This is a genomic window from Paraburkholderia susongensis, assembly GCF_900177725.1.
In the GTDB taxonomy this organism is placed as follows: domain Bacteria; phylum Pseudomonadota; class Gammaproteobacteria; order Burkholderiales; family Burkholderiaceae; genus Paraburkholderia; species Paraburkholderia susongensis.
Genome location: NZ_FXAT01000011.1, coordinates 1 through 57218 on the forward strand (window position 1 = coordinate 1; position 57218 = coordinate 57218).

Here is a 57218-nt window from a genome sequence, read left to right on the forward strand (position 1 = left end):
TAGTCCCGCTTCGGATAGCCCTGCCTGAGACCGGGGCCGCCGAGTGCCATCACGACCGGGTAGGGATAGCGCTCGCTGAGGAGCTGGTCGGTGATGTCCACGACGCTGGCGTCCTGGAAGATCCGGCTCGCGCAGTGCTTCGTGGCGAGCCACAGCCAGGGGCGCACGATGAGGCGGTAGAAGGCGCGGCGGTTGTCGGTGCCCATCTGCCTGACGCCTGTGATGAGGCCTGAGATCGTGCGGCTGCCTGCGCCTGCGCCTGCGCCTGCGCCTGCATCGGCATCGGCCGCGTCGCTGTCGTCCAGCATTGCCGGACTGGAGAGTCCGTTGCCATCGAAAGCGATTGAAATATCGATGACCCTGCCGATCAGCCTATCCGGCACCACTAGTTCCTGCGCCTGCCACAGCCCGAGCGTTGGACTTTCAACCGTCGCCACGTCAAGCGCGTAGCGGTAAAGCCGGCCCAGGGCTTCGGTTCCGCTCAGGCGCAGGGGCGCGAGCACCGGCTCGTTGCCCCAGGTGGGCAGCGCGTCACTGGACATACTTAAGATGCGGTTCTGGGATGGCTTGAACATGCGTGCGCGGATAAGAACAGGTTCAGACAGTCAGAAAGCAATCACGACGCAAGCAGAATCGCGCCGCAGCCCGTGCTGTCACCGGCATAACCGACCCGCTTGCCGTTGTGTATCCACTGGCCGGTCGCGATGACCGGATAGACGCCGCCGCACTTCGGACACTCGACGCCGTGTCCGTCGAGTGCAACGGGGATGCCGCCATGCATGAGATCTCGCGCGGCTTCGACGACCGTACCGCCGTGAGTGGTTCTGCCGCCGAGCCGGATCATTGGCTGGTCGTTTCCGTTCTTCATCGTTCATCCTTGCTGATGTGCGAACGACAAGTATCGGAAGCGCCATGGTCTGGCGTCTATCGGAATTGGACTAATTTTTATCCTGATAGAGCAATTTTTGGTTTGCGCGAGCCACTCAAGGCACAACTCCGCAAAGCGATCGTGCAATACCGCTGGGGTGATCCAGCGCCCGAGGCGAGCGGCTTTATCGAAACTTCATCGCCGCTATGGCAAGGCCTTATCGACCATAGCGCAGCACCGTACTCGTCGCGGCGATCACATGGTCCTTGATCGCCGCGAGAAACGCGTCGCGCGTCAGGCCGGCCGGCAATGCGTCGGGCGGCAGATCGAGCGCATAGACCTGCGCGAGATAGTGATGCGGCACATCGCCGACCGGCGGACACGGCCCGTAATAGCCTGGACCGCCGGTGCGATTCGTGCCGGCAACGCTGCCGTGCGGCGCGGCTTCGCCGGCCGCGAGCCCCATGGTTGTCGGCGCGATGCCGTACACGATCCAATGCACGATGCCCAATCCTTTCGCGCCGTCGGGATCGAAAATCGTGACCGCGAAACTCCGGGTGCCGGCCGGCGCATTTTGCCATTGCAGCGCCGGCGACACGTTGCCACCGCCGCAGCTATTGGCGCTCGCCGCGTGACTCGCGTCGAGCGTGCCGCCGTCGGCGAGTCCCGGTGACGACACCGCAAACGCCTGCACCGCGTACGCCTGTACGCTCGCACAAGCGAGCAACACGCAGGCGCCGACAGAGAGCAGGCGCCGTGCGATGTCCAGATTGCTTCGGGTCATGGTGGGCCTCCGTGTCTGGAAGGTAACCGCCGACGCAGCGGCGAACGCATCATTCGAATCAGTCGAGACGCTGTTCGCGTCCGGCAACTGAGGCAAATATACGCTGCCCAGGTTGTCCTTCACACCGCCTTCGGTTGGACGGTGGTCAATCCGCGCGCGGACCCTGAGCTTTCGCATAAGGCAGGAACGCGGCCAGCAGAACCGCAACCGCCACACTGAGTGCGAGACCATAGAGCGCCAGCGTGAAGTCATGCGTTCTCGCCCGCGCGACGCCGACCAGCCACGGCGCAAAGAAGCCCGCCAGTCCGCTGATGGCATTGATCAGCGCCATGCCGCCCGCGGCGCCGGCACCGGCGAGAAATGTCGGCGGTATGGTCCAGAAGACGCTCAGCGACCCGACGATACCCGCCGCCGCGATGCAGATGAACGTGAACGAGACGAGCGGCATCGACGAAGTCAAACCGCTTGCCGCGAGTCCGGCCGTACCGACGATCAGCGAGCCTGTCAGATGCCAGCGGCGCTCCATCGTGCGATCGGAGTGTCTCGCGTTGGCGATCATCGCAATTGCACCGAGGATGAACGGAATCGCACTGACAAACCCGATCTCCATGATCGACAGGTCGGTGAGTTGGCGGATCACCTGCGGCAGCCACGTCGACACGCCGAAGAAGCCGATTCCGATGCAGCAATAGAGAAGCCCGAGCAGCCACACCATCGGCGCCGTCAGCGCCTTCCTGAAAGTCGCACTGCCCTTGGCCGCGGCGCTCGCCTGCTCGCTCGCCATCGTGCGCACGAGCCAGTTGCGCTCCGCCGGGCTCAGCCAGCGCGCTTCGGAAGGCCGGTTGACCATGTAGAAGAAGGCGATCACACCGAGCAGGATCGCGGGCGCGCCTTCGAGAATCATCATCCAGCGCCAGCCCGAAAAACCGCCCTTCTCATGGAAGTGCGAAATGATCAGCGCGGAAATCGGCGAGCCGATGATGAGCGACACGATGTTCGCTGAGTAGACCTGACTAATCGCTTTGCCGAGATGGCGTGCCGGAAACCAGAGTGCGAGGTAGTACAGCACCGAAGGGAAGAACCCGGCTTCGACGATACCGAGCAGAAGACGCGCGGCGTACAACTGCTGCGGCGTCTGCACGAAGGCCATGCCGACCGACACGATCCCCCACGTGAACATGATCCGTGCAAGCCACGTGCTCGCTCCGAAGCGATGCATAAGCATATTGCTCGGCACTTCGAACAGGATGTAGCCGAGATAGAAGATGCCGGCCGCGAAGCCGAACATCTCCGGCCCCATGCCGAGTTCCTGATTCATCTGCAGGGCCGCAAAGCCGATATTCGCGCGATCGAGATAGTTGATGAACCACGCGACGAAGATGAGCGGCACGAGCCGCCATGTGACGCGGCTGATGAGCTTCTTCTCCGCGTCTTCGGAAAGCACGGTATCGAGTGTGCCTGTCCCGTGAGCGTCGTCGATACGAGCGGCTCCTGGTGGGGACAGCGTGGCAGCCGTTTCTTTCATGATGATCCTCTGACATTGAATGGGAATACAGACGTCGCGCTTTGTCGTCGTCATGAATCGCGGGAGATCGGCAAGCGTGCAGACCTGCCTGCTGAGGGAATCCCCGCGGTTATCTGGTTAGCTCAGCGCGATGCCGCGGCTGCGTTCGGCTCGGCGGCATAGGCGACGATCTCGATCCTCATGCCGGGAACGACCAGCGAACTCACGATCACCGTCGAACGATTCGGATACGGCGTCTGAAAATACTGTCGATAAACGCTGTCGACCACCGCGACGTCCGCCACGTCGATCAGATAGATCAGCACCTGCGCCACGTCACGCAGCGAGGCGCCGGCGGCCTTCAACGCGAGGGCGAGATTGCCGAACGTCAAATGCGCCTGATCCTCGACGGCGCCCGTGTCGATCGAGCCGTCGGCACGGACCGGTCCGTGCGCGGTGTAGATCACGCCCGCCGCACGGGTTGCCCAGGAAAAAGGTTGAGCGAGTGGCGGGAGCGGTGTTTCGATAACGTCGATCATGATGGGCTCGGCAGGTTCAAATGAAACGCGTTGCTGTCGCCGCAACTACAGCGATTCCGCGAAATGCGCGATGGTGTCGGCAAGCGAATGACTCGCCGAAAATCCGAGTTCACGCCGTGCCGCGCCGACATCCGATGGCGCCGGACGAACATGCGGGAACGCGGCGAAACCACCTTCGGGCAACTTGAGTTCGGCAATCGTGAGCGACGGATAACGCTCGCGCACGACGTCGATGAATTCATCGAGCGAAAACCACTGACCCGTTGCGATGTTGTAGACGCGCTGCTTCGGCGCGGATGCGCGTAGCGCCACGAGATTGGCCGCCGCGCAATCTCGCGCATCGATGAATTCCTCGCGGCCATTCCATGTGAGGATCGGGTCGTCGAGACGCGCCGCCACGCCGCCTTTGCCGGCGTCGAGCAGGCAGCTCAGCAGCTTGCCCGGTACGCTCGTCGCGGCCTCTTTCCCTGCGCCGAGGACTGCCCCGTAGCGCAGCACGACGACGTTCACGCCATAGAGTGACGCATACGCCAGCGCCAGATGTTCGCTCGCCACCTTGGTGACGGCATAAATGCTCGCGGGCCGCTCGCTGACGATCCGATACGGGAAATCTTCCGCAATCGGCATGGCTGGCAGCGAGGCGAACGCCGAATACATCACCGTCGTCGAGCTCGCGATCACGACGCGCGCCAGATTGCGTCGCCGCGCGATCTCGAGAACATTGGCCGTTCCCATCGTGTTGACGTGGACACCCGCGAGCGGATCGCGGCGGATCGCCGTCGACAGCAGCGCCGCCGTATGCACGATCGACACGACGCCGTGACTCGCCACCAGGTCATCGAGCCGCGCGAAATCGGTCACATCGCACGACACCACGTTCAACCCGCTCGCTTCGGCCTCGCTGTTCGGAGCCACGTCGACCAGCAGAACCTCCTCGCCCTGCGCCCGTAGCTGGGCCGCCGTCAGCCGGCCAATCATCCCCGCGCCCGTAATCAGCACAGTCATCTTCGTCTCCTTGTTTCACCGGAGGGCAGCGTGCGCTGCCTGTTTCTCACCGGACTGGTCGTAAAGATACGAGTGCAAATTTCTTACGTCAACACAAAATTATGTTGATTTTATAAATTTCTACGTTAATTATACGAACCCTCACAACCTGCAAAAGCGCACACGCACACGGAGCAAGCTCTTGTTCAAGATCAGAAATCGACTCAGCCCTCAGATGCCGCTACCGACGCCGCAGGCGCAGGCGTATGAAGAATGCGTGCTCGGGTGGTCGTCGCGGGACTATCCGCAACTGCGGGCCGCGAAGGACATCGCCTACGGCACGCATCCCGCGCAGCGCTACGACGTCTACGGTGCGGAGCATATGGCCGATGCGCCGATCGTCGTGTTCCTGCACGGCGGCGGCTGGACCAACGGCTACAAGGAATACGCGGCGTTCATGGCGCCCTCGGTCGTGGCCGCGGGCTGCGTGCTCGTCACGCCGGGCTATCGCCTCGCGCCCGAACATCCGTTGCCGGCAGCTTTCGATGACGGGATCGCACTGCTCCGTTCACTGGCCGCGACACGCCCTGCCTGGGCCGGTAACGCGCGGCGCGTGATCCTCGCCGGTCATTCGGCGGGCGGACATCTCGCCGCGCTGCTCGCGCTGCGGCCCGACGCGCTGCATGCAGCCGGCGTCGATCCGCGCATCGTCGCCGGCTGCATGCCGGTGAGCGGCATCTTTGATCTGCATCATCCGCAGCCTGCGCCCGGTTCGCTGGAAGCGCGCGTGTACGAGATGGTGCTCGGCCCCGACACCGACGACGCACGCATGAGTCCGCTCTGCTGGGTGCGCGGCAACACGGTTCCGATGGCGCTGACCTATGGCGAACACGACAGCGACCGGGTCGTTCTCTCGAACCGCCGCATGGCGAGCCTGCTCGCCTTGCAGCCCGCCGCGGTGTCCTGCGAGGTCGAGCGCGCCGCCGATCACTTCGCGACCCACACCATGCTCGAACGCGCCACGCACCCCTGGTACGCGCGGCTCGCCGCACTCGCACACGACAGCGCCAGCCCTTGCGCGCCCCGCATCCATTCCTGACGACATACCCACCGGAGACCATTGAGATGAAACGAGCCGAAGTCAAAGCATCCGCGCTTGCGGGCACCGTTCTGGCGCTATCCGCCGCCACCTGCCAGGCGCAATCGAACGTCACGCTGTACGGCATCATCGACGCGAGCATCGACTACGTGTCGAACGAAGGCGGCCACCATGCCATCCAGGCGCAGAACGGCATGATCAACGGCAGCCGGTGGGGCCTGAAAGGCCAGGAAGATCTGGGCGGCGGCACGAGCGCGATATTCCAGCTCGAGAACGGCTTCAACATCTTCAACGGGAAGCTCGGCCAGGGCGGGCGAATGTTCGGCCGCCAGGCATGGATAGGACTGCAGGACAACAGGTTCGGCACCGTGACGTTCGGGCGACAGTACGACCCGACGATCTGGTATCTGGCCATCTATACGGGCGGCTTCAACGGCGGCACCGCCTTCGCCCATCCGTTCGACAACGACAACATGGGCAACTCGTTCCGCCTCGACAATTCGGTCGAGTACACGAGCCCGACGTGGAACGGCCTTTCGATGCGCAGCATGTATGCCTTCTCGAACCAGCCCGGCTTCAAGGACAATCGCGCATACAGCGCCGGCGCGGGCTATTCGCGAGGCGGCCTGAATCTCGGCACCGCGTTCATCATCATCGATAACGTCGGCACCACCGCGGGGGGCGCCGTCGACGGCAGTTCGACCGGCGACGCGACGTGGATCGGCAGCCGCCAGATGGTCTGGGGCGCCGCGGCGAATTACACGTATGGGAACGGTACCTACGGCGCGACGTGGACGCACACGCGGATCGACAACGGGACCTCGGTGAATCTCGGCGGCTACAAGCCGTTGGGCGACGCCGGCATGAGTCTCGACAACTTCGACGTGAACGTGACGTACAAGGTGACGCCGGCCGTTGCCCTGCTCGGCACCTATACCTACACGATGTCGCGTTTCACCAACTCACAGGTCAGTGCCCGTCCGAAGTGGAATCAGTTCAACGCGCAGATCGAATACTTCCTGTCGAAGCGCACGGATGTCTATCTCAATGCCATCTATCAGCATGTGAGCGGCGGTGAAAACACCCCGTTTGCCAATGCGATTCTCTGCGGCTATTCGCAATCGTCGTCGCCGAGTCAGGTCGTGGTCGGGCTGGGGATGCGGCATCGGTTCTGATCGGCGCGAGGCATGGCAGCGTGTTCCGGCAAAAGCGCATCGAAGAGGCTTCGCCGGAACGCGCACCCGATCGGCGCATCAAGCCTTCGCCGATTCGCCCGATTTACGCGTTCGCCGTGGCGTGGCGCGTTTGACTTCTGGCGAAGCCTCGCGCGTCGTCGTGCGGGTACGTGGCGCCCCGGTGGAACGGGCCGTTCTGGCGCCGGCCGTTCTGGCGAGCGCCGGAGCCGGCTCGGCGAGCGGTTCGTCGAGATAGTCGACCACACTGAGCGTTGCGTTCAGATGGTCGCGCAGCACCGCGCAGGCCCGGTTCGCATCGCGCGACAGGGTCGCCTCCATGAGCGCCTGGTGCTCGTCGAAGATACTGTCGGTCCTAGCCGTGAAGCCGAGCCGAGCCAGACGAAGCCGGCGATAACGTTCGGCATGATCGATGAGCTGCCCGTTGATCCGGTGCAGCCACGGCGAACTCGCGGCGGCAAGCAGCGCCCGGTGAAAGCGCCGATGCGCGGCTTCCCATGAGTCGATGCCTTCGACATCGTCGAGCGACGTCGGAACCGGCTCATGCGTGAGCTTGTAAAACGCCGCGGAAATTTCCGCGCCCCAGTCGGCGTCGCCGTGAAGGATGGACTCGGTGAGCAGGTTGGTTTCGATATGAATGCGCGCGGCAACGATATCGCGAAGATCGTCAGCCGATACCGGCGCGACGCGAAAACCGCGCTGCCCCTCGTTCGATACGAGCCCTTCACGGCTCAGCAGCATCAGGGCCTCGCGGATCGGGCTCATGCCGAGACCATAGCGGTCCTGCAATCCCTGCAGGCGGAGCTTCGAGTCCGGCTCCAGCGCGCCCGACAGGATGTCCCTGTGCAGCAGCCTGTACGCCTGATCCGAAAGCGTCCGCTCGCCCTCTTCGGCATGGGGAGCGCGCGCAGTGCGCGAGCCAACAGGATTTCGGCTGATCGATTTCATTTCGGGTAGTCAGTGCGAGGCGGGTGGGCTTCGCGCCCATTTCAGACAACGACTTTTTGCAAAATCATACGCGGATTATAAATTTTTTGGTGACAGGCTGTACAGATCCTGCTGTACAGCTCCTTTAGACCGGCGCGATACGGCCAAGCCGCCGGTCGCGATATACGTGATGTCGCCGTACCGAGCCTGATTGCGTGCGGCCACAGATATGATTTTTCATGGCGACGCCAAACAGCAATCACGGCGAGGACGTTGTTTCGAGATGGAGCGGATGGCATATTGCGGCTCGGACTGGCTGACTGCGTCCTGGTCGTCTTACTGCATCGGGTGGATGACTCGCACGCATCCTACTGTCCGCTAAATAAAGGGAGTTATAAGAATGTCCGGCAAACACGATTGGTATTGAGCAATGCGCGTATCCCTTTGGCTCTTCGCCGCCCTCGTGTTTGGCCCGACATCCAGTATCGCCCGCGCGGAGCCGCCGCTGCGGCTCGAGGATTGCCCGGTGGCCGTTGAACCGGCGCACGCAATACCGCACCTGACATTCACTGACGCCAAGGCACGGCACTACAGCAGCGTTATTCGTGACGCTACGAAGGAGCCGGTGAATTTCGCCGGCCGCTACGTCCTCGCAACCTGGGGATGCGGCGCCGGATGCGTGATGGCAGCGGCAATCGACACAAAAACAGGTCGCGTCATCTCGTTGCCGTTCACCGTTTCCGACTGGCCGGCCGACGTCACCGAGCCGCTTTCCTACCTCGCCGACAGTTGTCTGCTGATTGTGCGCGGCAGCCGTAACGAAAGCGCGCAACACGGAACCTACTACTACGCGTTCGACGGCAAGACCTTCAGATTGCGCACGAGGGCAAGCGAGTCCCGGCACTAGTCAAGCCGCGGCACGACGAACACAACGCCACGCGAGGCACTCGCCTCGCGCAACCGCTCACTTGAAGCGCCCCACCCTCTGATTCGCTTCCGGCAACTGCCGCGTTTCGCGCACCGACAGCGGATGCCACAAACGCGCGCCGCCTTCGATCCCCGCGTCGTTCGACACGGTCGCCACGTTCGCCGGCAACTCGAACTTGATACGCGCCGCGTTGCCGCCGCCGATCCACAGCTTGTCGTAATTCACGAGCGAATCGAGAATGCCGATCACCTTCTCGACGCGCCGGTTCCAGCGTTTATTCCCGATCTTCTCGCGCACGGCCTCACCGATGTACTCGTCGTACGCGACGCCCTTCCCACTCACCGGATGATGCGCGAGTTCAAGATGCGGCATCAGCTCGCCGTCGCGAAACATCGCGGTGCCCGCACCCGTGCCGAGCGTCAGCACGAATTCGAGGCCGTGGCCTTCGATCGCAGCGAAGCCCTGCATTTCGGCGTCGTTAATCATGCGCACCGGCAAGCCGCCGAGGCGCTGAGCAAGCGTGTCCGCGAGCGGAACGCCGTGCCAGCCCTCCACACCGAAATGCGGCGCGGTCAGGATGCGGTTGTCGCGCACCACGCCCGGAAAACCGATCGATATCTGCGTGGGCGGCGCCTGCTCGACGAGTGGCGCGACGAGCTTCGCGAGCGCGTCGACGAGTTGATCGGGCGTGCACGGATGCGGCGTGGCGACGCGCACGCGCTCGGTTTTCATCTGCCCATCGGCGTCGATGATCGCGGCCTTCAGGCCGGTACCACCGACGTCGATCGCGAGAATGCGTTCGGTGCTGCTCCGCCTGGCAGTGCTTGGCGTGCCGCTCCGCTTGGCCGTGCTCCGCGTGCCGCTCCGCTTGGCGGTGCCTGGCGTGCTGCTCCGCGAGCTGCTCCGTTGAGTGCTGCTCTTCGCTGCGTTCTGCTTGCGTGTTGCCACGATGCCCCCCGAATGTGTTTGATGCGATTGACTACGTTTGCCGACCGTTTTACCGCTCTCACTTCTTTTCTACCGCATCCCGTTGCAGCGGCCGCCATGCGTGGCCGTCGCGCGCGAGCAGCGCATCGGCCTGCGCGGGACCTTCGCTGCCGGCCGCATAGCCGTGCACGGCCTGCGCGCCACCGCTTTCCGGATGCAGCACGCTGTCGACCGCGCACCAGCTCGTCTCGATGCTATCGGCGCGCTGGAACAGCGTCGCGTCGCCGAGCATGCAGTCGTACAGCAGCGTTTCATAGCCGACGTTCGCGCGCTCGGCGAAGAAGTCCGCATAGTCGAACGACGATTGCACCGCGCCGACCTGCATCACCGGCCCCGGCGTCTTCACGTTGAAGTCGAAGCTCGTGCCGTGCGCGGGATCGATGCGCAAGGTCAGCACGTTCGGCGTGAGCGCATCGACCGGGGTGTCGCGAAACAAACGGAACGGCACCGGCTTTAGTTGCACCGAGATTTCAGTGCAGCGCGTGGCGAGCCGCTTGCCCGTGCGCAGATAGAACGGCACGCCCGCCCAGCGCCAGTTTTCGATCAGCACGCGCGCCGCCGCATAGGTCTCCGTCGTGCTGCGAGGCGCGACGTCCGGCTCCTCGCGATAACCGACACCGGCCGGCCCTTTTTCGTACTGGCCGAACACGACGTCATCGGGTGTCAGCGGCTGGATCGCGTCGAAGATTTCGGCCTTCTTGTCGCGCACCGCTTCGGCGTCGAACGAATTGGGCGGCTCCATCGCGACCATGCCGAGCAACTGGAACAGGTGGTTCGGCACCATGTCGCGAAACGCGCCGGTCTGCTCGTAAAACTTGCCGCGTCCTTCGACGCCGATCGTTTCCGCCGCGGTAATCTGCACACTGTCGATGTACTCGCGCCGCCAGACCGGCTCGAACAGCGCATTCGCGAAGCGCACGGCGAGAATGCTCTGCACCGTGTCCTTGCCGAGAAAATGATCGATGCGATACACCTGCGACTCCTGCGCATACTGCAGGATGTGCGCATTCAGATCGCGTGCCGACGCGAGGTCGGTGCCGAACGGTTTCTCGATCACGAGGCGGCGAAAACCGCCGTTCGCACCCTCGCCCTCCTGCAGCAAACCAGTCTTGCCGAGATGTTCGACGATCGGTTTGAAAAAGCGCGCGCCGACCGCGAGGTAAAAAATCACGTTGCCGCCCGGCGACTGCGCGAGTTTCTGCTTGAGCTGCGCGAACGTGTCGTCGGATTCGAACTCGCCCGCCATGTATTCGAGGCGTTGCGCGACCCAGTTCCACGCATCGTCGTCGAGCTTGCCGGCGTGAAAGGTACTCGCCTTGTCAGCCGCGAACTGCTGCAGCGACTGGTGCAGGTCTTCGCGCCACGCGTTCGTCTCGCGCGCGCCATGATTGACGCCGACGATCTTCATACCATCGTCGAGCAAACCATCGATCCCGAGGTTGTAGAGCGCGGGCATCAGCAGACGTTTGGTCAGATCGCCGCCCGCGCCGAAGATTACGAGCGTGCAGGGCGGCGCGGGTTTCTTGCCGGCCGGCGACGGCGGCGCATCGTGCGAGCTCGTGCTGACCTTGCAACTGCGCGCGGGCGCCGTATCGGGCTGGGAGGAAGAAGCAGCGGGGGTGTTCGGTGTAGTCGACATGGAATTCACTCGAGCAGGCCAATGGAGCGGACGTGGCGATATATGAAAGACCACGTGCGGAGCCGCACAGTTCAATTGCGCTCATGCAGCCGGCGCGCAAAGCGGCTTGTATGGCGGATGTAACCTTGCGGCCGTGCTACTTCGCCGTCGTGGTTGCGAGCGACGACGCGGGTTCTTTCGAAACAGGTTCTTCCGAAACGGGCGCTTTCGAAGTCGAAGCGGGTTCAACCACAGCAGGCTGCGTAGCCGCGGCAACCGTAGCAGCACTCGCCGCCGCGGCACCCGACACCCCCGCAGACTCGCCGGTCAGCGGCACATTGCCCGAAGCGGCCATCGCGCGCGGTTGCAGCAGCAACGCGACCAACCCGGTCCAGCCAGTCTGATGCGAAGCGCCGACGCCGCGCCCATTGTCGCCGTGAAAATATTCATGGAACAGAATCAGGTCCTGCGAGCGCGGGTCCGCCTGCAACAGCGGATACGCGCCCATCACCGGCCGCTCGCCGTCCCTGTTCTTGAGAAACAGCGTGGTCGCGCGGCGCGCGAGTTCGTCGGCGATTTCGGCGAGCGAGAACTTCTGCCCCGAGCCGGTCGGATATTCGACGCGAAAATCGTCGCCGTAGTAGCGGTGAAATTCGTACAGCGATTCGATCAGCAGATAGTTGACCGGCATCCACACCGGCCCGCGCCAATTCGAATTGCCGCCGAACACGCGCGTGTCCGATTCAGCCGGCAGATACTTGACGCAGAAGCTGTTGCCGTCGTGCTGAAACACGAACGGCTGATCGCGATGAAAGCGCGACAACCCGCGCACGCCGTGATCGGAAAGAAATTCGCTTTCGTCGAGCGCGCGGCGCAACAATGCCTTCATCCGATGCCCGCGCAGCAGCGAGAGCAACAGCGCATTGCCCTTGCCCGGCTCGTTCCAGCGCGACACGAGCTTCGCGAGATCGGGACGATGCTCGAGAAACCACGCGAGCCGCTCGCGCAGACCCGGCAAGCCGCCATGCAGACGCTCCTCGAGCACATGCACCGCGAACAGCGGAATCAGCCCGACGATCGAGCGCACGCGCATCGGAATGTTGCTGCCGTCGGGCAAGCGCAGCTTGTCGTAGAAAAACTCGTCCTGACCGTCCCACAGGCCCGTATCGCAGCCGTCGTCGCAACTCACCGCTTCCGCGATGTACAGGAAGTGCTCGAAGAACTTCACGCCGATGTCGACGAACACATGATTCGCGCACGCGAGTTCGAGCGCGATGCGCATGAGGTCGAGCGCATACGCGGCCATCCACGCGGTGCCGTCGGCCTGGTCGATGTGGCCGCCGGTCGGCAGCGGCGACGAGCGGTCGAAGATGCCGACGTTGTCGAGCCCGAGAAAGCCGCCCTGAAAAATATTGTGACCGTCGGCGTCCTTGCGGTTCACCCACCACGAGAAATTCAGCAGCAGCTTGTGAAAAACGAGTTCGAGGAAATCGCGATCCGCCTTGCCGGTGAGCGCGCGGTCGATCTCGTAGACGCGCCACGCGGCCCACGCATGCACGGGCGGATTCGCGTCGCTGAGCGCCCATTCGTAGGCGGGCAACTGGCCGTTCGGATGCTGGTAGCGGTCCTTCACGAGCAGCAGCAGTTGCTTCTTCGCGAACGCCGGATCGATCAGTGCGAACGCGGCCGCATGAAACGCGAGGTCCCATGACGCGTACCACGGGTACTCCCACTTGTCGGGCATCGACACGATGTCCGCATTGCACAGATGCCGCCAGTCCACGTTGCGGCCGCGCTTGCGCTCGGCGGGCGGGCGCGGCTGCAGCGGGTCGCCGTCGAGCCAGCGCTGCACGTCGTACTGGTAGTACTGCTTCGACCACAGCATGCCCGCGAGCGCCTGGCGCTGCACGAGGCGCGCGTCGGTATCGGTGATCTCGTGCTGCAGCGCGCCATAGAATTCGTCGGCCTCGGCGATGCGCCGCGCGAACAACGCATCGGCGTCGAACGGCGTTTCATCGATAGCCGATTGCGGGCGCCAGCGCAGATACACGACCGCGCGCGCATGCGGCCCGAGTTCGAGCGCCGCATGCGCGGCGGCCTTGGTGCCCGCGTCGTGGCGTATCGCGTTCGCGTCGCCGTGGACGAGGTAATCGTTGAAGCCGTCCTTGAACGGACCCGCGCCCTCCATGTTGAAGAGGCGCTTCACGTTGGTGTCGTTTTCGCAGAAGAGCCACGTGAGCGGCGCGTCGTTCGACCACGCCGTCACGACGATCGGTTCGTGCCGGAAATGATGCCCGGCAAGGTGCACCGCGCCGTCGTGATCCGTGCCCGCGACGAGCCTCGGCTTGTCCTTGTTCTCCTTCCACGACCACGCATTGCGCGCCCAGATCTGCGGCAGCACGTCGAGCGACGCCGCCTCGTCCGCGCGATTCTCGACCGTGACGCGCATCACGATGTCGTCGGGCGTGTGCTTCGCGTATTCGACCTGCACGTCGAAATAGCGCGCGTCGTCGAACACGCCGGTATCGAGAATTTCGTACTCCGGCATGTCGCCGCCGCGGCGCGCGTTCTCTTCGATGAGGTCTTCGTACGGATATGCCGCATGCGGGTACTTGTAGAGCATGCGCATGTACGAATGCGTGGGCGTGCCGTCCAGGTAGAAATACAGCTCCTTCACGTCCTCGCCGTGATTGCCCTGCGAGTTCGTGAGGCCGAACAGGCGCTCCTTGATGATCGGGTCCTTGCGGTTCCACAGCGCGAGCGACACGCACCAGTTGAGCCAGTCGTCGCTGAAACCGGCGATGCCGTCTTCGCCCCAGCGGTAGGCGCGGCTGCGCGCATGGTCGTGCGGAAAGGAGTCCCAGGCGGTGCCGTTCGCGCTGTAGTCCTCGCGCACCGTGCCCCACTGGCGCTCGCTCAGATACGGCCCCCAGCGCTGCCAGTGGCCGCAATCGGCCGAATGCAGGCGTGAGCCTTCGATGGTGGCAAGCAGATTGGCAGCGCGCAGCGGTGGCATGAAGAAGTCCTTGCAGCAGGCCTGGCGGTGGGACTCACATCGTAGCGCGGTTTACGCGCCGCCGTGCTCGAATCGGGCCAGCAGGTTTTCGACGCGCAGCAATTCGCCGAGCGACCACGCCTGAAACGGCGTGCCCGCGGGCGTGTGCGGCGCGTCGCCGTCAGCGATTTCGGACAGATGATCGAGGCCCGCGTGATCGAGGTGCGCATAAAGCGGGGCGACAAAGCGCGCCCTCGCCTGCGCGAGGTTGTCGGCGCTCGCGCCGTTGACCCGCAGCCATGCTTCGACAAATGGGCCGAGCAGCCACAGCCAGACCGTACCTTGATGGTAAGCGCCATCGCGTTCGCGCGGCGCACCGCCGTAGTGTCCGCGATAGGCGGGATCGGACGGCGCGAGCGAGCGCAGGCCAAGCGGCGTGAGCAGCTGCGCTTCGACCTGGCCGAGCACCGCGCTCGCCGCCGCGCCGTCGAGCAACGGAAACGGCAGGCCGCCGATAGCGAAAATCTGGTTCGGCCGGATCGCACGATCCACCGTGCCCGGCACGTGATCGACGTCGACGTTGTCGAACAGCGCCTGCGTAGCCGGGTCGGCGAAACGCTGACGAAACGCGAGCGTCGCGCGCTCGGCTTGCTGCCGCCACTGCGGGCTCCATGCCGACGCGATACGCAGCGCGTTGATCCACAGCGCCTGTACTTCGACCGGCTTGCCGATGCGCGGCGTGACCACCCAGTCGCCGACTTTCGCATCCATCCACGTGAGCTGCACGCCGGGGACGCCGCAGCGCAACAAGCCGTCGTCGGCGCAGGCGCCGATGTTGAAGCGCGTGCCGTTCGTATAGCCGGTAAGGATCGCTTCGGCCGCCTGTTGCAGATGCGCGCGGGTCGTGGCGCTCGCATGCGGCGTCGCCAGATAGTCGTGAACGGCGACGATGAACCATAACGACGCATCGACCGAGTTGTATTCGGGCGCGTCGCCGTAATCGGGGAAGCGGTTCGGCAGCATGCCTTCGGAGAGCGTGCCCGCCCATTCGAGCAGGATCGCTTCGGCGTCGTCGAGACGGTTCGATGCGATCAGCAGGCCGCGCATCGCGATGAAGGTGTCGCGGCCCCAATCGGTGAACCACGGGAAGCCCGCGAGAATCGTGCGGCCTTCGTTGCGCGTGACGATGTAGGCATCGGCGGAACGATGCAGGCGGGAACCGAGTGCGTTGCGGCGTTGTTGCTCGGTGTGTACGAGGCCGGTCGCACGGGTGACGGCCTGGGCCCGGTGGTTCGTGTTCGTGCTTGCGTTTGTCGCTGCGGCTGCGGCTGATGCCGCGCTCAGGATCATCACTGCTTCGCCGTTCGTGAGATCGAAGCTGAACACGCCGGGCGTCGCGAGGTCTTCGCTGCAATCGAGGCCGCGCTCCTCTTCGCGCACGTAGAAGAAGTTGCGATACCAGTCGGGCGCGTGCGTATAGACGCCGTTCGTCGCCGCAAGAATGACCGGCAAACCACCATACGGTTGCCAGCTCACGCACGACTGATTGCCGCTGACCTGTGCGCTGAAATTGAACGCGGGGTTCTCGTGGTGCAGCGCATGATAATCGCGGCCCGACAGCAACGGCCTCACCTTGAGCACGAGCGCCCCGGGCTCGCCCGGGCCAGCGCCTTCGAGCCGCCAGCGCAGCACGGTTTCGCGGGTCGCCTTGCTGACGAAGACCTCGGCTATCACCGCTGTTTGCGCATCGGAATGCGCGTCGAGCCGCGTATCGAGCCCCACCCGCCACGTGGGCCACGGCGCGGTATCGAAGCTGAGAAGACTCCCGCGCAAGTCCGGGTAGATCACATCGGGCCCATAGCGCTGCATACTCAACGGGTAGCGCTGCCCGTTCGCTTCGAGCCACGCTTCCACACCATTGACGAGCACCATGCGCCCGCCCGGCGCACGCGTCGCGCTCAACAGCAACGCGTGATAGCGCCGCGTGCGCAGCATGCCAGCGGTGCCCGACGCGAAACCGCCGAAGCCGTCCGCTTCCAGCCATTCGTCTTCGAGACGCGAGAGGTCGAAGGGTGATCCGATGCGTGTCATGAAGTTAGTCGCGCTCATTCAAAACCGGTCAGAACCGTCGTGCGCAAAACATAACGCAGATGGCGCTCGCGTGACCATTGTCCTTCCCATTACTTTCTATTTTCTTTCGATTAACTAACGAATTGCCGAAAGTTATGCCGCGCGCAAACGTTTCACAATTATTTCTTGAAAGGATTGGAGACTGCACCCGCTTTCATCGAACCGGATGCAGACATGAAAACGAACCAGCGCATGACGAGCGCCGCATTGATAGCACTCGCGACGATAGCGTTGAACGGTTGCGGCGCGGACGACTCATCTCCCGCAACCGTCTCATCGAGTGCGAACTCCGCCGCTAACGACGCGGCGCAGCATCCTGGGATAGCGGCGGCTGCGCTGGCAGCGCCCCCCTCTGCAGCGACTGCGATTCCCGATGTCTCGGCGCCGCTCGCAGGCAACCCGGTGGACCACGCCGCGAACAACCCGGCGAACAGCTTCGTCAACGGCGCAACAAGCAGCACCACAAGCGGTGCAGCCGCACCCGACCCGATCACGCAAAACATGCAGGCCAGTCTCGCGGCCGACAGCCAGCAGGTCGCACCGGTCATGCGCTACGCGCCCGGCGACAGCGCCACCAACTGAGACCGTACCGATTCCACCGGCGCGCCCAAGCGCTATTCTTCCTCCTACGCAGAAGGTGATATTCGATGACATCAACTAGCCGTCGCCGTTTCCTGCAGACCGTTGCTTCATCCGCGGGCGCCGCCGCCGCGATGACCGCGCTGCCCGAGTCGATTCGCAACGCACTCGCCGTGCCCGCGTTTTCGCGCACAGGCACGATCCACGATGTCGAGCATATCGTCGTGTTCATGCAGGAGAACCGCTCGTTCGACCACTACCTCGGCCACATGCGCGGCGTGCGCGGCTACAACGACCGCTTCCCGATTCCGCTGCCGAACGGCCAGACGGTCTGGTATCAGCCGTCGAAGGAAGACGCGACCAAACCGGTGCTGCCGTTTCACCTGAATACCGCGACGACCAGCGCGCAATGCGTCGGCGACCTCGATCACTCGTGGTACAAGACCCACGCCGCGATCGACGGCGGCCGCTACGACCAGTGGCCCGCCAACAAGACCGACATGACGATGGGCTATCACCTGCGCAGCGATATCCCGTTCCATTACGCGCTGGCCGATGCCTTCACGGTGTGCGATGCGTACTTCTGCTCGCTGCCGGGACCGACCCACCCGAACCGCTCGTACCTGATGACCGGCATGGTCGATCCGACCGGCACGCTCGGCGGCCCGCTGCTCGACAACAACGATTGGGTCGACGGCGACGGCCCGCCGAACTATCAGTTGCTTTCGTGGACCACGTACCCGGAGCGCCTGCAAGCCGCGGGCATTTCGTGGCAGGTCTATCAGCAGGGTCTGACGGGCGCCGATCCGCTGAACGGCAACTACGGCACCAACATCCTGCAGAACTTCACGAACTTCATCAACGCGCAGCCGGGCTCGCCGCTCTATGAGCGCGCGCAGACCGTGCGCACGGTCGACGACCTCAAGGCCGACGTGCTCGCGAACCGCCTGCCGCAAGTGTCGTGGCTGTGCCCGCCGGCCGCGTACTCGGAGCATCCGAGCTACACGCCCGCATACGGCGCCGAATACACGTCGCAGATTCTCGATGCGCTGACGTCGAACCCCGAGGTGTGGAGCAAGACCGTGCTCTTCATCATGTACGACGAGAACGACGGCTTCTTCGATCACATGGTGCCGCCGCAACCGGCGACGACATCCGCGCAGGGCAAGTCGACGGTCACGACCGACGGCGAAATCCACAACGTGGTCAATCCGCTGCGCGGCGGCAGCTACACCGCCGACGGCCTGCCGTACGGCCTCGGCCCGCGCGTGCCGATGACGATCGTCTCGCCGTGGACCAAGGGCGGCTTCGTCTGCTCACAGGTGTTCGATCACACCTCGGTGATCCGCTTCATCGAGGCGCGCTTCGGCGTGCATGAGCCGAACATCACGGCATGGCGCCGCGCGGTGTGCGGCGACCTGACCACTGCATTCGACTTCCGCACCCCGGACTCGAAGATGCCGCCGCTGCCCGACACGAGCGACTACAAGAGCATCGCCGACAACCAATGCGCGACGCAGCCGAAGCCGACCGTGCCCGCGACGCTGGGCCCGATCGATCCGCAGGAAGCGGGCATCCGTTTCGCGCGCGCGTTGCCGTACGAGCTGCATGTGAACGGCGCGGCGAACGCGAACCACAACACGTTCGACATCTCGTTCGGCAATACCGGCGAGCAGGGCGCGCATTTCTACGTGTACTCGGCGAATCGCACCGATGGTCCGTGGCGCTATACCGTCGAAGCGGGCAAGTCGCTCAGCGAAACGTTCGATCTGACCTCGACGAACGGCGTGTATGCGTTCGAAGTGTTCGGCCCGAACGGCTTCGTGCGCAAGTTCGCGGGCAACGTCCAGGCGAAGACGCAAAACACGCATGCCGCCGGCGGGCTCGGGCTCGGTGGCAACAAGCCGGAGCAGCCTGAGGTGAGCGCGCAATACGACGTCGCGAACGGCAACGTGTTCCTCAAGTTCACCAACAAGGGCGGCGGCATTGCGCGTCTGAACGTGACCGACAACGCGTATGGCGCACGCACGCGCACCGTGCTCGTGCCGCCTGGCGTGCCTATCGAGGAAGGCTGGGTGCTCGCGTCGAGCCATCACTGGTACGACCTGACGGTGACGAGCAACGACGACACGAGCTTCTCGCGCCGTCTGGCGGGTCACGTCGAGAATGGCCGGCCGAGTATCAGCGATCCGGCCGCGGTCGCGCCGATGCTCGCGGTGAGCTAAGACGCGCTGGTAGAAGTCGTTCGGCATCCTGCTCTGCTCGTGCAGTGGACAGGATGCCGGTTCATTTGACGGCCGTATTTTTTAAGCGTACTTATCGGCGCTTATTGGTCGTCGTCGGCATCGAGCTGCAGCAGCGCAGGCGGCACGCCGGTTCGCGCTCCCCAGTAGTAGATGACGAGGCTGAACAGCGAAACCACGAGCGTGTCATACGGATGCGCGAGCGCGCCCGTGCCGCCGAAACCGCCGAAGTAGGACGCCACGATCATCAGCACGTAGAAAGCGATCAGCCACAACGACGACTTCACCTGCTGGCCCAGACTCAAATGCTGCGTCGGCACGAAACGTCCACACGCAAGGTAGATCACGAACATCACGATCTGCAGACCGAGCAGCCACGACACCGTGCCCCACCCGGACCAGTAGACGATCAACGCGGCCACCACGAACGAGAGCGGTCCGATGATCGCCAGCCCGCTGACACGGAACGGCCGGTGCAAACCCGGCGCATTGCGGCGCAGCGCGGCGACCGACACCGGCGCCACCGCGTAGCTCAACACGAGCGCGGCGGACACCACGTCGATCAGCGCTTCCCACGACGGAAACGGCAGCGTCCAGAACACCGCGAGCGCGAGAGTCAGCCACAGCCCCGCACGCGGAATGCCCGACTTCTCGTCGACGCGCGCGAACACCTTGAAGAACGTGCCGGTGCGCGCCCAGCCGTAGACCACGCGCGGCGTCGCGTTCATATAGATGTTGCCGCAGCCGCTCGGCGAAATGATCGCGTCGGCCACGACCATATACGCGAGCCAGCCCACACCGAGCGTCAGCGCAATGTCGCGGTACGGCAGCGAGAACGCCTTGCTCACGTTGTGCCAGCCATCGGCGAGCATCTCGGTCGGAATGCTGCCGATGAACGCGAGTTGCAGCAGCACGTAGATGAGCGTGGAGAGCAGGATCGACAGGATCAGCGCGATCGGAATCGTGCGCTGCGGATTGCGGACTTCGCTCGCGACCGAGATGATCGGCGTGAGGCCGAGATACGCGAAGATCACGCCGCCCGCCGAGACGGCCATCTCGATGCCTGGCAGCCCGAACGGTGCGAAGCCCTGCACGGTCAGATTCTGAGGCTTGAAGAACACGTACAGCACGACGATCACCGACAGCGGCACGACGAACTTGAACACGCTGATGATGTTGTTCGCGCGCGCGAACGTCTTGACGCTCGAATAATTGAGGTAGAAGAACAGGCACAGCAACGCGGCCTGCACGAGCCAGCCCACCACGGTCGGACTGCCCGAGCCGTTTTGTGTGAGCCCCGGAAACCATGCCGCCGCATACTGGCGCGCCGCGACGACTTCAATCGCGATCAGGCTCGAAAACGCGATCAGCGTAACGAAGCCCATCAGGTAGCCGAGCAGCGGCCCATGTGAAAACACCGGATAGCGCACCACGCCACCCGCGCGCGGCAGCGCCGCACCGAGTTCGCAATAGACGATGCCGAGCAGCAGCACCGCGAAGCCGCCGACCAGCCAGGAGATGATCCCGGCGGGACCCGCGATCGTCGATACGTGACTCGCGGCAAACAGCCACCCGGAGCCGAAAATCGCTCCGAGTCCGATGAACGTGAGATCCGTCAGCGAGAGTTGTTTCTTGAAGTGGCCTGTGCCCGCATCGTCCGATGCGTGATCGGCCAATTCGAGCGAGTTCTGCAATTTGCCCTGATTCAACATAGGCTTGTCTCCTTTCTGAATACGTAACAGGCTGCAGACGGGCCGCCGGGTGTTGCTCAAGGAATGCCGGCCGTCGTCCTGCCCGGTGTTGCTCGATGTTTCCTGGTGCCGCCGCGGATCGCCTTATATTTGTTTTTATTGCCGCGATGCCAGGCATGAAGAGGAGCGCCCCGTCCGGTGAGCCGAACGGGGGCAAGCACTGAAGCGCTCTACTTAGAGATCTGATTCAGGCAGCGCCGGGCGCGTGATGGCGCGACCACGGTCGCGCGGTTCCTCGCTGAGACCGGGAAACACGCCGCTCCATTGAATAGCCTTGCTCACTGTGCAGATCTCCTTCGTAAGGGCCGGTCGTGCCGACACACGGTGAAATATGACAATGAGTATCCGGCTTTATGTTCGTGAGGGCTTGGGCTTTTTCGTAGCCGAAAGAGATTAAATCTGCACAATCGCGATGTGGCGGATTGAACGATCCGGCGGGCTGCGGGTTTTGTATCAAGGCGCTGGCGGGTTGCCAGGAGCGCCTTGCGCCGCGCCTCGGGCAAACCTCAATGCCGACTCCGGCATAGACGCGCCGCCGTGGTTCGTGACTCGCGCCACGGCGGGCCCGCGTGATTTGCGCCAATAAGATCAGGCGCCGAGCAGCACTCCGCTCCTGATCGGCCGCGTACCCGTCACGCGGCCGAGCGGCGCGCCGGTCGTGACGAAACGGATCGCGCGCCGCATATACAGCACGCCTTCGGTCTGGCTCACGATGGTCGTCGTCTCGTCGGTCAACGGATCGACGATATCGAACAGCGCCTGCCCGGCGCGAATCGTGTCGCCGATCTTCGCGCGATGCACGAGAATCCCGCTCACCGGCGCATAGAACTGCTCGCTGCCCGCGAGCGGCGTCGCCGCCGAAAGCAACGGCGGCATCGGCTTCGTCTCGCCGCGAATCGCCTTGCGCCACACGAGGTAGTCGACGAGCGCATCGGCGTCCTGCTGCGCGACTTCGTACGACACGTCGCGCTGGCCGCGGCATTCGACCGTCACCGCAATCGAGCCGGTCGGCACCGGCTTGCCCGCCGGCATTTGCTGCTGCAAGTTCCACCAGAGCAGGCTATGGGTTTCGTCGAACGACTCGCCGCCCGAGTTCGTCGCGAGCAACGAAGCCTCGGCGCCGAGATAGCGCGACAACGGCTCGAACTCGGGCCACGCCGTTTCGCTCGTGTACAGATGCATCGCCGCTTCGAGAGAGCAATGCAGATCGATCACGACGTCCGCATCGAACGAGAGCTTCAGCAACGCCAGTTGCAGCGACTCGAATTCAGTCAACGGCTTCTGCCGCGCGAGTTCGGCAGCGATCAACTCGCGCACGATGCGCCGGTTCTCGCCGGCGTCGGCACCGAGCGCCTCTTTCGCCTGCTCGATCAGCTTCGGGAGCTGCAGGAAATGCCGGTTGAAGTTCTTGCCGCTGCCGAGATCGAAGCGGCCGAGAAACTGGCCGAGCACGTATTGCCCGAGGCCGACCGGATTCGCGACCGGCACCAGCACGATTTCCGCAGTGAGCGCACCCGCTTTTTCCAGTTCGAGCAGACGGCGCTTGAGTAGCACCGTGGTCAGCATCGCGGGAGTTTCGTCGGCATGCAGTGACGCCTGGATATAGATCTTCTGCCCGCTATGGGCCGGGCCGAAATGAAACGACACCAGTTCGCGGTGTGTGCCTACAGCCGGCGAGAGAAGCGGAATCGATTGCCTGTTCATGGATGGAAAGCCGGGAAAATATTAGGAATCTGAATCAATTGTGGAACGCAATGGCGGCGTTTAGTCGCCATAGGGATTGAAGTCGAAGTACTTCTTCGCGATCTGCGCATACGTGCCATCCTTGAGCATCGACGCAATCGCCGCGTTGATCGACGCCTGCACCGCAGTCTCATCCTTGCGCAGACCGATGCCGACGCCGCGATCGCCCATCGACAACGGCTCGCCGACGAAGGTGAAGCCCTTGCCCGCCGGCGTGCGCAAAAAACCGATATCCGCTTCGACCGAGCCGAGCAGCGCGCCGTCGAGCCGTCCGTTGCGCAGATCGGCGAACACTTCGTCCTGGCTCTTGTACGCGACCACGTTCGCGCCGAGCGGCGCCCAGTTCTTCAGCGCATAGCCTTCGAACTGCGTGCCCGATTGCACGCCGATCTGCTTGCCCGCGAGCGCGCTCGCATTCGCCGCGAGCGGCGAGCCTTGCCGTGCGATCAGCCGCGACTTGAACTGGAAGATCTTCGAGGAAAACAGAATCTGCTGCTCACGCTTTTCGGTAATCGCCATCGAGGACAGGATCGCGTCGATCTTGCGCGCCTGCAGCGCCGGAATCATGCCTGAGAACTCGAGTTCGACCCATTGGCAATGCGCGTGGATGCGCCGGCAGATTTCGTTGCCGAGATCGACGTCGAACCCCTGGAAGCTGCCGTCGGGCGCTTTCGCATCCATCGGGGGATAGCTCGGGTCGATGCCCAGACGCAAGGTGGTGGCGTCGGCGGCAAACGCGCCGCCGCTGAAAGTCAGCGCGGCGCAGAGAATCATCAGCGAAATTTTCATGGGAGGCGGAGTGTGGACGGATGAGGACAGCGCCATCGTATGCCTGCGGCGTGCTTCAAAGGAGCCTCATTCGGACTATCATGATCGCTTTTACCGATCACGAAACGGCAGCCCTATGGCGTTGACGATTTCCCAGTTGCGCGCATTCACGGCCGTCGCCGAGCATGGCAGCATCCGCGCGGCGTCGCGCGCGCTCGGCATGGCGCAAAGCGGCATCACGCAGCAATTGCAGAACCTCGAATCGATGCTCGGCGCGACGCTCTTCACGCGCACGAATCGCGGCATCGCGCTGACCGCGCTCGGCCAGCGGCTGCTGCAGCGGGCCGGCGCGATTCTCGGTGAATGCGAGCGCGCCGAAGAGGACGTGCGGCAGTTGCGCGGCGACTACGCGGGCGAGGTCACGTTCGGCATGACGACCGAGCCGCTCGTCGACGCATTCGCACCCGTGCTGATGGAATTCCGCGCGCGCTTCGAGCGGGTCGCCGTGCATCTGCGCACCGGCACGTCGCGCATGATGATTTCGTGGATCCGCGAAGGCACGCTCGATTTCGCGGCCGCGCTCGTGTCGAAACACACGGACACGGCCGATCTGTCGGTCACGCCGCTCTACCCGTCCGATCCGGTCATCGTGTGCCGCCAGGGTCATCCGAAAGCGGGCGCGCGTTCGCTCGCGGAACTCGTCGATTGCATCTGGGTGACGACGCGCTCGCCGAATCTCACCGAGGAGCCGCGCGTCAATCGCCTGAGCCATCTGTTCGAGAGTCACGGCCTGCCACCGCCGAAGATCGTCGCGACCGTCGAGGGGTTGTACGAGACCTTGCACCTGGTCGGCGCGACCGATTGTCTGTCGCTCGAATCGTCGGTCGTCGCGAAACGCGGGCCGTTCGCAGACGTGCTCACGACGATTGCCGTGCGCGAACGCGCGGCCGGGCAGAACGTCTGTTTGCTGCAGCGCGCAGCCGTTCCGCTCACGCCGGCCGCACAGGAATTCGCGACGATGATGGTGTCGTATATGCGCACGGTGCGGGTGCGTTGAACATTGGATGCTGGGGGTTCGACGCTCAACTCAGTATTTCAAGCGCAAGCAATTCATCGATGCGCTGCCTGCGCCGGATCAACCTCGCGTTGCCCCGCTCGATCAACACTTCCGGCGCAAGCGGCCGGCTGTTGTAGTTCGACGACATCGATGCGCCGTACGCACCCGCGTCATGAAACACGATCAAGTCGCCCACGGCGGGCGCGGGCATCGTCCGGCTCGTCACGACACCGCCTTCGCTCTGTGTGAACACGTCGCCCGCTTCGCACAGCGGACCGGCCACGCTGAACGAGCCGAACGGTGCATCGCTCGGCGTGCCATCGGGCTTGAGCACGCTCATCTCGTGACGACTGCCGTAGAACGACGGCCGCATGAGATCGTTGAAGCCCGCGTCGACCAGCGCAAATTCTCGCGCAGGCCGCCGGTTCAGCGCCTGCACCTCGGCGACGAGCACACCCGCCTGCGCGACCAGAAAGCGCCCCGGTTCGATCTCGAGGCGCACGCGATGCCCGACATGCGCTTCGACGCGCCGGCGCGCATCGTCCCACAAGCGGAAGTAATGCTCGGTATCGATGCCCGGCTCGCCTTCGCGATACGGCACCGACAAGCCGCCGCCCGCCGACATCGCTTCGATATCGTGATCGAGGTCCGTCACCGCATCGACCATTGCATCGCAGACTCGCGCGAGATGCACGTAATCGACGCCCGAGCCGATGTGCATGTGCAACCCGACGAGCTTGAGGCGATAACGTCGAATGAGATCGAGCGCACGCGGTATCTCGTCGCGCCAGATGCCGTGCTTGCTATGCTCGCCGCCCGTGTTGGTCTTGTTGCTGTGACCGTGACCGAAGCCGGGGTTGATGCGCAGCCACACGCGGTGGCCTTCGCGCGCGTGCCGGCCGAGCCGCTCGAGCATGTCGGGCGAGCCGGCGTTGACCGTGATCCGATGTTCGAGCACAGCGGCGAGCGTCGCGCGATCGAGCACATCGGCGGTGAAGACTATGCCATCGGGATCGTTGTTCGCCGCCGAGCCAGCCGAGGGTTCGGCCACGGGTCCGGCCGTGGGTTCAGCGCTGAAGCCCGCCGCGAAACAGCGCTCGATTTCGCCCAAAGAAACCGCATCGACCAGCACACCCTCGTCGCGCATCAGCGTCAGGATATGCACGTTCGAGCACGCCTTCTGCGCGTAGCGAATCGTGTCGAAACTGCGCAGTTCCTCAATACGCCGGCGAATCGCCTCAGCGTCGTAGACCCACAGCGGCGTGCCGTACCGGCGCGCAAGTTCAGCAAGTTGGTGCGAGTTGAAAGACGTCACGGTCTGTCCTGCGTCGAAGCAATGCGTTGCAATAGCCGACATCATGCGACGCATCCATCATTCAGTAAAATACCTGTTTATCAGCCATCCATTCACTTTTGATATACCCATCATGGCACTCACCCACCGGCACATCGAAGTCTTTCGCGCGCTGATGACGGCAGGCAGCGTCACCAAAGCGGCGGACATGCTCTGCACGTCGCAGCCCACCGTGAGCCGCGAACTCGCGCGCATGGAGCAAAGCATCGGCTTTGCGCTGTTCGAGCGCGTGCAGGGACGGCTGCGGCCCACGCAATCCGCGCTGACGCTATTCGACGAGATCAAGCGTGCATATGTCGGGCTGGAGCATGTGGCGTCGACCGCCGCTGCCCTGCGCGAATTCAAGGGCGGCCAGCTTTCCGTGATCGCGCTGCCGGTGTTTTCGCATTCGATCCTGCCAGGCGCGGTCAAACGCTTTCACGACGCGCAGCCGGGCGTGAGTGTGTCCATCGCGACGCAGGAGTCGCCGTTCCTCGAAGAGTGGCTGACCGCGCAGCGCTACGATCTCGGGCTCACCGAGCACGGCGCGCCGCCGCCCGGCACGCGTCTGACGCCGCTGCTTGAAGTCGACGAAGTGTGCGTGCTGCCCGACGGGCATCCGCTACTCGCCAAACGCGTGATCGGCTTGAAGGATTTCGCGGATCAGGCTTTTATCAGCCTCTCCGCGAACGATCCGTATCGGCTTCAGATCGACGAGGCGTTCGCGCAGGCCAACATCGCGCGCCGTCAGCTGATCGAAACGCCGACTGCGGTCTCCGTGTGCAGTTTCGTGCGGCAGGGCCTCGGCATCGCGATCGTCAATCCGCTTACCGCCGTCGATTTCGCGGGCCGCAACCTGCACATCCGGCCGCTCGCGCTGTCGTTGCCGTTTCGCGTGAGCGTGATTCATCCCGAGCACCGGCCGGCACATTCGCTCGCGAATGCGTTCGTCGGCGCGCTGCAAAGCGAAGCCGCCGCGCTGCGACTACAATTGAAACGCCATACCGGACAAAGACGGTCATAGCAGTCTGAGTAGTCAGCGCGGCAATCTCATCGTCATCGCTCGCTGTATCACGCGCGGAACGATCCGCGCTCGCGCGAGTCGCCGCTCATACCGTCTACGCGGTTCACGCCGCAAACCGGGCACGCTTCAGGCTGACATCAACCCGCATACCGATTGCCGGCGCGGCTGCGCATGCCGCGCGTTCGCGCCGTATCGGGGCGACGTATCGAGGTCTTCACGTCGTAGACCATCAACAGGAGTTTCCCAAATGATGAATCGAGACAATCCCGTCTGGCTGATTACAGGCTGTTCCACCGGCTTCGGCCGCGAACTTGCGAAGCTCGTGCTCGAGCGCGGCTGGCGCGCCGTCGTCACCGCGCGCGACGCGTCGAAAGTAAAGGACATCGCCGAAGGGCACGGCGAGCGAGCGCTGGTCCTGCCGCTAGACGTGACGAACACCGCGCAGATCGAGGGTGCGGTCGCGCAGGCGAAGCGCCATTTCGGCCGCATCGACGCACTCGTCAATAACGCGGGCTACGGTTATCTGGCCGCGATCGAGGAAGGTGAGGACAACGAAGTGCGCGCGATGTTCGAGACCAACGTGTTCGGTCTCATCGACATGACGAAGGCCGTGCTGCCGATCATGCGCGAGCAGCGCAGCGGGCTGATCGTCAACGTGTCGTCGATCGGCGGCATTGCGAGTTTCGCCGCGACCGGCTACTACCACGCGACGAAGTACGCGGTGGAGGGTCTGTCGGAATCGCTCGCGCTCGAGGTGAAACCGCTCGGCATCGGCGTGCTGGTCGTCGAACCGGGGCCGTTCCGCACCAACTGGGCGGGTCCGTCGATCAAGCAGTCGGCGACGCTGATCGACGACTACGCGTCCACGGCCGGCGAGCGCCGCAAGCAGACGGAAGCACGCAGCGGCAACCAGGCGGGCGATCCGGTGCGCGCCGCGCAGGCGATCATCGACGCCGCGCTGTCCGACGAACCGCCGCTGCGTCTGTTGCTCGGTAAGGCCGCGCTCGAACTCGCGCACAGGAAGCTCGACTTCATGCGCGCCGATTTCGACGCATGGAAAGCGACGACCGAAGGCGCCGATTATCCGCAAGGGGCGGCTTGAGGGGAGCCTGCTGGGCGGCTGGCTTCTGCAAGACCCGACCGCCCCGCTTCAAAACTCCACCAGCGCAAAGTCGTCCTTGCCCACATCGCACAACGGGCAGCGCCAGTCGGCGGGCACATCGGCCCAGCGCGTGCCCGGCGCGAGGCCTTCTTCCGGCACGCCGGCGGCTTCGTCGTAGACCCAGCCGCAGATCACGCAGACCCATTGTTTGAAGTCATCGGACGCAGCGGCATCGCGGTGGCCGGCCGTTGCGGCCGCGCCATCCGCCTGCGGCGCGGACGTCGCATCGAGACTCACGACGAGCGGCGCCACCGTGCCGCTGCCGGTCCCGGCAAGCCGCGCCTGCAGCGCTGACGAGCAGGCGCTGCGCTTCGTCCTGCGTCAGATCGATCCAGTACGGATCGCCCGCGCCGTCGTTGAGCCGCTCGGGGGAAAACTGGATTTCTACGGCTACGCCCTTCTTGTACATGGCAATCGGAATATCGAGGAAGCCGGCGGCTCGCGCTGGCGTAGAACGGCTCGCGCTGCGGGCGGTGCTTCAGCGCGCCTGAACCAGCAGATTCAGCACGATCGCGGCGACGAGGGCCGCGCCGCCGATGAGGCTAAGCATTTGCAGCAGAGTGAGGGATTTACGCGCGTTGGCGGGGGTTTGTTGCGTGGTCACGAGTGTTTCTTGAAGTTCGGAAAAAGCGCAATGGTACACGGGCGCGCATACCGCGCATGCCGATTGGCGCAAACTTGCGCGCAATAAAGTACCGGGAGACATTATCGCCGCTCGCGCGCGGCGCATTGCCTACCGTGGGGAGATGGATTAATTCGCGACGAGGGGGAAACCAACCGGCCTGGAACTGCGTCGCAGGCTGGCGTGCACTGAAATGGAGCGCTCAGGTCTTCGCGAGCGGATTGCCGTGGCGAGAATCCCAGAAACGGATCACCGACGTGTCGCCAGTACCCATGCCCACCACCTGATCTGGCGCGCCGCATTCGCGCAGCAAGGCGCGCAGTTCGTTGATGACCGGAAACACCTCGTGATTCCAGTCAGCGCCCTGCGAATCGTGCGCGCGTTGCTCCGCCTCGACGATCTCGCGGTCTTCCTTGAAGATGCGTTCGGTGAACCACACGAGCAGCGGCCACAGCAGATGCATCACGCCGGGAATGCCGGGCTTGCGGATCGACAGCAGCCCGAACGTCCGGTTGGTGCGCTGTTCGCGATCGAGCGGCACGTAGATGATCCACAGGTCCATCACGAGAGTCTGCTCGGCATTGCGAATCTGCAGCGTCTGATACGGATACTCGGTGCGGATCGTCATCACGTCCTTGTCGTTGTTGCCGCCGGTCTTGCGATTCTGGCCGAACACGATCGCCTCGCCGATCGGCTGCTGACCCTCCATGCGCGCAAACGTGTAATCGACCTCGACCCAGCCCTCGCCGCGCCGCCGCCCGACCGAACGCGCACGCATCTTGCCCATCTGCCGGCGATGCAGGAACTGGTGATTCATGTCCATCAGGTTCTCGTGCATGAACGAGTAATGACAATTGACAGGACGGCCGAAGCGGCGCGTCTTGTACTTCGGGTCCGCCACCGAACCGAAACCGGGCAGCGGCCGCTGCCCGGCGAGCGCGGCATCGCCCGGAAACACGAAGATCAGCCCCCCGATTTCCTGGCACGGATACGAGCGCACGCCGTTGGGCAGGCGGTCGCGGCCCAGATACGGCACGTCGATGCACTTGCCCGAGCAGTCGTAGGTCCAGCCATGATAGCCGCAGCGAATCGACTCGCCGTCCACGACGCCCTGGTGCAGCGGCACCTGCCGATGCGCGCAACGGTCTTCGAGCGCGAACACCTTGCCGGTCTCCGTGCGCGCGAGCACGATCGGATCGCCGGCAAAGGTCACGCCATGAGTCTTGCCGCGCTTCACTTCCTGCGACCACGCGAGCGGGTACCAGTGATCCGGGTGAATGCCGACCCGGCGCAGATCGCGCACGGGGGCGTCATTGGCGGCGTGGCTGGGAGCGTGCGGGTGCGCGCCGGTTTGCGATGCGGAGTGCGCAGGAATCTGCGGCGTCGCCTCAGCAGGCGAGGCCGCGACGGTTGCGTCGGCGATATCTTGTTCGAGCGGGGGAACAGCATGCATAAATCAAACCTCCGTGCACGAGCGGATAGAAGGTACCGCCCTGCATGTCGAGGCCGGCATCTTCACCAGTCTACTTGAAGCGGCCGCCGCATGGCACCAGCGGCAGCCGGCACGGAGTGATGTAGCGCAACTCGGGGGCACACGGAGGCGTCGTGTGAACAGGCTACCTGCGGCGCCCGGGCACTACGGAAAAAATGACCTGAATTCAGCGAGCCTTCGGCATTCCCCTTTTGGTACTCTTTTGGCGCTGTTCCACGGATAGAACGCAAGATCGATTACTGTTGCCACGACCCAGGGACATAACGCCATGACACTTCGCGCCGCCATTCCGATTCTCCGCATCTTCTCGGTCGAGAAGGCCTACGAGTTCTATCTCGGCTATCTGGGCTTCACGCTCGAGTGGGAACATCGCTTTGCCGATGATTTACCGCTCTACGCGCAGATCAAACGCGGGGACGTCGTTTTTCATCTGAGCGAACACCACGGCGACAGCACGCCGGGCTCCGCGGTCTTTCTGCCGGTCGACGATATCGACGCGCTGCATCAGGAATTGCAAAGCAAGCAGTACAGGTATGCGCGGCCCGGTGTCGAAACGGTTGACTGGGGACGGGAGATGGCGATCGCCGACCCGTTTGGTAATCGTCTTCGCTTTTGCCAGTTCTCGTGAGCAGTTGAGCCGCGGGTCCGGCTTTGCACCGGTCCTAGCTCAAACGCAAACTCCGCAATACGTCGAGAACATATTGTGTGGGGCACTCCACAGCACCGGCACGATAGGCGAGGCCCAGTTGCCGCCACAGCGCCGGACGCAACGGACGCGTCACGATGCGCGCATCGGCAAGCGGGAGGCTGGCTTCTCGCGGCAACAGCGCGGCACCGTATCCCGAAGCGACGAGGCTTTTGATCGCATCCGCATAGTTGAGCTGGATGCGGGGCGTAGGGTGCTGCCCCGCCGCGCTGAACCATTCGGTCGTCAATCGGGACAGCCGGGTGCTGGCGTCGTTGAGGATCAGCGGCCTCGCGGCGAGCCACTGAGGCGTGATGCGAGCCGGACACTGCCAATCCGCCGGCATGAGTGCGACGACAGGATCGCGGCGCCATTTTTCGATCGACAGCCCCCTTGTCGGCGATTGGGGCAACGCCACGATGCCCACGTCGAGCGATTCCTCCGCCAGTCTCATGAGCGCCTCCTCAGACGTCAGCACGGCGATTTGCACATCGATTCCGGGATGCTCCGCGGCAAGCCGCTCCAACGCCTGGGGCAAGAGGTTCGCTATGGTCGCGGTGGACGCGCCGAGTCGAACGCGTCCGCCGAGACCTGCCACCTGCCGCCGCACGTCTTCCAATGCGTGCTCGGCGTTGCTCAGCAACTGGCGCGCGTACGCGATCAGCGTTTCGCCGATCGCGGAAGGCCGCACCTGCGCGCGCTTGCGCGACAGCAGCGCGGCGCCGACGCGACTCTCGAGATCGGCGATGTGCAGACTGACCGTCGGTGGCGCGAGATGAAGAACGCGAGCGGCCTCGGCAAAAGAGCCGAGGTCGGCAACGACAACGAGGGTGCGCAAGCGGTCGAGGCTAATTTCTCTCATCGGGACATCGTTGGTCAGAAAATCTGAATGTGATGGTCAATAAATTCAACTTTTTCGATCTTACTCGCAGATGGAAGATAGAAGCGCTGGTTTTTCCAACGCGGACTATCAAAGGCCATCGGCATGAACCCATCTTCGACACAAAGTTGCGAGTCCCGGCAGGCTGCACAGCGGCGCAAGGCGCTCACCGACGACGCGACGTTATGGTTGGTCGGCCTTGCTATCACGGTCGTTCTGATTGCCGCCCTGGTCGGGGCCATTGTCTCGACGACACCGACGCCACGCGTGCCGGCTGACAGCAAGAACTGTCCGGACAACCTCGCCAACGACGAACATGCGAGCCTTGTCGCGTTCTTTCAGGATCCGGCGGACCAGAGCGTGTTGTTGCAGTCGATCCGCGCGTGTTCGAAGTGACGCCGGGTGAAGCGGGCGGCTCACCGTGCGGCTTGCTGTGCGGCTCGCTGTGTGGCTTACTGTGTGGCTTGCCGACAGCAAGGTGTGCTACGTTTCCAGGACGCAGCCATTTTCACTCGGCCATCGACCATCGGCCATCGCTTGCTGATTCGCCACCCGCCCGTTCAAGGAGAAATTCCCGATGACACGCATCGCCAAAGGCACCTTCGTCGTCTCGCTCCAACCCATGCCGTTAGAAAACATAGCCGCCGAATCGAAGCTCGGCCGCATGTCGATCGACAAGCAGATATCCGGCGATCTCGCCGCAACCACGCAAGGGCAAATGCTGAGTGCGATGACCGACGTCAAGGGCTCGGCCGGCTATGTTGCAATCGAGCGAGTCAGTGGGACGCTCGCGGGCAAGCAGGGCTCGTTCGTGCTGCAGCATGTCGGCGTCATGAATCGCGGAGTTTCGTCGCTGTCGGTCACTGTCGTGCCGGACTCGGGCACGGCGGAGCTGAGCGGTATCGAAGGCGAGTTCAGGATCGATATCGTCGGCGGGGCGCACTCGTACGAGTTTGCTTATCGTCTGCCGGGCGATTGAGAAGCTCGCGCGTTGCCGCCGAACGGGCTACGCGCTCTTCGCCCATTTCTGCACCCTGCGTACCTGCCGCGGCAACACGATATACATTCCCCATGCCGCGATAAAGATCGCGTAAAGCAGATCTTCCGCATGAAACGGCAGTGAAACCACCACGTCGGCAATCACGAGGCTGCCGGGCGCGGCCCACACATACGTCGTCAACCCGAGCAACGTTGCGTGCCAGAAGCCGAAGTGTGCAGGCCCGCCCATGGCGTGCGCGGCAAGTCCGCTTCGCACCATGTAGCCCGCAAGCGGCAGGTTCACCAGCGAGTAGATGAGAAGCGCTGCGATAGCCGGCGAGGCCGCGATCGCAACCGACCAACCCGGCGAGCGGCTTGCGAGATCATGCGGGACCAGATTCGCCGAGAACTGCATGAGCGACGGCGCCTTCCTCAGAATCAGAAAGTAAAAGACCAGCAGAACGACCGCGAAGAGCAGCGTGCTCGCAAGCCACTGACGCCATGCGCAGGACCACCACAGATACAGACGCTGGCCGAACGTCATGCGCCTGTCGAAACTGAAGGGCGCCCCGCGGTCCCTGAACGCGGCAAAGCATGCCAATACGACGAACAGCCCCCCTGCCAGAATGAGTCCATAGGGAGTCCAAACGAAGAACCCCAGGTGATGTCCGGCAGCAGCCGAGGCAGGCGAAGGCGTGGAGGGTGTGGAGAAATTGTGCAGATGGCGGGCGATGTAGTCCGAAGGACTGAGCGCCTGCGAAGATTCGTGCGTTGTCATCTCGTCTCCGTCTCCGTCTCCGTCTCCGTATCCGCTGGCATCACGGTGCAAGGCCGGTCACTCGAAACGCGACGACCCGGGAAAGCCGCCGGTCCTTCACCTGCGCCAGCATAGACGCCGGGCAAGCTATTTGTCATACGTTTTCGAGCTGAGCGTCCCGCACGCGATACGAAAATTCGCCTTATACAGCCCTATGCAGGCTTATTCACGAGGTCCAGCACCGACCCGTCGCGCTTCAGCGTCGCAAGCACGATGGCCGAATCAGTGGACATCACCCCCGCCGTGCGATGTAAGCGGTTCATGACAAAGTCGGAGAAGTGATCGAGACTGCGGGCACGCACGGTTAGCACGTAATTCGACGCACCCGTGACGACCTGCGCCGACACCACCTCGGGCCACGTCTGCAACGCGCTGACGAACTTGTCGTGCCATTCCTCGACATCGGGGCGCATCGAGACGCGCACGAGCGCTTCGAATTCCACGCCGACACGCTTCGGCGCTATCACGCACCGGTAGCCCTCGATAAACCCCTCTTCCTCGAGCAGCTTCACTCGCCGCAGGCATGCGGACGGCGAAAGACCCACCGCGTTCGCGAGGTCCTGATTGCTGATACGCCCGTCGTTTTCAAGCTGGCGAAGGATGCGCATATCCGTTCGATCGAGGGTCATATTGAAGAATCTGCCGTTATGGTTACACGAATTCGCAGACTCTATCACGTTCAATCCAGTGAAAGCACGATATCAGAAGCACACTTCAATTTGTCATCGATAACATGCCAATAGAGACGTGACCAGATGGCCACACCGCGAATCCACCACCATCGCGCCGGCGCCGCCGCCCTCGGGATGCAATCCGGGCGGCGCTTGCCCGCACCCGCAAGGTCAATCTGAGCATCGGCCTTTACTACGACGAGGCGGGCAAGGTGCCGCGGCGTCGAGGTAACGGTCTCGCCAACGCCGCAGCCCGGCGTGAGCCGATCGCAAGCGTGCTTCGATAAAAAAGCCGCCGGTGTTGCAACACCGGCGGCCGTTTCACATCAAGCCTCACGCACGAGCCAATTTCGCTCTCCTAATGCCCGTGCCGTTCTCCCACGGCAACGGGCGTGTGCTTCGACTGCCGGCTCAGCATCAACGTCACCACGGCCGACACCGCCAGCGTCGCGCCAACCACATACAGCCCCGCCGCGTACCCGCCCGTCACGTTCTTGAGCCAGCCGATCGCGAACGGACCGACGAAGCCGCCGAGATTGCCGATCGAGTTGATCATCGCGATCCCCGCCGCCGCGCCCGCGCCGGACAGGAACATGCTCGGCATCGCCCATAACGGCGCCTTCGCCGCGCTGATCCCGACGTTCACCACCACCAGCGCGAGCACGATCATCAACGCGGTAGTCGCATTGCCGGCGAAGATGAAGCCGAGACAGGCGAGCGCGCACGGAATCACGACGTGCCACGTGCGCTCATCGGTGCGATCCGAATGTCTTGCCCACAGGACCATCGCGATCACCGCGAGCACGCTCGGCACGCCCGCCAGCAACCCCGTTTCGAACGAACCGAAGCCGTATTGACGAATGATGAGCGGCGCCCACAGGCCGAGCGTGTAGAGTCCCGCCGAGGTGCCGAAGTAGATCAACGCAAGCGCGAGAACGCGCGGATCGCGCAACGCGCTGAGCGCGCCGGCGGTGTGGCCGGCGTGCGCATGCCGCGCCTCCGCTTCGAGCTTCAGCTTCGCGATCAGCCAGTCGCGTTCGTCGGGTTGCAGCCATTCCGCCTGCGCGGGTTTATCGGTCAGATACCTGAGCACGCAGAAGCCGAGAACGATCGCGGGTAATGCTTCGAGTATGTAGAGCATCTGCCAGTCGGCGAACCCGGCGATGGGCGGCAGCTTCATGATCGCGCCGGAGATCGGCGAGCCGATCGCGGTGGAAATCGGCGCGGCGGCCATGAACCATGCCGCCGCGACCGCACGCTGCCGCGCCGGAAACCACAAGCTCAGATACAGGATGATGCCTGGAAAGAAGCCCGCTTCCGCGACGCCGAGAATGAAGCGCAGCGCGTAGAAACTGTTCGGCCCGACGACGAACGCGGACGCGAGCGACACGAGCCCCCACGACACCATCACGCGCGCAATCCAGCGGCGCGCGCCGACCTTGTGAAGGATGAGATTCGACGGTACTTCGAACAGGAAGTAGCCGATGAAGAACAGTCCACCGCCGAGCCCGAAGGCGGTCGGCGAAAGACCGATCGCCTTGTTCATCGACAGCGCGGCGAAGCCCACATTCACGCGATCGAGAAAACTCACGAAGTACAGCAGCATGACGAACGGGATGATCCGCAGCATGAGCTTGCGGGACACCCGGCTTTCGAGTTCGGAAATCATTGTCTCCTCCTGCGGCGCGCAGCAGTGGGCCGGGTTTTGTCGATACTTTGGCCGGCTTTGGGCCGCGCTAGCCGAATTTCAGGCCGCGTTCGCGGCAGGCGCCGCCGCCTGTTCGATGAACGCGCACACGGCCGCCGTCACCTGCGCGGTCGTCGCCGTGCCGCCGAGGTCGCGCGTATGCAGCGACGGGTTCGCGGTGACCGCTTCGACGGCCTGCATCACGCGCTGTGCGGCGGCGAATTCGCCGAGGTGTTCGAGCAGCATCACGACCGACCAGAACGTGCCGACCGGATTCGCGAGCCCCTTGCCCATGATGTCGAACGCGGAGCCGTGGATCGGCTCGAACATCGACGGAAAGCGGCGCTCCGGATCGATGTTGCCGGTCGGCGCAATGCCGAGGCTGCCCGCGAGCGCGGCCGCGAGGTCGCTGAGAATGTCGGCGTGCAGGTTGGTGGCGACGATGGTGTCGAGCGTCGCGGGACGATTGACCATGCGCGCGGTCGCCGCGTCGACGAGTTCCTTGTCCCACGTGACGTCCGGAAACTCCTTCGAGATTTCGAGCGCGATCTCGTCCCACATCACCATCGCGTGACGCTGCGCGTTGCTCTTCGTGATGACGGTCAACAGCTTGCGCGGACGCGACTGCGCGAGGCGAAACGCGAAGCGCATGATGCGCTCGACGCCGGCGCGCGTGAGGATCGACACGTCGGTCGCGGCTTCGATCGGATGGCCCTGATGCACGCGGCCGCCCACGCCCGAATATTCGCCCTCCGAATTTTCGCGGACGATGACCCAGTTCAGGTCTTCGGGCTTGCAATACTTCAGCGGCGCGTCGATGCCGGGCAGGATGCGCGTGGGGCGCACGTTCGCGTATTGATCGAAGCCCTGGCAGATCTTCAGCCGCAGCCCCCACAGCGTGATGTGATCGGGAATGTCCTTGTCGCCCGCCGAGCCGAACAGGATCGCGTCCTTGCCGCGGATCGCATCGAGCCCGTTCGCCGGCATCATGACGCCGTGCTCGCGGTAGTAGTCGCCGCCCCAGTCGAAGTTCTCGAACTCGAACGCGAACGAGCCCGTGCTCTTCGCGAGCGCTTCGAGCACCTGCGCGCCAGCCGGCACGACCTCCTTGCCGATGCCGTCGCCAGGGATGGTTGCGATGCGATAGGTTTTCATGTCTCCGTCCTTGTGCCTTGTGAAGAGTGTGACTGCACTTTAGCGTGATCCCGCAGGCAAAAACCGGTGCTAAACTCAAAGCATCTTTAACTTGAATTCACAAATGAAAAGGCGCTGAAACGACGATGCGCGATACCGTCCAGCCAGCGGATCTGGGCTTTTTCTCGACGCTCGCCGCCTCCGGCAGCCTGAGCGCGGCCGCGCGCGAACTGGGGCTGACGGCCGCCGCCGTCAGCAAGCGCCTCACGCAGATGGAACAGCGCGCGGGTGTCGCGCTCGTCAACCGCACGACGCGCCGCATGATGCTCACGCCTGAAGGCGAGCTGTATCTCGAGCACGCGCGGCGGATTCTCGATGAAATCGACGAGCTGGCCGAACTGCTCGGCTCGGCGAAGAAAACGCCGAAGGGCTTGCTGCGCGTGAACGCGACGCTCGGCTTCGGACGCAGCCACGTCGGGCCGGCCATTGCGCGCTTCGTCGCGAAGTATCCGCAGGTGTCGGTGCAGTTGCAGCTTTCGGTGACGCCCCCGCCGCTCACCGACGACACCTTCGACGTCTGCATCCGTTTCGGCGAGCCGCCCGACACGCGCGTGGTCGCGCGCCGCCTCGCGCCGAACCGGCGTCTGCTGTGCGCGGCGCCGTCGTACATCGCGGCGCACGGCATGCCGCTCACCGCGCACGATCTGACGCGCCACAACTGCATCGGCATCCGTCAGGGCGACGAAGCGTACGGCGTGTGGCGCCTGACTTCGGGACGAGGCGCCGCTCGCAGGACGGAGGCAGTGCGCATCAAGGGCACGCTCACGACCAACGACGGCGAGATTGCCGTGAAGTGGGCGCTCGAAGGACACGGCATCCTGATGCGCGCCGAGTGGGACATCAGGCAGTACCTCGCCGATGGCTCGCTGATCCAGTTGCTGCCCGATCACGATACGCCGAACGCCGATATCTTCGCGGTGTATTCGCCGCGGCATCAGATGTCGAATCGGATTCGCGCGTTTGTGGAGTTTATTGCGCGGGATTTGGGGGGTGAGGTGGGGGTTTAGCGTTGTCGAATGCGGGAGCCGTTTCTTGGGTTTCGCGAAGCGGCCGGTTACCTGTTGCTTGTTACCTGCTGCTTGTTACCTGTTACGAGTTCGGGCGATCTCTCGTCAAGCCGTACTGCAAAACAGCTGCACGACCAGACTGCGCAACCAGCGGTTTCCGGCTTCGTGATGATATCTGCCGTGCCAGTGCTGCCGCACGGCGAAGCTGTCCACAGGAACCGGACATGCGTGAACCACCAGATCATTGACCTTCGCCAAAGTTTCGCCGATGTGCCGTGGCAACGTCGCTATCAGGTCAGTGCTTTTGATGATCGCCCCAAGTCCGAGAAACCCCGGCAACTCCAACACTACCTCGCGGTCGATGTGCTCACGCACCAGCGCTTGTTCTAGCAACTGTGCGCCCGTCCCCGCTGTGATCGCGACGTGCCCTTCCGCGCGGTACTGCTTCAGTCCCAGTTTGCTCTTCAGTCTTGGATGACGACGATTCGTCAGGCAGACCCAGTCTTGCATGTAAAGCTGCTGTTGATAAATCCCCCCTCCAAGCCAGGGAACATGACCAATGGCAAGGTCTGCCTCGCCGGACTCCAGCGCCCGTTCGGTATTGCCGTCGATACGCGCCGCTTCGAGGCGTATACCCGGTGCCTGCGCGCGCACATGCGCCAACATTCGCGGTAATAGCGTGATGTGACTGGCGTCGGTCATGCAGATCCGGAAACGCCGCTTGGCGGTGGCGGGATCAAACGCAATTTCCCAGGCCGCGAAGCGGCGTAGTGACTCCAGGATTTCCCGGCACGGCCCGATCAAGGCATCGGCCTGTGGCGTCGGCGCCATGCCGGCCGGCGTTCGTATGAACAGTGGGTCGTGCAGATGCTCCCGCAAACGTCCCAGCCAGATGCTGATCGTTGGCTGACTCTGTCCTAGCTGCTCGGCCACGCGTGTGACGCTGCGGACATCGTAGAGGAGATCGAATAGCTGCAGCAACTTCAAATCAGGGAGTTCAGTTGAGCTCATAAGACTATTGCCTCACGCAATGATGTCATTGCGATCATAGCATTGCGGAAATGAATATCCGCTCGTATCTTGGGCTTCAGGTCAAGGAGGAATGGCCACGGGATCGGCGTCCAGGCTCGTTGCGCGCTGGCCGTTATTCACGCTCGACTCCGCAGGAGCCACCTCCAGATATCCGGCCAGCGCGAAACACCGGGAATGCAGCCGTCAATGGTGCTCCGGCAAACTTAAAAAATCAGGAGACTTCATGGAAAGGGAATCGCTGTCACTGGGCGGCGCAGGTGATGGGGCCGCCACCGCGAAGCGACGCAGGCAGGCAAAGAAGGCCAGAGCGAGCGGCTGGATAGGTTCCGCGCTTGAGTACTACGACTTCTTCATCTATGCGCAGGCCGCCGCTCTCATCTTTCCACAAATCTTCTTCCCTGCGGGGAACCCGAAAATCGCAATTGTCGCGTCGCTTGCGACCTACGGCGTCGGCTACGTGGCGCGGCCTATCGGTGCATTTTTCCTCGGGCACTGGGGCGATACGCAGGGGCGTAAAACCGTGCTGCTGCTGTGCATGTTCCTGATGGGTTTCTCCACCATGGCCGTTGGGCTTCTGCCGACCTATCACTCGGTCGGCATGCTCGCCCCCACGCTACTCGTGATCCTGCGCCTCGTACAGGGATTCGCCGTAGCCGGCGAGATCTCGGGGGCCAGCTCGATGATCATGGAGCAGGCGCCATTCGGACGACGCGGTTACTTCGCAAGCTTCACGTTGCAGGGCGTGCAGGCTGGCCAGATTCTCGCCGCCGCCGTGTTCCTGCCGCTCGCGTATTACATGCCTGAAGAACTGTTCGTATCGTGGGGCTGGCGCATTCCTTTCCTTTTAAGTTCTGTTGTACTGCTGGCGGGCTTCATCATCCGGCGTGAAGTCGAGGAAACGGCAGCCTTCGCGAAAGAAGACGAGCAGGGCCAGGTCGCCCGCGCACCGATTATCGAGGCGTTCAAGTACAGCTGGCGCGACATGATCCGGGTCGTGGGCATGGCGTTCATGAACGTCATTCCGGTAGTCGCAACGATCTTCGGGGCCGCCTATGCGGTACAGGATTCGTATGGCATCGGCTTTCACAAAAGCGTGTACCTGTGGATTCCAGTGATCGGAAACATTGTGGCGGTTCTGGTGATTCCCTACGTCGGCAACCTCTCCGACCGCATCGGCCGCAGGATTCCCATCATCGTCGGTGCGCTGTCGTCCGGTCTGCTCTCATTCGGGTATCTGTACGCGATCAGCATCCACAACCTGCCGTTCGCGTTCATCATGTCAATACTCATGTGGGGCGTGGTTTATCAGGGGTATAACGCGATCTTTCCCAGTTACTACCCGGAGCTTTTCCCGACCCGCTCACGCGTCTCGGCCATGGCAATCGCACAGAATCTCGGCACGACCATCACCGCACTGCTTCCGGCGCTCTTTGCCGCCGTCGCGCCACCTGGATCGAACAATATTCCGCTCATCGTCGGATCCATCACTTTTGGCCTGACGATCATTTCCGCGCTTGCCGCGTGGAGCGCGAGAGAGACATATCGCGTCCGGCTGGATGATCTGGGCAATAGCGCTGCGCTCCCGATCCCGAAGGAACAGTACGATCAGCTGCGTGCACAAACCCTGGACGATATAAGAGTCGCAAAGGCCACGATGCAGGCACCCTAGCAAGCAATGCAGGCGCTTGCACCGAAGCGCCTGCGTTGCGACGACGGTCTCGCCCGTCCCAGTAACCGCCTTTTTCATACGTACGACGTGCATTGCCGAAATTCCACCACTGCTGATCAGGCGGCCTTATTACGGACGTCAATTTGAACCGCCAGATCACGCTTCCGATGACCGCCGAAGCTGGCATTGTGCTGATGATCGCGACGACAGCAACGTTCGCCGCGAGCGATTCCACCGTCAAGGTCATCGGCGCGGCGGTGCCGCTGGTAGCCCTGCTTTTCGGACGCTATAGCTTCCAGGCCATCGCCCTCGGCACGTGGCAGGTAAGACAGGGCATTAACCCTTTCCGCAACGCGGGCGCGCTTAAATTGCAACTCCTGCGCGCGTTGCTGCTCCTTCTCAATTCGGCTTGCACATTCGCGGGCTTGCGCTATTTGCCGCTCCCAGTCACCACGTCACTGGCGATGATGGCACCGCTGATTGCTACGCTGCTCGCGGCTACCCTGCTCAACGAGGAAGTGCCGAAAAGCAAATGGTCGATGGTCGTTCTGGGCTTCATCGGCATGTTGATCGTCGTGCGGCCAGGTAGTGGCGATTTCAGCTGGACAGTGGCATTTCCGATCGGCGCCGCCACGACGTTCGCATGCTTTCAGGTCGTGTCGAGCAAACTGTCGACGGCCGGCGACCCGACCACGACCAATTTCATTACCGCATTAGTCGCGAGTGTCGCGCTCGCTGGACTTTTATGGGTCGACCAGGCGGACCTCCTGCCTGAAATCCGCAAGGTGACGGTGGGCAGTTGGCTGCTGGTCCTCGTGATGGCGTCACTCGCGACCTTCGGCCATCTGCTGATGCTACAGGCATTACGCAGAACACCGCTCGCTCTCCTCACTCCGTTCAGCTACGCGCAACTTGCGTTCGCAACGCTTTTCAGCTGGGCGCTCTTTGGCAAGATCCCCGACCTCTGGACTGCCGTAGGCATGCTCGTGATTGCCGTTAGCGGGATCTGCACCGTTTTGCTGCATGCCCGCGCACGGCTTCGGTGAAACGCCGCGCACCTCCGCCGTCGGGCAAATCCATCGTTAGTGATCCTGTGCAAATGACTTCGGAGTTTCACCATCATGCATCGAACAATATTGCCTATGGCAATGACGTCATTGAATTCATTGCATTGCTGACATGATCGCCGGCTTGTATCTTGATCTTCATGTTAAGGAGACGGCAGTGAAGATTGCGATTCTGGGTGCGGGTGCGCTGGGCTGTGCGATTGGTGCAGCGCTCACCGAAGGCGGCAACGACGTCTGGTTGCTGAACCGCTCGGCAGCGCACGTTGAGGCGATGAGGCGTGACGGTCTACAGGTAGACGATACGAACGGCTCCCGCCGCGTGAAAGTTCGCGCCACGACACGGGCTGCCGAAGCCGGCGTCGTCGATCTGGTCGTCGTGCTGGTCAAGTCATTCGATACCGACGCTGCGATACGTGGCGCTCTGGACCTGATCGGGCCAGAAACGCTTGTTCTGTCATTGCAGAACGGCCTCGGGCACGAAGATGTGCTTGCTGACGTCGTAGGGCGCGAGCGCGTGCTCGCCGGCAAGACATATGTCGGTGGCGTGATGCGCAATCCGGGACACATCGAGTCTGGCGTCGCCGGCAAAACGACCCACATTGGCGAACTGGACGGCCGGATTACCTCCCGCGTGAATGCAATCGCCGAAACGTTCAATGCGTCTGGATTGGATACGACGGTCAGCGCCAATATCGTCGGCACGATGTGGGACAAGCTGCTGGTCAATGTCGCGACCGGCGCACTGACCGGCACGACCGGGCTCACATATGGCCAGCTTTACGACGAACCGCTTTTGAGGACGGCTGCGCTTGCAGCGGTCGCCGAAGCGATGGCGGTTGCCCAGGCCGCTGGCGTCACGCTCTCCACCACCGACCCTGAGCGTGCCTGGACGCTCGCCGGCGAAGGACTTTCGCCAGGCTTCAAGACTTCGATGCTGCAAAGCCTCGAAAAAGGCTCCATCACCGAAATCGACTTCATCAACGGCGCGGTCGTGCGCTGGGGACAACGGCACGGCGTGCCGACCCCGGTCAACGCGACACTGGTCGCCTGCATCAAGGGCATCGAGCGTGCCATGGCCGACCGACAACACAAGGAGACAACCCTATGAACGGCAGCAAGGCCTATCTGGAACACGTGGCCATCTGGGTGAAGGATATCCACTGGCACATCCGCTTCTTCGAAGACGTGCTTGGCATGACGATGCGCGAAGTGGACGGCAGCGTCGATGAACCCCGTCAGTACTGGACCATAGGTGGTTTGCAATTCATTCATAACCCCAACTACGACGCGCCCGAGGGCCGGCTCGGCCACCTTGGCGTCATGTGCGAAGACATGGAAGCCGCGCTCGCCGCGGCGCAGCGGTACGACGTAAGCGAGATGCCACAGGGGCGCAACTGGTTGTGTCTGCCGGACGGCCTCGCCGTCGAACTGATCCAGGCGAAGCCCGCCTCGTGCGTGGCGCGAGCACTGAACATCAACCCGCGCGCGGAGGCTTGAAATGACGATCGTCGATAAATACTGGGACGACGCCCGTGAAGGCGACGAGTGCGTAAGTCCGACTTACACGGTGACCAAAGAGCGCATTCTGGCCTACGCCGATTTGACGGGCGATCACACACCTGTCCACGTCGATGAGGAATATGCGAACGCGAGCCACTTCGGCTCGATCGTCGCACACGGCCTGTTCGGCTTGTCCATTGCCGACGGACTCAAGACTCAAAGCGAATACCGCTTTCTACCGGGCATGTCGCTCGGCTGGACATGGGACTTCAATCTGCCGATCAAATTGAACGACGTGCTGCACGTGAAATTCCGCGTCGGCACGATGCGGGCCAGCAGGAGCCGTCCGGACTGGGGCATTGTGGTGCTGCCGTCGGAGCTGATCAATCAGGACGGCCAGGTCGTCCAGCATGGCGAGCACCGTTTGATGGTGCCGCGCCGACCGGGAGCATTCTGATGCAGGCACGTCCTCTTGAAGGTATTCGCGTCGTCGACTACAGCCATTTTCTCGCCGGTCCGTATGTCGGGCGCTGTCTCGCGGCGCTGGGCGCCGAAGTAATCAAGGTTGAACGTCCGGTCACCGGCGACGCGGGCCGTCAACATGCCACCGTGCTGGACGACGAGCAAAGCGCTTACTTTCTGCAAATGAACATGGGCAAGCGTGGCGTCAGCGTCAACATGCGCGACCCGCGTGGGAAGGAGTTCATGCAACGGCTGTGCGACTCGGCGGATGTGTTCGTCGAGAACTACCGGCCGGGCGCGCTGACCAAACTTGGGCTCGGCTACGACGAACTGTCCACGCGTAATCCGGGTCTCGTCTATTGCTCCATCTCCGCCTACGGCCACACGGGACCGGACGCGCACCGCGCCGGTTTCGGCCTGATCGCCGAGGCGAAGAGCGGGATCATGCAGATGATCGGCAATCCTGGCGAACCGCCACCGTTGATGCGCATCTCGCTCGGTGATATGTACACCGGCATTCACGCGGTGGCGGCGATCAATGCCGCGCTGCTCGGCCGCGTGAAGAGCGGCCGCGGACAGCACATCGACATGGCGCTGTACGACACGCTCGTGTCGATGCACGAATACGCAGTGCAGTGCTACACGACGCAGGGCATCGTTCCCGAACAGACGGGTCACGACATGCCTACGTCGACGCTCTACGGCGTGTTCCGCGCGGCAGATGGCGACCTCGTGATTGCCGCACAGGTCGACGACGCGTGGAAACGCTTTGCGGCCCTGATCGAGACACATGGCGGACCAGCCGGGTTCGGCATGGACACGCGCTTCCACACGCTGAACGGGCGCAATGCGAATCGCGTGGAAATTCTGTCGGTGGTGAAGCCCTGGGTTGCCGGACGGCGCGTCGCCGAGGTGCTGGAATTGCTCGATAGTATCGACGTGCCTTGCGCGAAGGTGCAGCGCATCGACGAGGTGCTGGCCGATCCGCAGATCATCGCGCGCGGCATGGTGGTCGAGCAGCAACACCCACGCTTCGGCACCTTGCGCCTGCCGAATCTGCCGTTCCGCTTCTCCGGCTGTGACACGACCATCCGCGAAGTTGGGCCGGACCTCGGTCAGCACAATGCGGAAGTCGCTGCGTCACTCGGCTTTGGTGCGGCCGAGATTGATGCCATGCAGACGGACGGCGTGCTGTATTCGAAGGTGAGGCCTTGATGAGCGACCAGTACGCAGTGATCGGCAATCCGATCGGCCACACGAAATCGCCGTTGATTCACGGGTTGTTTGCCGAAGAATCGCAGCAGGACATGTCGTACGTGGCAATCGAAGGACCGCTGGAGCCGGATGACGCTTTCGCTGCGACCGTCCGGTCGTTTATCGCGGGCGGCGGCAAAGGCATGAACGTGACAGCGCCCTTCAAGCTGAAGGCGTTCGCGATGGCTGACGAACGCAGCGAGCGGGCGGCACTCGCTGGCGCGGCGAATGCGCTGAGCTTCAGGGACGGTCGCATCATCGCGGAGAACTTCGACGGCGTCGGCCTCGTACGCGACATCGAAGTCAATCTGAAAACACCGATGGCCGGCAAGCGCGTGCTGGTGCTCGGCGCGGGAGGCGCGGTGCGCGGCGCATTGCTACCGTTCATCGCGGCGCTTCCCGCTGAACTCGTCGTTGCGAACCGGGATGTCGCGAAGGTCAAGGCGCTGGCCGCACAAGTCGCGACGGGCGACTTTCTCGTCGCATGCGGGTATGGCGACCTCGACGCCATGGGGCGCTTCGACCTCGTAGTCAACGCGACCTCAGCGAGCCTCACCGGCGAACTCCCGCCAGTACCTCCATCAGTATTCAGCCCGACCGGAGCAGCCTATGAGCTGGCGTACGGTAAGCGTCTCACACCTTTTCTGCAACTCGCACGCAACGCGGGTGTGCTGGGTATCGCGGACGGTGTCGGGATGCTTGTGGAACAGGCCGCCGAAGCGTTCGCATGGTGGCGCGGCGTGCGTCCTCAGACGCGGGCGGTGATCGACCGGCTTACCGTTCCCCTCGATTGAGCGCGTGCGGAGGCTCGCAATGGCACCTGAATCCTATCGTTACTGCCGCTTCGAGGTCGATGGTCCATTGCTGACCTTGACGATCGATCGCCCCGAGGTCCTCAACGCGATGCATCCGGACGCGCACCGCGAATTCGCCGATGCATTCGATCGCTACGCTGCGGATCCGTCGCTACGTGTCGCGATCGTGACAGGTGCCGGCGAGCGGGCCTTCTGCGTTGGCACCGACCTGAAAGCGCTCGATGCAACGGGCGACCACACCAAGCCATCGACCGGATTCGCCGGCATCACCCACCGGTTCGACCTTTGGAAACCCCTGATCGCAGCGGTGAATGGTCTGTGCCTCGGCGGCGGCATGGAGATTCTCGCAGCATGCGATCTTGGCATCGCGGCTCATCACGCGCAGTTCGGCTTGCCCGAACCTCGCGTCGGACTCGCCGCATTGGGCGGCGGTCTGTTGCAACGCCTGCCTCGACAGATCGGCATGAAGGACGCGATGGCGCTCGTCCTGACCGGCACACGGATTTCAGCCGAAGAAGCGAAGCGCATTGGCTTGATCAACGAAGTCGCTCCGGCGGCCGAATTGATGACCCGTGCCCGCACCCTGGCGCAAGAGATTCTCGCTGGCGCGCCGCTTGCCGTGCAGGCGTCGAAACAGGTGATGCTGCAAAGCCTCGCACGGGCAAACCTCGCCTCGACGATGCACGAAGACTACCCGCTCGCGCAGCGCATGCTCGCCAGCGATGACGCCCGCGAAGGTCCGAAAGCGTTCACCCAGAAACGCCCGCCGAACTGGACAGGACGCTGATCGGCGGAACGGCTCGCCGCAACCATCCATATCTGGCCACTCGACCCGAGCGGCGAAAATCCCATCAGGAGACAAAGAATGAATAACCCAGGAGAAGCGCTGGATCGCCATGCCGACGTTGGCGCTGCGTCTGACGGCACGGACATGGCCAACCGCGCTGCGCTGAGCAGCATCGCGGGGTCGGCACTGGAGTGGCTCGATTTCGCGGCTTACGGCGCGATCGCGGCAACCGTGCTGCCGCAGTTATTTTTCTCGGAGACCGATCCCACGACGGGCGCCCTCGCTGCTTTCGCGACCTTCTCCGTTGGGTTCGTCGCCCGCCCACTGGGTGGCCTCGTGTGCGGCTATCTGGGCGACCGCGTCGGCCGCCGGAACATGCTGGTTTTCACGTTTTTGCTGATGGGCATCTGCTCCTTCCTGATCGGCGTACTACCGACATATGCATCGATTGGCGTGATAGCGCCGCTCGCGCTGGTCGTACTGCGATTCATGCAGGGGTTCGCACTCGGGGGCGAAGTCACCGGCAGTCAATTGCTGACGATGGAACACGCGCCCAAAGACCGGCGCGGCTTCTATAGCTCCTTTATCGCGATGGGCTCGCCGCTCGCGCAGGTGCTGGCCAATGCGCTGCTCTTCGGGGTGGCCGCGTTGCTGACAAACGATCAGTTCCTGCGCTTCGGATGGCGGGTGCCCTTCCTGTTCAGCTTCCTGCTGGTAGCGATCGGGCTGTTCATCCGGATGCGAATCTCGGAGACCCCTGCGTTCAAGGTGGAAATGGAGAGGAAGCGTCGGGGCGATAGTCAGCCCGCCGTTGCATTCCTGAGCTATGCAGGAACGGTGTTCCGGCTGATGATAGTCTGGGTGGCAGTGTCGGTTGCTTATTTCATCGCGACGGTGTTCATTCTGTCGTTCGTCACCAACAAGCTCGGCATGGCAAAACCGACCGCATTCGCGATCCTGATTCTCGCCCATATCTGCTCGATGTTTGCGATGGGTATCGGCGGTGCATTGTGTGATCGGGTCGGGCGACGCACGGCCATGCTGGTCGGATCACGCACGATGCTGCTTGCGTTCGTCGTCTTCTTCCCGCTTGTGCTCAGCGGCAACACGCTGCTGATTGCCGTGGCCGTCGTCTTTCTGCTGTGTGCGGCCCAGTTCCATGCAGGCGTGCAGCCTGCCTATTTCGCGGAAGCCTTCCCGACGGAAATCCGCTACCGGGGGTCCGCGGTCGCCTACAACCTGGCCGTGGTGGTTGGCAGCAGCGCGCCGTTTGCCGCAACCCTGATTCAGGCGCATACCGGTGATGCGACATGGCCGATCGTTGGCCTCGGTATTGCGTTCAACCTGCTGTCCATGTTGGCAATCTATATTGGTCCGGACAGTTGGCAGAAAACAGAATCGACGCGTTGATCTGGTCGTTCATGAGCTACCGGTGACGATATACATAGGCCCTTAGCGTTGTCGCAACCACGCAGATTCGCACAGCACAACCATTTCAGCACCGCATGAGGGATCGAGCGTGAATAGGGTCGCCGTTCCTTCAAGCAAAGCGTGATGGAGCTGTTCCACCTGTTCGTCAGATACAGATGCAGGTTTGGAATCGGTATAACTGCGTACCCATCCGATTAAGGTACGTACTTCGCTGACGGAAAACGAATGCTTCGGCGATAGCAGTAATCGCGACGCCACGTTCTGCTCGGTGAAGTCCACCATGCGCTGCGAAATCACCTGCGTGAAAAGCAGGAACTCAATTTCTCCATTGACACGTCTAAAACCAAGCTCCAACTCGCGATCATCACGACGGTGCTCAATCTGAAAGAGTTCTGCGTCGTGGAAGCTGGGAAAATCCTGCAAATCCCGCACGTTTATGTAATTTAACTTTTCCATTTCTTTCGCTGATCAAGGGAGCAGGGAGAAGGGCAGACCAGGGCCGCGCCCGAGCTTCCCGCTAAGTGGATCGATACTCCAATTGTGGGCATGGGGGCAAGCACATCCTCGACAAACCCGAGCAGCGACATAAAAATCCCACCCTCACAGCACTGGCTATCGAACAAAACCTTCTGATATCGTAAAGTCCAAAGAACCCAAAACCAAATCCACCTGAGTCCACGTCACGACTCACCCAGGCCGGACCTGACCAGAGACGGGTAACGATGCCCAGACACAACCCCGCGCTTCAGCGCAGCCAAAGAACCCCCATGACGCGGCGGCGGCGGCGCCTTCTGATCGTCGGCGCGATCGTGCTGCTTGCCGCGCTCGGCTGGATGTTCGCGCTCGTGCTCGAACCCGCGTTCCAGCGCACGATCGTCATCACGACCGGCGCGGACGGCGGCATCTATCGCGGCTTTGCCGATCGCTACGCGCCCATCCTGAAGCGCGACGGCATCAAGCTCGACATCCGCAGCTCGTCGGGCTCGGTCGAAAATTACCAGCGGCTGACAGACCCCGACAGCGCCTACGAAGTCGGCTTCATCCAGTCGGGCACGACCAATCCGAAAGACACCGACAACCTGCAAACGATCGCCGCCGTCTCGTACGAACCGATCTGGGTGTTCTATCGCGGCGACGCGACGATCGACCGGCTCTCGCAACTGCGCGGCAAGCGGATTTCGCTCGGCGTACCCGGCAGCGGCCTGCTCAACGTATCGCAGGTTCTGCTCGGCTATAGCGGCATCACGAGTCAGAACACGACGCTGCTGCAAATGGATGCGAACGCGGCTTATCAGGGACTCGAAAATGGTCAGGTCGACGCGGCCTTCTTTATCGGCAGACCCGACGCCGACATGCAACGAACGCTGCTCACCAGCAACCTGAAGCTGATGAGCTTCGCGCAGGCCGACGCACTCGTGCAGAAATTCCCGTCGCTCTCGAAGATCGTCCTGCCGCGCGCCTCGACCAGCGTCGCCGACGATCTGCCGCGCAGCGACGTCACGCTGCTTGCGGCCACCGCGCTGCTCGTGTCGAAGGACACGCTGCATCCAGCGCTCACCTATCTGCTGCTCGACGCGGCGCGCACGGTCCACGGCGGCGAGGATTACTTCACGCCGCTCGGCACGTTTCCGAATCTGCGCACCCAGGAATTCCCGATCTCCGACGAAAGCGTCCGCTACTTCAAATCGGGCCGGCCGTTCCTGTATCGCTACCTGCCGTTCTGGCTCGCGAGTCTGATCGAACGACGGCTGCTGATCCTGCTGCCGTTCATGGCGCTATTGATCGGCCTCATGCAGGCGCTGCCGCGCATGCTCGAAACTCGCATGAAAAAGCGGCTGGTGGTCTGGTATCGCGAGATCAAGGCGCTCGAAGACGAAGTGTGGAAAAACAGCGAGCCGACTCGAGCGCAAGTCGCGCAATGGAGCGACGAAATCGAAAGCATCGACGCCAGCGCGAGCCAGATCCGGATTCCGTATCGCTACTTCCAGGACGTCTACGCGCTCAAGCAGGCGATCGGGATTGTGCGGGACCGGATCGAGCACGTGGCGCAGAAGGCCACAAGATAGCCGCGCGAGGGCCGGAACGCGTGGCTTACGCCGCTGTAACCTTTCCGGCCCGGTCCACCCGCCGCCTCGCCAGTCGCGGTATCGTGTGCGCATCTTCATTGCCCTTGCCACCGGTCCGCCGATGCCCTCCCGTCGTAGCGCCGCCTTCACCGCTCTGTTCGCCGCCGCGCTGTTCGGTGCGACCACGCCGCTCGCGAAAGCGCTGTTGGGTTCGCTGTCGCCGTTTTTGCTGGCGGGCCTGTTTTATGTTGGCAGCGGCGTCGGCCTTGGCGTCGTGATTCTGGCGCGCCGGTTGGCGCCACGCGCCGCCGTCCAGCAAAGGGAGCGGCACCGCTTTCCGTTGCGCGACCTGCCCTGGCTGGCCGGCGCGATTGCCGCAGGCGGCGTCGCCGGGCCCGCACTGTTGATGCTCGGTTTGAACACCACACCGGCCGCCACCGGTTCGCTGCTGCTCAATCTCGAAGGCGTGTTCACCGCGCTGATCGCGTGGCTCGTATTCCGCGAGAACGTCGACGTGCAGGTGTTTCTCGGCATGGTTGCGATCGTCGCGGGCGGCGTCGCGCTGTCCTGGCAACCAGGCGCGGCCGGCTTGCCGCCAGGCGCGCTGCTGCTCGCCGGCGCCTGCGCGTGCTGGGCTATTGACAACAACCTTACGCGCAAGGTGTCGGCGCACGACGCGACATTCATCGCCTGTCTCAAGGGGCTCGTTGCGGGGCCGGTCAACGTAGCGCTTGCGTTCGCCGTCGGCGCGAGCTGGCCGCACGGCACGCATGCGTGGAGCGTCGCGCTCGCCATGCTGACCGGCTTCGCGGGTTATGGCGTGAGCCTCGTGTTGTTCGTTGTTGCGCTGCGCAATCTCGGCAGCGCGCGAACCGGTGCGTATTTCTCGGTGGCGCCGTTATTCGGCGTGACGCTGTCGTGGCTGCTGTGGCCCGAACTCCCGACCCTGCAATTCTGGATCGCAGCCGCGCTGATGGCGCTCGGCGTCTGGCTGCACGTGCGCGAACGCCACGAGCACCCGCACACCCACGAGGCGCTCGACCATACGCATCGTCATCGGCATGACGCGCATCACCAGCACGAACACGATTTCGCATGGGACGGTGAGGAACCACACACCCATCCGCATCACCATGCACCGGTCACGCATGCCCATGCGCATTTCCCAGATATTCATCACCGCCATACCCATTGATTTTCGGCAGGGCCCCATCAGACGGCCGCTCACCGCGACACAAGTCAAAAATCTCTGTGGAACGGATCGTGCGATAGATCGATTCAATTGGCATGCTTGCGAATCGCATCCTGTAATGAACTCCTGCTGTCCGCGTTCCGTCCACCCAGCCCGCCGCCCCATCCGGAGAGATCCATGTCGCAGCCCGAGCCTAATGTAGACGAAGTGGTGAAAAGCATCGCCGAAGAAACCGACACGCCAACCGAAACGGTGTCCCGCATGTACGCCGATACGCTCGCCGATTACCGGCACGAAGCGCGCGTGTTCGATTACGTGCCGCTCTTCGCCGCGAAGAAGGTGCGCAACCAGCTTCTCCATAGTCCGAATCGCAAGCATTGACACTGTGGCACGCGGTGGTGCGCGGAGACCACTTCACCATCTGCTCTATCCTCGGGGAAACCCGGACACGCGCGACAATTGCACGGCGACGCCCGTCGCCTGCATAACCGTGTCCGACGCCAGCGCGCTATTCGTCCCCCAGCAGGATTTCACCGGCGAAGCCGCGATGACGCGCGCCGCACTCGTGTGCATCGAAGGCTTCACTGCGTAACGCTTCATCCGGCAAGTGGCCCCAGATCTTGCGCAGATTGTGGAGCTACTAATAGTGCCGCTAATTTCCTATCCTGTCGGTTCCGACGGCCCGCTATGGGCTCGCCCCTGCCCTCATCATCCGACAAGGAACCGCACACATGTCTGCCCAGATCCAGATTCGCGCCGTCATCCGTGAAGACTTCGACGCATGGTTGCCGCTATGGGACGCGTACAACGCGTTCTACGGCCGCTCGGGCGACACCGCGTTGCCGCGCGAAATCACGCAAATCACGTGGAATCGTTTCTTCGACGGCTACGAGCCGATGCACGCGTTCGTCGCCGAACGCGACGGGCAACTGGTCGGCATCGTGCATTTCCTCTACCACCGTCACACGACGATGGCGGGGCCGATCTGCTATCTGCAGGACCTCTACACGCTCGACACCGAGCGCGGCAAAGGCGTCGGACGCGCGCTGATCGAAGCCGTCTATGCGCGCGCAAAAGCCGATGGTTCGGAGCGCGTCTATTGGCAGACGCATGAGACGAATCACACCGCGATGAAGCTTTACGACCAGGTCGCGGACAAGTCGGGATTCGTGGTTTATCGCAGGGCGCTGTAACGCACGGCGTCGCAGTTCAGGAGCGAATGCCAAAAAGACGAAAGGCGCACCACCCGGTGCGCCTTTCGTTTCATTGCGCGTCTATCAGTAACGCGATCCCGGATTTCAAGCCTCGAGCTGCTCCAGCACTTTGCCTTTGGTCTCGACACCGAGAAAATGCACCGCGATCGCCGCGAGAAACGGCACGGCCGCGAGAATATAGAACGCCACGTCGAGATTCCCGCCGATCATCGTTTTCGAAACGATGGCCGGTGCGAAGATCGCCGCGACCTTCAGCCACGCGCCGCCAATGCCGCAACCCATCGCGCGGACGCTCGTCGGGTACAGCTCCGGCGTGTACACGTACGCGGTGATGAAGCCGCTGGCGAGAAAGCCGAGCGCCAGCGCACAGCAAGTGGCGACCACGTACACCGACGAGTTGTGCAACACGCCCGCCATCGCCAGCGAAATCGCGCATAACAGGAACGAGACGTTGATGATCGGCTTGCGTCCCACCTTGTCGACCAGCAGCGCGCAGACGAGCGAGCCGAGCACGCCGAGCACCGAAGCCGCCACGGCCAGGTTCAGGGCGAGCTGCAGCGGCGCGTGATAGATCGTGCGGTAGATCGTCGGCAGCCAGGTCGACAGACCGTACTGGATGAAGCCGCAGGTGACCCACAGCATCGCCACGGCGAGCGTGCGCTTCAGATAAGCCGGGCCGAACAGGTCCGCGATGCGGCGCTTCGGATGGCGATTGACCATCTCGTCGAATTCGGACGCGCGTGCAACCGGTGGCAGCGGCACCTTCGCGGCACGTTCGAACGCCAGCACGGCGGAATCGGCTTCGGCCATCCGGTCGCGCACGGCGAGCCAGCGCGGCGATTCCGGCACGAGCTTGCGCAGCACGAAGAACAGGATCAGCGGCGCGCCGCCGATGAAGTACATCGTCTGCCAGCCGAAGCGCGGCACGATCCACGCACCCATCGCGCTCGAGGCGAGCAAGCCGATCGGGAAGACGATTTCGTACAGAAGAACGAAACGTCCACGGCCATGCGCGCGGCTGATCTCGTTGATATAAGTCGCGGCCACCGGCAGTTCGCCGCCGAGCCCCAGACCCTGGACGATACGCAGCGCGACGAACACCGCGAACGTCGGCGCAAAGCCGCACGCGATACTGGTAATGCCGATAATGCCCGAGCTCAGCGCAATCGCCCTCACGCGTCCGCCACGCTCCGCATACCACGGAAACAGGAACGCGCCAATCAGTTGTCCTACGGAACCGGAGCCAAGAAGGAAACCGACGTCCCATGGTGTCAGGTGCCACTTCGCGATCAGGAGAGGCAGAGTCGTCGCGATTGCGATCACGTCGAAGCCGTCGAAGAACGTCGCGAGACCGATCAGGATACGGGCACGTACCTGCAGCGCGTTCCTCGGCATGCGCTCGAGACGCGCAATGATCGAGCCCTGGGTCACAGCGCCTGAAACACCGGCGCTGCTGCGGTCTCCTGTAGTGTTATCGATGGTTCTCATGCCGAGGTGCCGTCCGTAAGAATGGTTAGGCAAGCGCCGTTGAGGCGTCAGTCAGGGTGGCAAGGTCGATGGTCCGGCCTTGGTTCATCCACTTGCGCGAGAGCTTCAACTCGCGCGGAGTGTTGATCGCGATCACGCCGCGAATCACGTCGTCTTCCAGATAGAACAGCGTCGCGCGCCTGGCCCGCAGATCGCCGCGCACCGCGAGCTGCGCATCGGCCGGGATGTCGCCGAGAATCTGCAGGTTCACGTCGTACTGATCGGACCAGAACCACGGAATATCCGCGTACGGTTCGAAGGTGCCGAGCAGCGCTTTCGCCGTGGAGATCGCCTGGTTCTGCGCGTTGGCCCACGACTCCAGACGCACGCGGCGCTTGAGCCACGCGCTCGGATGATTCGCCACGTCGCCGCAGGCGAAGATGCGCGGGTCGTCGGTCGCGCCGAAATGATCGACGACAATGCCGTTCTCGACCTTCACGCCCGCGGCTTCGGCAATCGCCGTGTGCGGCGTGAGACCGATGCCGGCCACCGCGAAATCGGCGTCGAGCGTCGAGCCGTCCGCGAACGTCGCACGAATGCGGTTCGCGTCGTTCGGGTGATCTTCGAGCTTCACGAGCGATGCGTTCAGACGCACGTCCACACCATTCGCACGATGCAGTTCGAACAGGAAATCCGACACCAGCGGCGGCAGCGAACGCGCGCACAGACGCGGCGCGCCTTCCACCACACAGGCCTCGACGCCGAGCTTGCGCGCGGTCGCCGCGACTTCCAGACCGATCCAGCCGCCGCCGACCACGAGCACGCGCTGGCTGGCGCGCAGCCGTTCGCCGAGTGCGACCGCTTCATCGAGCGTGCGCAGATAGGCGAGATGCGAGGTCTGCGCGAGCGCATCGGGCAGACGGCGCGCCGCGCCGCCGGTCGCGATCACGAGCCGGTCGTACTGCACTTCGCGGCCCGAACGCGTGCGCACGATGCGCTGTTCGCGATCGATCGACGTCGCGCAATCGGGTTGCCATGCTTCGACGTTGAGCGCGCCGATGTCGTCGGGCTTCACGAGGCGCACGGTCTCGATGTCCGCTTCGCCCGCCAGCACCGCCTTCGAGAGCGGCGGGCGCTCGTACGGCAGATGCACTTCGTCGGCGATCATCACGAGGCGGCCGTCGAAGCCTTCCTTGCGCAACGTCTTCACGACCCAGCCGGCTGCCTGACCGCCGCCGATCACGACGATCGTGCGCGGCGCTTCGAGCCCCGCATGCGCGGCCTGGGCCTTTTCGGTAGCAGCGTCAGTCATTTTTGCGCTCCGTCATGAACTTGCCTTCCGGCGCCTTCGCATCTTTCTGGCGCCGCGTGTTGCCGTCGATGCCGCCTTCGATCGCCCATTCGGCGAACACGGTCGGACCCGGCTCGAAATCGCGCGGCTGCCATTCGGGCGTGAGCTGGTCTTCGTCGGCGTAATACTCGATCAGGCCGCCGGCCGGATTCCTGAAGTACCAGAAGTACGCCGACGACACCGGATGACGTCCCGGTCCCAATTGCGTTTCCCAGCCGCAACGGTTGATGTGCATGCCGCCGCCGAACACTTCGTGAATGTCGCGCACGGTGAACGCGACGTGGTTCAGGCCGCGTTTGGCCGTAGGCAGCGCAAGCAGGAACAGGTCATGATGCCCGCCGTGCGGCGCGCAGCGCATGAACGCGCCACGGCCCGGATAACGGTCCGAAGTCTCGAAGCCGAGCAGTTCGTGATAGAACTTTTCCTGCTCGGCGAGCTTGTTCGTGAAGAACACGACGTGGCCCACTTCAACCGGTTCCGCGCGCTCGTAGATCGGCGACGGCTGATCGACGCGCAGCGTCTGGCCCCACACGTTCGACGGCGAACCGTGCACGTCCACCGCACGCTTGCGCGTCACTTCGACGCGAATCGCCATGCCGTTCGGGTCGATGCAGCCAACCGCGTCGTCGGTTTCGAAATGACCGGGCTGACCGGCGAAGCGGCCGCGCAGCGCGTCGAGTTCCGCCTTCGTCGCGACGCCCCACGTCACTTCGCGCAGCGTCGGGCCTTCCTCGAACGCGGGCGGCAGCGACGGCTCGTTCGCGTCGACGACGAGAATCGTGCAACCGTTCAGTGTTTCGAAGCGCGCGTGCGTTTCGTCGTGCGCGGTCTCCTTGACGCCCCAGTCCGCGAAAAAGCGGCGACAGGTAGCGAGATCCGTCACGCCGTAAGTGATCTGTTCAATGCCGAGAATCGTCATAACGTGCCTCTTCGTTGCCCGCTTTAGTTCGCCCACGCCAGCGGCGCTTCGTTCAAGCCCCAGTAGAGGCTCTTCTGTTGCATGTATTCGCGAATGCCGAGACGGCCTTTTTCGCGTCCCATGCCGCTCTCCTTCCAGCCGCTGAACGGCGTCGAAATCGAGAACAGCTTGTAAGTGTTGATCCAGATCGTGCCGGCTTCGAGTCCGCGCGCGGTACGGTAGGCGCGCTTGTAGTCGCGTGTCCAGATGCCCGCGGCAAGGCCGAACACGCTGTTGTTCGCTTCCTTGAGCAGCGCCGCTTCGTCGTCGAACGGCATCGCGACGAGCACCGGGCCGAAGATTTCTTCCTGGCAGATGCGCGCGTTGTTGGTCAGGCCGTCGAGAATCGTCGGTTGCAGATAGGTGCCCGCTTCGCGGCCGTCGCCGGCCGGACGCTCGCCGCCGCACAGAAGACGGCCGCCTTCTTCGAGGCCGAGCGCGATATAGCGCTCGACCGATTCGCGATGCGCCTGCGTGATGAGCGGACCCATCTGCGTGTTTTCGCGCGACGGATCGCCGACCCGCAGCTTGCGCGCGCCTTCGACGAGACGCTGCATGAACGTGTCGTAGATCGAGCGCTGCACGAAGAGGCGCGAACCCGCGATGCACGCTTCGCCCGACGAGCTGAAGATGCCGTACAGCACGCCGTTGACCGCATGATCGAGATCGGCGTCGTCGAATACGATGGTCGGCGACTTGCCGCC

At 63.2% G+C, this 57218-nt stretch carries 53 protein-coding genes and 1 pseudogene (1 of these 54 running past the window's edge); 25 read left to right on the forward strand and 29 right to left on the reverse strand.

Features of this window, described 5'->3' with window-relative positions:
• The 6 genes from B9Z01_RS26010 to B9Z01_RS26035 all read right to left on the reverse strand — a co-directional run.
• Positions 1 to 575 (reverse strand): contractile injection system protein, VgrG/Pvc8 family (locus tag B9Z01_RS26010; protein ID WP_275937522.1); only part of this gene is annotated, 575 nt, incomplete at its 3' end.
• A 41-nt stretch (positions 576 to 616) separates the two neighbouring features.
• Positions 617 to 868 (reverse strand): PAAR domain-containing protein, encoded by a 252-nt coding sequence (locus B9Z01_RS26015; RefSeq protein ID WP_085488431.1) that lies wholly within the window; start codon positions 866 to 868, stop codon positions 617 to 619.
• 217 nt (positions 869 to 1085) lie between these two features.
• A complete protein-coding gene (locus tag B9Z01_RS26020; RefSeq protein ID WP_085488432.1) occupies positions 1086 to 1652 on the reverse strand; it encodes a YbhB/YbcL family Raf kinase inhibitor-like protein in 567 nt (188 codons plus the stop codon).
• Between the two features lie 145 nt (positions 1653 to 1797).
• The gene (locus B9Z01_RS26025; protein ID WP_085488433.1) at positions 1798 to 3177 is read right to left on the reverse strand and encodes an MFS transporter; all 1380 of its coding nucleotides are present in this window, start codon (positions 3175 to 3177) and stop codon (positions 1798 to 1800) included.
• A gap of 122 nt (positions 3178 to 3299) precedes the next feature.
• A complete protein-coding gene (locus B9Z01_RS26030) occupies positions 3300 to 3695 on the reverse strand; it encodes a RidA family protein (protein ID WP_085488434.1) in 396 nt (131 codons plus the stop codon).
• Between the two features lie 45 nt (positions 3696 to 3740).
• Positions 3741 to 4700: an NAD-dependent epimerase/dehydratase family protein gene (locus B9Z01_RS26035; protein ID WP_085488435.1), complete on the reverse strand. Its 960-nt coding sequence runs from the start codon at positions 4698 to 4700 to the stop codon at positions 3741 to 3743.
• Between the two features lie 181 nt (positions 4701 to 4881).
• On the opposite strand from B9Z01_RS26035, the gene B9Z01_RS26040 reads away from it, so the two are divergent.
• Positions 4882 to 5778 (forward strand): alpha/beta hydrolase, encoded by an 897-nt coding sequence (locus B9Z01_RS26040; RefSeq protein ID WP_143809071.1) that lies wholly within the window; start codon positions 4882 to 4884, stop codon positions 5776 to 5778.
• 26 nt (positions 5779 to 5804) lie between these two features.
• Positions 5805 to 6953 carry a porin gene (locus B9Z01_RS26045; RefSeq protein ID WP_085488437.1) on the forward strand — a complete coding sequence of 383 codons (1149 nt, stop codon included), beginning with the start codon at positions 5805 to 5807 and terminating at the stop codon, positions 6951 to 6953.
• 78 nt (positions 6954 to 7031) lie between these two features.
• On the opposite strand, the gene B9Z01_RS26050 is transcribed toward B9Z01_RS26045, so the two are convergent.
• A complete protein-coding gene (locus B9Z01_RS26050; RefSeq protein ID WP_085488438.1) occupies positions 7032 to 7919 on the reverse strand; it encodes a GntR family transcriptional regulator in 888 nt (295 codons plus the stop codon).
• Between the two features lie 409 nt (positions 7920 to 8328).
• Between B9Z01_RS26050 and B9Z01_RS26055 the strand changes: the two genes are divergently transcribed.
• Complete coding sequence (locus B9Z01_RS26055) at positions 8329 to 8805, forward strand: hypothetical protein (RefSeq protein ID WP_085488439.1); 477 nt, start codon at positions 8329 to 8331, stop codon at positions 8803 to 8805.
• Positions 8806 to 8862: 57 nt separating this feature from the next.
• On the opposite strand, the gene B9Z01_RS26060 is transcribed toward B9Z01_RS26055, so the two are convergent.
• The 4 genes from B9Z01_RS26060 to B9Z01_RS26075 form a co-directional block, all read right to left on the reverse strand.
• Positions 8863 to 9621, reverse strand: a complete 759-nt coding sequence (locus B9Z01_RS26060) for an ROK family protein (RefSeq protein WP_085488593.1) — start codon at positions 9619 to 9621, stop codon at positions 8863 to 8865.
• Between the two features lie 211 nt (positions 9622 to 9832).
• A complete protein-coding gene (gene zwf, locus B9Z01_RS26065) occupies positions 9833 to 11452 on the reverse strand; it encodes a glucose-6-phosphate dehydrogenase (protein WP_085488440.1) in 1620 nt (539 codons plus the stop codon).
• 136 nt (positions 11453 to 11588) lie between these two features.
• The gene (locus tag B9Z01_RS26070) at positions 11589 to 14447 is read right to left on the reverse strand and encodes an MGH1-like glycoside hydrolase domain-containing protein (RefSeq protein WP_085488441.1); all 2859 of its coding nucleotides are present in this window, start codon (positions 14445 to 14447) and stop codon (positions 11589 to 11591) included.
• Between the two features lie 51 nt (positions 14448 to 14498).
• A complete protein-coding gene (locus B9Z01_RS26075; protein WP_085488442.1) occupies positions 14499 to 16517 on the reverse strand; it encodes an amylo-alpha-1,6-glucosidase in 2019 nt (672 codons plus the stop codon).
• 213 nt (positions 16518 to 16730) lie between these two features.
• On the opposite strand from B9Z01_RS26075, the gene B9Z01_RS26080 reads away from it, so the two are divergent.
• Complete coding sequence (locus tag B9Z01_RS26080; RefSeq protein WP_085488443.1) at positions 16731 to 17138, forward strand: hypothetical protein; 408 nt, start codon at positions 16731 to 16733, stop codon at positions 17136 to 17138.
• A gap of 65 nt (positions 17139 to 17203) precedes the next feature.
• A complete protein-coding gene (locus tag B9Z01_RS26085; RefSeq protein WP_085488444.1) occupies positions 17204 to 19360 on the forward strand; it encodes a phosphocholine-specific phospholipase C in 2157 nt (718 codons plus the stop codon).
• Between the two features lie 101 nt (positions 19361 to 19461).
• Here B9Z01_RS26085 and B9Z01_RS26090 read toward each other — a convergent pair whose 3' ends face one another.
• The 3 genes from B9Z01_RS26090 to B9Z01_RS26100 form a co-directional block, all read right to left on the reverse strand.
• Positions 19462 to 21090 (reverse strand): APC family permease, encoded by a 1629-nt coding sequence (locus B9Z01_RS26090; protein WP_085488445.1) that lies wholly within the window; start codon positions 21088 to 21090, stop codon positions 19462 to 19464.
• Between the two features lie 627 nt (positions 21091 to 21717).
• Positions 21718 to 22833: a succinylglutamate desuccinylase/aspartoacylase family protein gene (locus B9Z01_RS26095; RefSeq protein WP_085488446.1), complete on the reverse strand. Its 1116-nt coding sequence runs from the start codon at positions 22831 to 22833 to the stop codon at positions 21718 to 21720.
• A gap of 60 nt (positions 22834 to 22893) precedes the next feature.
• Positions 22894 to 23661, reverse strand: coding sequence for a transporter substrate-binding domain-containing protein (locus B9Z01_RS26100; RefSeq protein WP_085488447.1), 768 nt, complete (start codon positions 23659 to 23661; stop codon positions 22894 to 22896).
• A gap of 115 nt (positions 23662 to 23776) precedes the next feature.
• Here B9Z01_RS26100 and B9Z01_RS26105 point away from each other — a divergent pair, with 115 nt between their 5' ends.
• Positions 23777 to 24697: a LysR substrate-binding domain-containing protein gene (locus tag B9Z01_RS26105; RefSeq protein ID WP_085488448.1), complete on the forward strand. Its 921-nt coding sequence runs from the start codon at positions 23777 to 23779 to the stop codon at positions 24695 to 24697.
• 25 nt (positions 24698 to 24722) lie between these two features.
• Here B9Z01_RS26105 and lysA read toward each other — a convergent pair whose 3' ends face one another.
• Entirely contained in the window at positions 24723 to 26054 is a 1332-nt protein-coding gene (gene lysA, locus B9Z01_RS26110) for a diaminopimelate decarboxylase (RefSeq protein WP_085488594.1), read from the reverse strand.
• A gap of 70 nt (positions 26055 to 26124) precedes the next feature.
• On the opposite strand from lysA, the gene B9Z01_RS26115 reads away from it, so the two are divergent.
• Both B9Z01_RS26115 and B9Z01_RS26120 read left to right on the forward strand, forming a co-directional pair.
• Entirely contained in the window at positions 26125 to 27054 is a 930-nt protein-coding gene (locus B9Z01_RS26115; protein WP_085488449.1) for a LysR family transcriptional regulator, read from the forward strand.
• A gap of 247 nt (positions 27055 to 27301) precedes the next feature.
• Positions 27302 to 28156 carry an oxidoreductase gene (locus tag B9Z01_RS26120; RefSeq protein ID WP_085488450.1) on the forward strand — a complete coding sequence of 285 codons (855 nt, stop codon included), beginning with the start codon at positions 27302 to 27304 and terminating at the stop codon, positions 28154 to 28156.
• A gap of 48 nt (positions 28157 to 28204) precedes the next feature.
• Here the strand turns inward: B9Z01_RS26120 and B9Z01_RS36690 are convergent.
• The 3 genes and pseudogenes from B9Z01_RS36690 to B9Z01_RS26135 form a co-directional block, all read right to left on the reverse strand.
• Positions 28205 to 28625: pseudogene (locus B9Z01_RS36690) on the reverse strand (rubredoxin).
• Between the two features lie 69 nt (positions 28626 to 28694).
• On the reverse strand, positions 28695 to 28820 hold the full coding sequence (locus B9Z01_RS36695) for a hypothetical protein (protein WP_275937523.1): 126 nt from the start codon (positions 28818 to 28820) through the stop codon (positions 28695 to 28697).
• A 220-nt stretch (positions 28821 to 29040) separates the two neighbouring features.
• Positions 29041 to 30291, reverse strand: a complete 1251-nt coding sequence (locus B9Z01_RS26135; RefSeq protein ID WP_085488452.1) for an aromatic ring-hydroxylating oxygenase subunit alpha — start codon at positions 30289 to 30291, stop codon at positions 29041 to 29043.
• Positions 30292 to 30565: 274 nt separating this feature from the next.
• On the opposite strand from B9Z01_RS26135, the gene B9Z01_RS26140 reads away from it, so the two are divergent.
• The gene (locus B9Z01_RS26140; protein WP_275937525.1) at positions 30566 to 30958 is read left to right on the forward strand and encodes a glyoxalase superfamily protein; all 393 of its coding nucleotides are present in this window, start codon (positions 30566 to 30568) and stop codon (positions 30956 to 30958) included.
• 34 nt (positions 30959 to 30992) lie between these two features.
• Here B9Z01_RS26140 and B9Z01_RS26145 read toward each other — a convergent pair whose 3' ends face one another.
• A complete protein-coding gene (locus tag B9Z01_RS26145; RefSeq protein WP_085488454.1) occupies positions 30993 to 31877 on the reverse strand; it encodes a LysR family transcriptional regulator in 885 nt (294 codons plus the stop codon).
• Positions 31878 to 32000: 123 nt separating this feature from the next.
• On the opposite strand from B9Z01_RS26145, the gene B9Z01_RS35125 reads away from it, so the two are divergent.
• Positions 32001 to 32291: a hypothetical protein gene (locus B9Z01_RS35125; protein ID WP_143809072.1), complete on the forward strand. Its 291-nt coding sequence runs from the start codon at positions 32001 to 32003 to the stop codon at positions 32289 to 32291.
• Positions 32292 to 32472: 181 nt separating this feature from the next.
• Complete coding sequence (locus tag B9Z01_RS26155) at positions 32473 to 32874, forward strand: DUF3224 domain-containing protein (RefSeq protein ID WP_085488455.1); 402 nt, start codon at positions 32473 to 32475, stop codon at positions 32872 to 32874.
• Between the two features lie 27 nt (positions 32875 to 32901).
• Here the strand turns inward: B9Z01_RS26155 and B9Z01_RS26160 are convergent, their stop codons facing one another.
• From B9Z01_RS26160 to B9Z01_RS26175, 4 genes are all read right to left on the reverse strand, one after another.
• Positions 32902 to 33651, reverse strand: a complete 750-nt coding sequence (locus B9Z01_RS26160) for a hypothetical protein (RefSeq protein WP_143809073.1) — start codon at positions 33649 to 33651, stop codon at positions 32902 to 32904.
• Between the two features lie 191 nt (positions 33652 to 33842).
• On the reverse strand, positions 33843 to 34319 hold the full coding sequence (locus tag B9Z01_RS26165; RefSeq protein ID WP_085488457.1) for an Lrp/AsnC family transcriptional regulator: 477 nt from the start codon (positions 34317 to 34319) through the stop codon (positions 33843 to 33845).
• A 400-nt stretch (positions 34320 to 34719) separates the two neighbouring features.
• Complete coding sequence (locus B9Z01_RS26170; protein ID WP_085488458.1) at positions 34720 to 36030, reverse strand: MFS transporter; 1311 nt, start codon at positions 36028 to 36030, stop codon at positions 34720 to 34722.
• Positions 36031 to 36108: 78 nt separating this feature from the next.
• On the reverse strand, positions 36109 to 37203 hold the full coding sequence (locus B9Z01_RS26175) for a tartrate dehydrogenase (RefSeq protein WP_085488459.1): 1095 nt from the start codon (positions 37201 to 37203) through the stop codon (positions 36109 to 36111).
• 125 nt (positions 37204 to 37328) lie between these two features.
• Here B9Z01_RS26175 and B9Z01_RS26180 point away from each other — a divergent pair, with 125 nt between their 5' ends.
• Positions 37329 to 38249, forward strand: coding sequence for a LysR substrate-binding domain-containing protein (locus B9Z01_RS26180; RefSeq protein WP_085488460.1), 921 nt, complete (start codon positions 37329 to 37331; stop codon positions 38247 to 38249).
• Between the two features lie 105 nt (positions 38250 to 38354).
• On the opposite strand, the gene B9Z01_RS26185 is transcribed toward B9Z01_RS26180, so the two are convergent.
• A complete protein-coding gene (locus B9Z01_RS26185) occupies positions 38355 to 39260 on the reverse strand; it encodes a LysR family transcriptional regulator (RefSeq protein ID WP_085488461.1) in 906 nt (301 codons plus the stop codon).
• A 244-nt stretch (positions 39261 to 39504) separates the two neighbouring features.
• Between B9Z01_RS26185 and B9Z01_RS26190 the strand changes: the two genes are divergently transcribed.
• The 9 genes from B9Z01_RS26190 to B9Z01_RS26230 all read left to right on the forward strand — a co-directional run bounded on the left by B9Z01_RS26190 (position 39505) and on the right by B9Z01_RS26230 (position 48245).
• Positions 39505 to 40950 (forward strand): MFS transporter, encoded by a 1446-nt coding sequence (locus tag B9Z01_RS26190; RefSeq protein ID WP_085488462.1) that lies wholly within the window; start codon positions 39505 to 39507, stop codon positions 40948 to 40950.
• Between the two features lie 143 nt (positions 40951 to 41093).
• Complete coding sequence (locus B9Z01_RS26195) at positions 41094 to 41996, forward strand: DMT family transporter (RefSeq protein WP_338047425.1); 903 nt, start codon at positions 41094 to 41096, stop codon at positions 41994 to 41996.
• A 178-nt stretch (positions 41997 to 42174) separates the two neighbouring features.
• Entirely contained in the window at positions 42175 to 43125 is a 951-nt protein-coding gene (locus tag B9Z01_RS26200) for a ketopantoate reductase family protein (RefSeq protein WP_085488597.1), read from the forward strand.
• Positions 43122 to 43514 (forward strand): VOC family protein, encoded by a 393-nt coding sequence (locus tag B9Z01_RS26205; protein ID WP_085488463.1) that lies wholly within the window; start codon positions 43122 to 43124, stop codon positions 43512 to 43514. The genes B9Z01_RS26200 and B9Z01_RS26205 overlap by 4 nt, the downstream gene beginning before the upstream one ends.
• A 1-nt stretch (position 43515) precedes the next feature.
• On the forward strand, positions 43516 to 43974 hold the full coding sequence (locus tag B9Z01_RS26210; RefSeq protein ID WP_085488464.1) for a MaoC family dehydratase: 459 nt from the start codon (positions 43516 to 43518) through the stop codon (positions 43972 to 43974).
• A complete protein-coding gene (locus tag B9Z01_RS26215; RefSeq protein ID WP_085488465.1) occupies positions 43974 to 45194 on the forward strand; it encodes a CaiB/BaiF CoA transferase family protein in 1221 nt (406 codons plus the stop codon). The genes B9Z01_RS26210 and B9Z01_RS26215 overlap by 1 nt, the downstream gene beginning before the upstream one ends.
• Positions 45194 to 46027 carry a shikimate dehydrogenase gene (gene aroE / locus B9Z01_RS26220; protein WP_085488466.1) on the forward strand — a complete coding sequence of 278 codons (834 nt, stop codon included), beginning with the start codon at positions 45194 to 45196 and terminating at the stop codon, positions 46025 to 46027. The genes B9Z01_RS26215 and aroE overlap by 1 nt, the downstream gene beginning before the upstream one ends.
• A gap of 19 nt (positions 46028 to 46046) precedes the next feature.
• A complete protein-coding gene (locus B9Z01_RS26225; protein WP_085488467.1) occupies positions 46047 to 46835 on the forward strand; it encodes an enoyl-CoA hydratase-related protein in 789 nt (262 codons plus the stop codon).
• Positions 46836 to 46913: 78 nt separating this feature from the next.
• Positions 46914 to 48245 (forward strand): MFS transporter, encoded by a 1332-nt coding sequence (locus B9Z01_RS26230; RefSeq protein WP_085488468.1) that lies wholly within the window; start codon positions 46914 to 46916, stop codon positions 48243 to 48245.
• A 42-nt stretch (positions 48246 to 48287) separates the two neighbouring features.
• Here B9Z01_RS26230 and B9Z01_RS26235 read toward each other — a convergent pair whose 3' ends face one another.
• Positions 48288 to 48722 carry a hypothetical protein gene (locus tag B9Z01_RS26235; protein WP_085488469.1) on the reverse strand — a complete coding sequence of 145 codons (435 nt, stop codon included), beginning with the start codon at positions 48720 to 48722 and terminating at the stop codon, positions 48288 to 48290.
• Positions 48723 to 49033: 311 nt separating this feature from the next.
• Here B9Z01_RS26235 and B9Z01_RS26240 point away from each other — a divergent pair, with 311 nt between their 5' ends.
• The 4 genes from B9Z01_RS26240 (at position 49034) to B9Z01_RS26255 (ending at position 52717) form a co-directional block, all read left to right on the forward strand.
• The gene (locus tag B9Z01_RS26240; protein ID WP_085488470.1) at positions 49034 to 50332 is read left to right on the forward strand and encodes a TAXI family TRAP transporter solute-binding subunit; all 1299 of its coding nucleotides are present in this window, start codon (positions 49034 to 49036) and stop codon (positions 50330 to 50332) included.
• A 121-nt stretch (positions 50333 to 50453) separates the two neighbouring features.
• Entirely contained in the window at positions 50454 to 51527 is a 1074-nt protein-coding gene (locus B9Z01_RS26245; RefSeq protein WP_085488598.1) for a DMT family transporter, read from the forward strand.
• 174 nt (positions 51528 to 51701) lie between these two features.
• On the forward strand, positions 51702 to 51905 hold the full coding sequence (locus tag B9Z01_RS26250; RefSeq protein ID WP_085488471.1) for a DUF3562 domain-containing protein: 204 nt from the start codon (positions 51702 to 51704) through the stop codon (positions 51903 to 51905).
• Between the two features lie 350 nt (positions 51906 to 52255).
• Complete coding sequence (locus tag B9Z01_RS26255) at positions 52256 to 52717, forward strand: GNAT family N-acetyltransferase (protein ID WP_085488472.1); 462 nt, start codon at positions 52256 to 52258, stop codon at positions 52715 to 52717.
• A 105-nt stretch (positions 52718 to 52822) separates the two neighbouring features.
• Here B9Z01_RS26255 and B9Z01_RS26260 read toward each other — a convergent pair whose 3' ends face one another.
• The 4 genes in view from B9Z01_RS26260 to B9Z01_RS26275 are tightly spaced (at most 25 nt apart) and all read right to left on the reverse strand, a layout consistent with a single transcriptional unit that may run on beyond the window.
• The gene (locus B9Z01_RS26260) at positions 52823 to 54226 is read right to left on the reverse strand and encodes an MFS transporter (RefSeq protein ID WP_085488473.1); all 1404 of its coding nucleotides are present in this window, start codon (positions 54224 to 54226) and stop codon (positions 52823 to 52825) included.
• Positions 54227 to 54251: 25 nt separating this feature from the next.
• Positions 54252 to 55517, reverse strand: coding sequence for an NAD(P)/FAD-dependent oxidoreductase (locus tag B9Z01_RS26265; protein WP_085488474.1), 1266 nt, complete (start codon positions 55515 to 55517; stop codon positions 54252 to 54254).
• Positions 55510 to 56475 (reverse strand): VOC family protein, encoded by a 966-nt coding sequence (locus tag B9Z01_RS26270; protein ID WP_085488475.1) that lies wholly within the window; start codon positions 56473 to 56475, stop codon positions 55510 to 55512. The genes B9Z01_RS26265 and B9Z01_RS26270 overlap by 8 nt, the downstream gene beginning before the upstream one ends.
• A gap of 23 nt (positions 56476 to 56498) precedes the next feature.
• Positions 56499 to 57218, reverse strand: the 3' portion of a protein-coding gene (locus B9Z01_RS26275) for an aldehyde dehydrogenase (RefSeq protein WP_085488599.1). The gene runs 771 nt beyond the window's last position; the window shows 720 of its 1491 coding nt (coding positions 772-1491); the start codon falls outside the window, past its right edge; it ends in the stop codon at positions 56499 to 56501.

Bases quoted from the DNA above. Each gene is read 5' to 3' on its own strand.
- B9Z01_RS26085 (WP_085488444.1), top strand. From the start codon at position 17,204: ATGACATCAACTAGCCGTCGCCGTTTCCTGCAGACCGTTGCTTCATCC.
- lysA (WP_085488594.1), bottom strand. From the start codon at position 26,054: ATGTCGGCTATTGCAACGCATTGCTTCGACGCAGGACAGACCGTGACG.
- B9Z01_RS35125 (WP_143809072.1), top strand. From the start codon at position 32,001: ATGAACCCATCTTCGACACAAAGTTGCGAGTCCCGGCAGGCTGCACAG.
- B9Z01_RS26080 (WP_085488443.1), top strand. From the start codon at position 16,731: ATGAAAACGAACCAGCGCATGACGAGCGCCGCATTGATAGCACTCGCG.
- B9Z01_RS26090 (WP_085488445.1), bottom strand. From the start codon at position 21,090: ATGTTGAATCAGGGCAAATTGCAGAACTCGCTCGAATTGGCCGATCAC.
- B9Z01_RS26270 (WP_085488475.1), bottom strand. From the start codon at position 56,475: ATGACGATTCTCGGCATTGAACAGATCACTTACGGCGTGACGGATCTC.
- B9Z01_RS26115 (WP_085488449.1), top strand. From the start codon at position 26,125: ATGGCACTCACCCACCGGCACATCGAAGTCTTTCGCGCGCTGATGACG.
- B9Z01_RS26025 (WP_085488433.1), bottom strand. From the start codon at position 3,177: ATGAAAGAAACGGCTGCCACGCTGTCCCCACCAGGAGCCGCTCGTATC.
- B9Z01_RS26075 (WP_085488442.1), bottom strand. From the start codon at position 16,517: ATGACACGCATCGGATCACCCTTCGACCTCTCGCGTCTCGAAGACGAA.
- B9Z01_RS26145 (WP_085488454.1), bottom strand. From the start codon at position 31,877: ATGAGAGAAATTAGCCTCGACCGCTTGCGCACCCTCGTTGTCGTTGCC.
- B9Z01_RS26070 (WP_085488441.1), bottom strand. From the start codon at position 14,447: ATGCCACCGCTGCGCGCTGCCAATCTGCTTGCCACCATCGAAGGCTCA.
- B9Z01_RS26020 (WP_085488432.1), bottom strand. From the start codon at position 1,652: ATGACCCGAAGCAATCTGGACATCGCACGGCGCCTGCTCTCTGTCGGC.
- B9Z01_RS26185 (WP_085488461.1), bottom strand. From the start codon at position 39,260: ATGAGCTCAACTGAACTCCCTGATTTGAAGTTGCTGCAGCTATTCGAT.
- B9Z01_RS26205 (WP_085488463.1), top strand. From the start codon at position 43,122: ATGAACGGCAGCAAGGCCTATCTGGAACACGTGGCCATCTGGGTGAAG.
- B9Z01_RS26155 (WP_085488455.1), top strand. From the start codon at position 32,473: ATGACACGCATCGCCAAAGGCACCTTCGTCGTCTCGCTCCAACCCATG.
- B9Z01_RS26180 (WP_085488460.1), top strand. From the start codon at position 37,329: ATGCGCGATACCGTCCAGCCAGCGGATCTGGGCTTTTTCTCGACGCTC.
- B9Z01_RS26250 (WP_085488471.1), top strand. From the start codon at position 51,702: ATGTCGCAGCCCGAGCCTAATGTAGACGAAGTGGTGAAAAGCATCGCC.
- B9Z01_RS26235 (WP_085488469.1), bottom strand. From the start codon at position 48,722: ATGGAAAAGTTAAATTACATAAACGTGCGGGATTTGCAGGATTTTCCC.
- B9Z01_RS26045 (WP_085488437.1), top strand. From the start codon at position 5,805: ATGAAACGAGCCGAAGTCAAAGCATCCGCGCTTGCGGGCACCGTTCTG.
- aroE (WP_085488466.1), top strand. From the start codon at position 45,194: ATGAGCGACCAGTACGCAGTGATCGGCAATCCGATCGGCCACACGAAA.
- zwf (WP_085488440.1), bottom strand. From the start codon at position 11,452: ATGTCGACTACACCGAACACCCCCGCTGCTTCTTCCTCCCAGCCCGAT.
- B9Z01_RS26105 (WP_085488448.1), top strand. From the start codon at position 23,777: ATGGCGTTGACGATTTCCCAGTTGCGCGCATTCACGGCCGTCGCCGAG.
- B9Z01_RS26170 (WP_085488458.1), bottom strand. From the start codon at position 36,030: ATGATTTCCGAACTCGAAAGCCGGGTGTCCCGCAAGCTCATGCTGCGG.
- B9Z01_RS26215 (WP_085488465.1), top strand. From the start codon at position 43,974: ATGCAGGCACGTCCTCTTGAAGGTATTCGCGTCGTCGACTACAGCCAT.
- B9Z01_RS26030 (WP_085488434.1), bottom strand. From the start codon at position 3,695: ATGATCGACGTTATCGAAACACCGCTCCCGCCACTCGCTCAACCTTTT.
- B9Z01_RS26245 (WP_085488598.1), top strand. From the start codon at position 50,454: ATGCCCTCCCGTCGTAGCGCCGCCTTCACCGCTCTGTTCGCCGCCGCG.
- B9Z01_RS26120 (WP_085488450.1), top strand. From the start codon at position 27,302: ATGATGAATCGAGACAATCCCGTCTGGCTGATTACAGGCTGTTCCACC.
- B9Z01_RS26210 (WP_085488464.1), top strand. From the start codon at position 43,516: ATGACGATCGTCGATAAATACTGGGACGACGCCCGTGAAGGCGACGAG.
- B9Z01_RS26230 (WP_085488468.1), top strand. From the start codon at position 46,914: ATGAATAACCCAGGAGAAGCGCTGGATCGCCATGCCGACGTTGGCGCT.
- B9Z01_RS26100 (WP_085488447.1), bottom strand. From the start codon at position 23,661: ATGAAAATTTCGCTGATGATTCTCTGCGCCGCGCTGACTTTCAGCGGC.
- B9Z01_RS26135 (WP_085488452.1), bottom strand. From the start codon at position 30,291: ATGCATGCTGTTCCCCCGCTCGAACAAGATATCGCCGACGCAACCGTC.
- B9Z01_RS26175 (WP_085488459.1), bottom strand. From the start codon at position 37,203: ATGAAAACCTATCGCATCGCAACCATCCCTGGCGACGGCATCGGCAAG.
- B9Z01_RS26260 (WP_085488473.1), bottom strand. From the start codon at position 54,226: ATGAGAACCATCGATAACACTACAGGAGACCGCAGCAGCGCCGGTGTT.
- B9Z01_RS26190 (WP_085488462.1), top strand. From the start codon at position 39,505: ATGGAAAGGGAATCGCTGTCACTGGGCGGCGCAGGTGATGGGGCCGCC.
- B9Z01_RS26055 (WP_085488439.1), top strand. From the start codon at position 8,329: ATGCGCGTATCCCTTTGGCTCTTCGCCGCCCTCGTGTTTGGCCCGACA.
- B9Z01_RS26255 (WP_085488472.1), top strand. From the start codon at position 52,256: ATGTCTGCCCAGATCCAGATTCGCGCCGTCATCCGTGAAGACTTCGAC.
- B9Z01_RS26050 (WP_085488438.1), bottom strand. From the start codon at position 7,919: ATGAAATCGATCAGCCGAAATCCTGTTGGCTCGCGCACTGCGCGCGCT.
- B9Z01_RS26015 (WP_085488431.1), bottom strand. From the start codon at position 868: ATGAAGAACGGAAACGACCAGCCAATGATCCGGCTCGGCGGCAGAACC.
- B9Z01_RS26240 (WP_085488470.1), top strand. From the start codon at position 49,034: ATGACGCGGCGGCGGCGGCGCCTTCTGATCGTCGGCGCGATCGTGCTG.
- B9Z01_RS26265 (WP_085488474.1), bottom strand. From the start codon at position 55,517: ATGACTGACGCTGCTACCGAAAAGGCCCAGGCCGCGCATGCGGGGCTC.
- B9Z01_RS26160 (WP_143809073.1), bottom strand. From the start codon at position 33,651: ATGACAACGCACGAATCTTCGCAGGCGCTCAGTCCTTCGGACTACATC.
- B9Z01_RS26165 (WP_085488457.1), bottom strand. From the start codon at position 34,319: ATGACCCTCGATCGAACGGATATGCGCATCCTTCGCCAGCTTGAAAAC.
- B9Z01_RS26225 (WP_085488467.1), top strand. From the start codon at position 46,047: ATGGCACCTGAATCCTATCGTTACTGCCGCTTCGAGGTCGATGGTCCA.
- B9Z01_RS26095 (WP_085488446.1), bottom strand. From the start codon at position 22,833: ATGAACAGGCAATCGATTCCGCTTCTCTCGCCGGCTGTAGGCACACAC.
- B9Z01_RS26035 (WP_085488435.1), bottom strand. From the start codon at position 4,700: ATGACTGTGCTGATTACGGGCGCGGGGATGATTGGCCGGCTGACGGCG.